The organism is Citrobacter sp. Cb028, assembly GCF_030336705.1.
In the GTDB taxonomy this organism is placed as follows: domain Bacteria; phylum Pseudomonadota; class Gammaproteobacteria; order Enterobacterales; family Enterobacteriaceae; genus Citrobacter; species Citrobacter braakii.
Genome location: NZ_JAOWCZ010000029.1, coordinates 57672 through 105880 on the forward strand (window position 1 = coordinate 57672; position 48209 = coordinate 105880).

The following is a 48209-nucleotide window of genomic DNA, read 5'->3' on the forward strand; positions in this document are numbered from 1 at the left end:
CCCGGAGATGGATAAAAAAGGTTATCCGCGCGACTTTGCTGCAGCGGTCACTGCCAGCGGCTCGGTGCAGGCGATCCTCACGCCGCCGAGCCATAACTCGGTTATCTACTCGCTAGCAACGGGCGGGACGGTGTCGATTGCCGCGCTGTTCATCGCCGGGATCCTACCGGGCCTGCTGTTAAGCTTCAGTCTGATGGTGATGTGCGTCGCTTTTGCGCACAAACGCGGTTATCCAAAAGGGGAGCGCGTACCGTTTCGCCAGGCGCTGAAGATATTCGTCGATACGCTGTGGGGCTTAATGACCGTTGTGATCATCATGGGCGGTATCTTGTCAGGTATATTTACCGCGACGGAATCTGCGGCGATTGCCTGTCTGTGGGCCTTCTTTGTCACCATGTTTATCTATCGTGACTATAAATGGTCTGAACTGCCGAAGCTGATGTTCCGTACGGTGAAAACGGTCACTATCGTCATGATCCTGATAGGTTTTGCCGCCGCGTTCGGTGCCGTCATGACCTATATGCAGTTGCCGATGCGTATCACCGAAGCTTTCACCAGCATCTCGGACAACAAATACGTCATCCTGATGTGCATTAACATCATGCTGTTGCTGATCGGTACGCTGATGGATATGGCGCCGCTGATCCTGATTTTGACGCCGGTTTTGCTACCGGTAACCAACGCGCTCGGCATTGATCCGGTCCATTTTGGGATGATCATGCTGGTGAATTTAGGGATCGGCCTGATAACGCCACCGGTAGGGTCGGTGCTGTTTGTGGCCAGTGCGGTGAGTAAGCAGAAAATTGAGCAGGTGGTGAAGGCGATGCTGCCGTTCTACTTCGTGCTGTTCCTGGTGCTGATGATCGTCACGTACATTCCGGCGATTTCGCTGTTCCTGCCGAGACTGTTTGGTGTGATGTGATAAATGCCCGGTGGCGCTCGCGCTTACCGGGCCTGCAAACTATGCTTGCGTAGGCCGGATAAGGCGAAGCCGCCATCCGGCACAAAAAGACTTAGCGACGAACGGCGATCGCTTCAATCTCGATTTTCACGTCTTTCGGCAGACGGGCAACTTCCACGCAAGAACGCGCCGGGAAAGTGGCGTTGTGCTCGGTGAAGAACGCTTCGTAGGTCGCGTTTACGGTTGCGAAATCGTTCAGGTCTTTAACGAAGACGGTAGTTTTTACGATGTCGCCCACTTTCAGGCCTGCTGCTTCAACGATAGCTTGTACGTTTTCCAGCGACTGACGCGCCTGAGCGGACACGTCTTCCGATACGGCACCGGTTTTCGGATCGACCGGGATCTGACCGGAAGTGATTACCATGCTACCCAGGTCAACGCCCTGAACGTATGGGCCGATTGCTGCTGGTGCATTTTCCGTCGCGATAGTCTTGCTCATGATTTCTCCTGAATTACAGCGGTAATAGAATGTTCCCGGCCATTATAGGGAGCCGGGAAATCATTACCAACACCAATTAGTTGGCCAGCACCACATAATGCGAAAACTCTTTTTCACAGTATTTGCATTTGAGTGCGATGTCGTCAGCGCGCTTTTTCACTGAAAAACTGGACGATACTGGTTCAGCATGGCTGATGCAGTTGCTGTTCGGGCAAACCAGCACGTTATCGATACGTTCAGGCAGGCTCGGACGTGATTTACCCACCACGTCATAATCGTCAATGCGGTTTACCGTTGCCTGCGGAGCGTACAGGGAGAGCTGGTTTACCTGCTCGTCGGTCAGGAACGTATTTTCGATTTTAATCAGGTCTTTACGGCCCATTTCGCCAGACGGCAGGTTCAGGCCGATGGTGATACGCTGGTCGGTTTCAGTCAGTTTGAACAACGTCAGCAGCTTAAAACCAACCTGTGCGGGAATATGGTCAATTACGGTGCCACGTTTGATGGCTTCAACCTGCAGTTTGTTATCGTGTGTCATCTCTTTTTCTCCCTTACAGTGCCAGTTCGCTATTCAGTACCAGTGCCAGTAACGCCTGGCGGGCGAAGATGCCGTTGCCAGCCTGCTGGAAATACCAGGCGTGCGGCGTCTTGTCGACGTCGGTGGTGATTTCATCAATGCGCGGCAGCGGATGCAGCACCTTCATGTTCGCTCTGGCACCGTTCAGATCGCTGGCACGCAGAACAAACTGTGCTTTCACGTTGGCGTATTCGGACGGGTCCAGACGCTCTTTTTGTACGCGGGTCATGTAGAGGATATCGACCTCCGCCATTACCTCTTCGATAGTGCCATGCAGGCTCCAGGCGATACCTTTTTCATTCAGCATATCCAGAATGTATTGCGGCATGGCCAGCGCGTCCGGGGCGATGAAGTAGAAGCGGTTACCTTCGAACTTTGCCAGCGCCTGGGTCAGGGAGTGGACGGTGCGGCCATATTTCAGGTCACCCACCATGGCGATTTGCAGATTGTCCAGGCGACCCTGCGTTTCCTGAATGGTAAACAGATCCAGCAGCGTTTGGGTAGGATGCTGGTTGGAACCGTCGCCGGCGTTCAGTACCGGCACGTTACCGGAGAACTCCGTTGCCAGACGCGCGGCGCCTTCCTGCGGATGGCGCATCACGATGGCGTCAACATAGGTGCTGATGACGGAAATGGTGTCGGCCAGAGTTTCGCCTTTTTTGCCAAGTGACGTGTTGCTGCTGTCAGAGAAACCCACCACGCTGGCGCCCAGACGGTGCATGGAGGTTTCAAAAGATAAACGGGTGCGGGTTGACGCTTCAAAGAAGCAACTGGCGATGACCTTATGTTTTAACAGCTCTGGCTGCGGGTTAGCTTTTAATTTCGCCGCCGTCGCGAGGACCAGATTAAGGTCATCGCGGCTGAGGTCGTTTATGGAAATGATGTGTTTTTGATAGAGCGGGTTAGCCATGTTTATCTCCTGACGCCTGGGCAAAAAAAAAGCCCCTCAATTGAGGGGCTCGGAATGGGTGATCAACGGAAAGAAAAACGGCAGGCCAGCGTCCTTTTTCAGACGCGGTAAGACAAAATGTCGTACACACTGAACCATACATCCTCCCGGCAAATTGTCCGCGATTATACTCAGCTCCGTTATGGGATCAAGCGAAAAATGCACTATTTATTCATCGCAAACGGTTCTTATGAATTTTAATTCATTTTGAATAGATAATTAATCTGCTTGTGGACCAGGCCCGTTCGCTGTACCACCCGCGGCGCGACCCAGACAATACTGCTACCGGCAATGACGCCGAGAATTTCTGGCAACGCGTGATAATCGAGGATTCTGGCTACCGCGCGACCATAGCCTGCTGCCGTGTGGATGAGGATAAACTCGCTATTGTGTTCCACGCTGACCACCATTTCAGCAATCGATCGGGCAGCATCAGGCGCGGGTCGTGATTGCGGATTTACAGAATAAATTTTTTGCCCTTTTGTATTTCTTATTTTTATAGCACCGAGCAGTTTCAGCAGACGAGATACCGTTGACTGGCTAATCCCGGTGAAACCATGGTGTTGTAGATCGCGGCGAAGCGCTTCCTGAGACAGGTAGCTTTTTTCGCTAATCAGGCGCTGACAAATCGCCAACTGTTTCTGCTCTTTGGTCGAGTAATCATCGAATTCCTTCATAAAAACACCCTAAATTTATCATTTGTATCAATGCGATGGCGAAATTCACCACATTTGCAGTATCAATAACGGCTCAAACGGGCGGTTGTGCAGAAAAACGAGAGCGCGCTCAAAAAAGCCGTCGGGATCCGACGGCCAACAGGACTACAGCATCGCGCCGATACTCAGAACAACCATGTTCAGCACCGTCAGAATTAGCAGCAGTGGTGCGACCCATTTCAGGTAGCGCACATAAGGAACACGAGCGATGGCCAACCCACCCATCACAACCGCTGAGGTGGGGGTAATCAGATTCACAATGCCGGAAGCGGATTGATACGCGGTGACGACCAGATCCCTTTGCACATGGGCGAAGTCAGCCAGCGGGGCCATAATGGGCATCGTGAGCACCGCCAGGCCAGACGAGGAAGGGACCAGGAAGGAGAGCAAGACTTCCAGCCAGTAAGTCACATTGATGAAAATGGTGGTGGACAGACCGGAGACTAAATTTTCGGCGCTGTGCAAAATGGTGTGGGTGATCATGCCGTTGTCCATCACCACGACGATACCGCGCGCAATGCCGATAATCAGCGCCACGCCGAGCAGATCCCGAGCCCCGTCAATGAAGGTACTGGTGAATGCTTCTTCGCTCATGCGGGCAATTACGCCGACGATAATCGCAGATGCCAGAAAAACCCCAGATATTTCAGCCATCCACCAGCCGAGCACCGCGACGCCATAAATCATCACTGCAAAGGCAGCGGCGAATATCAGCAGGATCCACTTACGCGTAGCCGTGAATTCAAGATTGGTATTGGCGCGACTACCGAGAAAATGGGCACGGTTTTCCTCCATTTTATCGGCCACGATGGAAAGCTCAGGATGGCTGCGAACTTTCCGTGCATAGCGCATGACCCATACCACACAGATTACATAGCCGACGACCAGCAGCAGAATGCGCATCAGCATTCCCTGGGTGAAGGGGATCCCGGCGGCGTTAGCGGCGATAACCGTTGCGAAAGGGTTGATTGTTGAACCGAGGGTGCCGATGCCTGCGCCAAGCAAAACGGTTGCAGCAGCAACCAGTGGATCAAAGCGCGCAGCCATCATGACCGGAACCAATAAGGTGTAGAAAGGGAGTGATTCTTCCGCCATGCCGTAAATCGTGCCTCCGGCGGCGAAAAGTCCCATCAGGATGGGGATCATCCACTCTTCTTTGCCGTTCAGCCTGACCGTCACGCGTTCGATTCCGGCGTCGATGGCGCCCGTTTTGTTTACCACGCCGAGAAACCCGCCAATAATCAGGACAAACAACGCCACATCAATCGCGCCTGCGGTGTAGGTTTCGTGGTTATAAAGCCCGTCAATCGGAGCCAGCAGTACAGCCGTTAAACCTTGTGGATGCGCCTCTGTTGGGGCATAGGTACCGGCAACCGGCACTTCTTTGCCCAGGGTGGCATTCATCGCCATCTGGTATTTCCCGGCAGGGACAATCCAGGTCATAACGGCGACGAGCGCAATGAGAATAAACAGGATGGTATACGCGCTGGGAAATTTGAATTTGCCCATGATGTTCTCCGGATAGCTTGGGCATATGCCGCCAGGCGACACATGCCCGCTGGGGTTAGTCGCCGAGTGTCGCTACCATGACCGCTTTGATGGTATGCATCCGGTTTTCTGCTTCGTCGAAGACGATGGAATGCGCTGACTCAAATACCTCCTCCGTGACTTCAAGCCCTTTCAGGCCGTAAGCCGCTTCGATTTCACGGCCCACTTTGGTGTGCTCGTTATGGAAGGCGGGCAGGCAGTGCATGAATTTCACATTGGGATTGCCGGTCGCATCGATGACCTGCTGGTTAATTTGATAAGGCGTCATCAGGCTGACGCGTTCTGCCCACGCCTCTTTGGGTTCTCCCATCGAAACCCAGACATCGGTGTAGAGAAAGTCCACGTCGTAAACGCCTTCCTCAACATCCTCTGTGAGCGTAATGCGCGCGCCCGTCACGCTGGCGATTTCACGGCATTCGGCAACCAGCGCCTCGTCCGGCCAGAAGGATTTCGGTGCGACCAGACGAATATCCATCCCCATTTTCGCCGCGCCGACCATCAGCGAATTGCCCATGTTATTGCGGGCGTCACCGAGGTAAGCGAAGCTCAGTTCGGGTAAGGTTTTACCCGGGGCGTGTTCCAGCATGGTCATCAGATCCGCGAGGATCTGCGTAGGGTGGAATTCATTCGTCAGCCCGTTCCAGACCGGCACACCAGCGAACTGCCCCAGTTCTTCCACTATCTCCTGGCCGTAGCCGCGGTATTCAATACCGTCATACATGCGACCTAACACGCGGGCGGTATCTTTCATCGACTCTTTATGACCAATCTGCGAGCCGCTTGGGCCAAGGTAGGTCACCTGTGCGCCCTGATCGAAAGCGCCGACTTCAAAGGCGCAGCGGGTGCGAGTTGACGTTTTTTCGAAGATTAGCGCGATATTTTTACCGGCCAGCGTTTGCCTTTCGCGCCCGGCTTTTTTCGCCGTTTTTAACTCGATAGCCAGATCGATCAGGTACTGGATTTCCGTTGGGGTGTAGTCCAGCAATTTGAGAAAATTGCGATTTTTCAGGTTAACAGTCATGAAAATATCCTTATGTAGGCTGGATAAGGCTTCGCTTTACCCAGCAAAAAAAGCCTTAAGCGTTAACATCAGTGGCTTCGCGCCGAATTAGCGTGCCTTTGTCACCAGCGAGAATGGCCGAACCGTCAGCCAACGAGCCGATGCCAGCAATCCCGTGACAGTGAGAGACAAATTCCGCGCAGGCGGTGACTTTGGGACCCATTGAACCGGCGTCGAATTGCATTTCGCCGAGCCGTTCCGGCGTAACCTGGGCCAGCGGGCGCTGGGTAGGTTTGCCCCAGTCGAGATACACCGCATCGGCATCGGTCAGGATCAGCAGCGCATCGGCGTGGATTTGTTTGGCGAGCAGGGCGGCGGAGAGATCTTTGTCGATCACCGCTTCAATGCCGTGGTAGCCATCGGCTTTTTCCACCACCGGTACGCCGCCACCGCCGTTGCAGATAACCAGATGATCGCGGGCGATCAGTGTGCGAATGGCGTCACTTTCCACGATTCGTTTGGGTTGTGGAGAGGGCACAACACGGCGGAACGCTTTACCATCGGCTTTGAAAACCCAGCCTTTTTCCGCCTGTAACGCGTGGGCCTGGGGTTCGTCATAAATCGGCCCGATATATTTGGTGGGATTGCTGAAGGCCGGATCGTGGGCATCGACTTCAACCTGAGTCAGCAGGACACTAATTTCACGCTGTGGGAGCTGGTTTTTCAGGGCCTGTTGCAGCATATAGCCAATCATTCCCTGACTTTCTGCGCCGAGAATATCGAGCGGATAGGGGGTGACGTTGGCATAAGCACTGTTTTGTAACGCCAAAAGTCCAACCTGCGGGCCATTGCCGTGTACCAGAATTACGCGCCACTGCTGCGTGAGTTGAGCGAGAGTTCTTGCCGCCAGCTCAATATTCTTGCGTTGGATGTCGGCTTCCAGCGGTTCGCCGCGTTTGAGTAGTGCATTGCCGCCCAGTGCCACAACCAGGGTAGGTTTGTTTTCCATAACGTCTCCTTAAATACCGTCGCGTTCCAGCGGGCAACTCATGCAGCGCGCACCGCCGCGCCCACGTCCCAGTTCGTCGCCAGGAATGGGTAAAACAGTGATGCCAGCTTTGTCGTATTTTTCGTTGGTCCAGATGTTGCGTTCGTAGCCCACCACAACCCCGGGGCGCAGCGTCAGAACATTGTTCGCGTCATTCCACTGTTCGCGTTCAGCTTCGAAGGCGTCGCCACCGGTGGTGATCAGATTGATCTGGTCGAGGCCAAGTGCTTTTTCGAGGGCATGTACCAGCGTACTTTCCTGGGTGCGTTTCAGGCCGCCGCGCCCGTCTGGTGTCAGGGTCCAGCACTGGACATCCGGGCGCACCACTTCCGGGTAGACGGAGAAGGTATCGATATCGATGTGGGTCATGACGGTATCGAGGTGCATACAGGAGCGATGTTTCGGCAGTTCGACTGCGATAACGCGTTCTGCCTGGCGATGCTTAAATAGCGACTGGGCAAGGAACTCAATGCCCTGCGGCGTGGTACGTTCCGACATACCGATGAGAACTGCGCCGCGACCAATGACCAGCACATCTCCACCTTCTAATGTGGCGTGGTCGTAATTAATATTTTCATCGCCGAAATATTTAATAAAATCACCATCGGCAAATTGTGGATGCCAACGGTAAATCGCCCGCAAGTTATTAGTTTCTCGTTGACGTGCAGTTTTTGCCATCGGATTAATGGATACGCCGTTATATATCCAGCATGAGGTGTCGCGGGTAAATAAGTGATTTGGTAATGGCTTCATAATAAAGTCATTAATATCGTGAGTATCGACCACCATATTTTTGATTGAGGCAGGAATTTCTCCGTATGTCAGCCCACCGCTTAAATGTCGGGCGAGCTCCCGGTGCTGCATATCTGCAAGCCAGGCGCGAATATCCGTGGCGAAAGCGGGGCCAAGGCGATAATCAGAAATTTGTGTATCCAGTAGCCAGCTTTTGGCATCGGGGATATCCAGAGTTTGTGTCAATAAATCAGTGAGTAACAGAACCTCAACTCCCTGTTGACGTAACGTGTTGGCGAAAATGTCATGCTCTTCTCCTGCACGTTCTACCGAAAGAACATCATCAAAAAGCAGTTCCTGGCAATTTGACGGCGTCAGCCTTTTTAGGCTGAGGTTAGGGCGATGTAGCATTACGCTACGTAATTGACCGATTTCAGACCCGACATAATGCTTTTCCATCATTATTCCTTTAATACGATTTTAAAAAATAAAGACGAGATGCCTGCAAATAATGTTTATTGCAGTCATGATTTTTCAGCTGATTTCAGAATCTATATTTAGATCTTATCTGATATAGAAACGTGATTCATTTCACAGTCAGGTCGATGTTTGGCATTTGTTGTTTAATTTATGAGATGGCTCTGAGAATTTAAAAAATAAAAAAATGAATAATTGAATTACTACGCAGGAATATGTCTTGTTATTTAACTTTGTTAATTTTATGTACATATCTAAATATTTAATAAATTAAATAGTGCGTTGATTTTTATATGTTTTTCTATATTTAATGAATTTTTATGCGAATCTATTATTTTATTATTTGTGCTGTAAGGTTTATTTCAAAATAAATATGACGATGAAGAAAGATAACGAAGGAGACGTAAACTGTGATCGATTGCTGGTTTTTCTAACAAAGCTTTCTATAACAGTGAGTTAGTGACTGAGTTGAAAAGTATGAGACGAAAGTTATGCAGAGTTTATGCATAACCTGTTGCTGGCTATTAGCAATTATTTAACATCATCAGCGATAAACATGCGTTGACGCAAAATATCGGTAAATAGCAGTGGTATGGCAGACCGTTTTTTCGTATAACAATCAAAATGAAACGATGTTTTAATTAAGGGGTTTGAAATGATTGTCGGCAATATTCACAACCTGGATGCCTGGCTGCCGGAAGAGCTGCGTCAGGCGATTGAGCACATTAAAGCGCACGTGACGGATGCGACGGAAAAGGGTAAGCACGACATCGACGGCGAACGTCTGTTCTATCTGATTGCTGAAGATATGACGGAGCCGTTTGCGCAGCGCCGCGCCGAATATCACGCTCGCTATCTGGATATTCAGATCCTGCTCAAAGGTCAGGAAGGCATGACTTTCAGCACGCAGCCTGCGGGCGCACCGGAAACTGACTGGCTGGCGGATAAAGATATCGCCTTTCTGCCGGAAGGCGAACAGGAGAAAACGGTGGTGCTGAACGAAGGTGACTTCGTCGTCTTTTATCCGGGCGAAGTGCATAAACCGCTGTGCGCGGTCGGCGCTCCGGCGCTGGTACGCAAAGCCGTGGTGAAAATGCGGGTAGCATAAACCAGTTTGCCGGGTGCGACTTACCCGGCCTACGGAAGCACGATGGTAGGCCGGATAAGGTGCGTCAGCATCGCCATCCGGCAATTCAATCACGCAACGCTATGATTTGGAAAGCGTCGCGACCATCACCGCTTTGATGGTGTGCATCCGGTTTTCCGCCTGATCAAATACGATACTGGCGGGTGACTCAAACACCTCGTCGGTCACTTCCATGCCGCCGTGCAGACCATATTCCTGCGCCATTTGTTTGCCAAGCGTGGTTTGATCGTCATGGAACGCAGGCAGGCAGTGCAGGAATTTCACCTGCGGATTGCCGGTCAACGCCATCATCGCGCTATTAACCTGGTACTTACGCAACTGCGCAATACGTTCGGCCCATTTCTCTTTCGCTTCGCCCATCGATACCCAGACGTCGGTATAGATGAAGTCCGCGCCTTTCACGCCCGTGGCGACATCTTCGGTTAGCGTTATATTGCCGCCGTTTTTCTGTGCCAGCGCTTTACACTCCGCAACGAGGCTTTCCTCCGGCCAGCAGGCCTGGGGCGCGACCAGGCGCAGATCCAGTCCGGTTAACGCAGCGGCTTCCAGCATGGAATTGCCCATATTGTTGCGGGCATCGCCGGTGTAGACCAGCGCCATCTCATTAAACGCTTTACCCGGCAGGTGTTCCTGCATCGTGAGTAAATCCGCCAGCAGTTGGGTAGGGTGAAATTCGTTGGTTAATCCGTTCCAAACCGGAACTCCGGCATATTCCGCCAGCGTCTCGACAATTTCCTGACCGTGGCCCCGATACTGAATACCGTCGTACATACGACCGAGTACGCGGGCGGTGTCTTTGATCGACTCTTTATGACCAATCTGGCTGCCGCTCGGCCCGAGATACGTCACGCGCGCGCCCTGATCGTATGCGGCAACTTCGAAAGAGCAACGGGTGCGGGTTGAGTCTTTTTCGAAGATGAGCGCGATGTTTTTACCGGTGAGTTTAGCGACCTCTGTACCGTTTTTCTTATCCGTCTTGAGCTGCGCGGCGAGCTGGAGCAGTGACGTGAGTTCAGCAGAGGTGAAATCAAGCAGTTTCAAAAAATGTTTCTGATAAAACGCAGACATAGTTCCCTCACATGGCTTAGGCCATTTATTGAATTAAAATTCAATTTATATAGATGTTTATTCATTTGCAACCTTGTTTAACAAATCTTTCCTGGAAAGGTGGAGGCAATGACAGCGGTATGTGACAATAAGAGTATCGGCAGGACATTATGAGGAATGAGCCATGGCAAACCCGGAACTACTGGAAGAACAGCGTGAAGAAACGCGCTTGATTATTGAAGAGTTACTCGAAGATGGCAGCGATCCAGACGCGCTGTACACCATCGAGCATCACCTTTCCGCGGACGACTTTGAAACCCTGGAAAAAGCGGCAGTAGAAGCCTTCAAGCTGGGTTATGAAGTGACCGAGCCGGAAGAGCTGGAGGTGGAAGAGGGCGACACGGTTATTTGCTGTGACATCCTGAGCGAATGTGCTCTGAATGCCGAGTTGATCGACGCTCAGGTTGAGCAACTGATGAACCTGGCTGAAAAATTTGATGTGGAATACGACGGTTGGGGCACCTATTTTGAAGACCCGAACGGCGAAGAAGGTGAAGACGGCGACGATGAAGACTTCGTCGACGAAGATGATGACGGCGTGCGTCACTAAGTCATCTGCTGACCTACGGTAGCGTCTGCTGCCGTAGGCCAAGGATAACGTATGGATTACCTGCAAATACTTTCCCCGATCCACAACTTCCTGCACTGTAAAACGCCCCAGGCCTGGCTTGATAAAGCGCGAGCCCCGGCGAATCTCCCTCTGTTACTGACGGATCATCTCGTCTGCGAGCTGAAAGCGGCGCAAACGGCCATGTTGCTGGTGCGTAAGTATGTTGCAGATAAACAGGGATCGCAGGCGCTACTGGACTGGCTGAAACCCTATGAAGCGTATGCTTTCAGAGAAGGGGATGAACCGGATTTTATCGCGCTGAATAAACAGATAAGCAAAAGCGTAATGCCGCAAACTGACGACCCGTGGGGGCGCAAGCTGATCGACAGCATGGTTTTGCTGATCAAAGAAGAGCTGCACCACTTCTGGCAGGTGCGTGAGGCGATGATGAGCCGCAACATTCCCTACGTCAAAATTACCGCCAGCCGTTATGCCAAAGGCATGCTTAAAGAGGTGCGAACCCACGAGCCATTAACGCTAATCGATAAACTGATTTGCGGGGCTTACATTGAGGCGCGTTCTTGTGAACGGTTCGCCGCGCTGGCGCCGTATTTGGATGACGATTTACAGGCATTTTATCTTTCGCTGCTGCGATCCGAGGCGCGGCACTATCAAGACTATCTGGCGCTGGCACAGCAGGTTTCTGCCGACGATATCAGTAGTCGGGTGCGGTTCTTTGGCGAAGTAGAAGCCGCATTGATTACTTCTCCCGACGATGAATTCCGCTTCCACAGCGGCGTGCCAGCCTGACTCTCTTCTCTGACGCGCGGCGCTAATCGTCGCGCGGTTTTACCTTTCCTGTTTCCATTAGCAAAATCTGGTGGCTGGAAATCGCTCGCTGCTGCCGTAATAATCAAAACACACGAAGGGGAAATATATCCCCGCAACAGAGACTGTTTTGCATAAGGATGGTTAATGAACTGGGCACACGTATTGTTGGCGGGTTATATCGGGGCGGTGATTGCTATCGTCGTTGGCATGTTTCGCAAAAAAGGCTGGCTGGGCAAGATCTCCGGCGCGGTGGTTTTTGTGGTAGCGATTGTCGCGTGGAATCTGTTTGATGTGCACTACCTGATCCCGCGCGAAAGCCCTGATTATGGGCTGACGGACGCGCAGAAATTTGAAAATGCGATGCTGGCAATGCCTGTTTATCAGGTACTTAAAGAGCAAGAACCCGCGTTATGGCAGAACATCCTCAACCAGGCAACGCAACTGAAAGAAGCTGGGAAAAGCGAACAACAGATTATCGACGCTATTCAGCCGCAAATCCTGCAGGTACAGATGGCGCGTTTGCAGCAGGCACCCGATGCCAATGTGATTGAGTATATGAAAATTAACCTCGAGCAGATTGCTGCGGTGGCAAAAGTGGGCGATGACGAGTGTTTTCGCTTTCTGTTCCCGGCGGTGAAAGGCGGGATTAACCCGGTGCGTATTATTCCGCGGGAGCTGATGAATCGTCGTATGGCCAGCGACATGAGTATGATGCACGCGGCTTATGGCCCGAACAAACATACGGTTACGGCGCAAGAGAAACAGCTGGCGCTTCAGGATCTGCAATCCATCGGCCCGGGATTGGTACAACGCTTTGGACCGGATATCCAGATTATGGCTGATCCGAGTAAAGGTGTGGGCAAAGAGAAAGTCACTTGTGAAATGGTGCAGGATTTATGGTCACAGGTGCTGACGCTGCCAACCGCTCGCGCGGCTGGCGTCATTCGGCTGATGCTCTCCGCCGAAATGCAGTAACGCAACCATTGCCCCTCCGGCTGAAGTCAGAGGGGTTTTAACATCCGCACTTCGCAATCCACGTGCCCGGTACAGCCCAGCGCTTCGCTGATATGCTCAAACCCTAAATGTTCATACAGGCGGATAGCCTCGGTCAGAAACGCCGTGGTCTCCAGATAGCACTGTTTGAAACCCTGTTCACGGGCATGTTCGAGGGCCATCAGCGCCAGCTTTTTCGCCAGCCCCTGACCGCGTGCGCTCGACAGGAAGTACATCTTTTGCAGTTCGCAAATGTCCGGTTCGCTACATCCTAACGGCGCAACGCCGCCGCCGCCCACGACTTCACCGTTTTGCTCAACCACCCAGTAGGCCGCGCCCGGCTGGCTGTAAACCTGGAATAGTTCATCCAGATTAGGGTCGGCAACGGTATAGCCCTTATCGGCAGTAAGCCCGTATTCAGCGGAAACTTTGCGGATCACGCGGGCAATTGCGGCGTTATCATCGGCAGAAATTCGACGCAGCGTCGCCGCGACGGAGGTAATGGCACTCATAGCGAACTCATGACATAAAAGTGAGACATATGCAGTTAATACCACTGCGGTAAGGGGAAGCGCAAGCGAGGATAATTCAACAAAAAGCCTCTGAGCATATGCGTCAGAGGCTTTTATCGTCTGCGGTGTTGGATGCGATACGCTTATCCGACAAACAGCTTTACAGCGCGGCGATGACCGCCTGCTGCTCAATCAGCTTCGCTTTCGCTTCCGCATAACCGTCCAGCTTCTCACGCTCTTTGGCGATAACTGCTTCCGGTGCGCGAGCAACGAAACCTTCGTTGGAAAGTTTGCCTTCGATACGGGCAATCTCACCTTCGATTTTCGCCACTTCTTTCGCCAGACGCGCCAGCTCATCTTCTTTATTGATGAGGCCAGCCATCGGGATCAGCAGCTCGGCGCCGTCGATGATTTTGGTCACGGAGACTGGACCTTTGTCATCGGCTGGCAGTACGGTGATGCTTTCCAGACGCGCCAGGTTCAGCAGGAAGCTGCGGTTATCGTTCACACGGCGCATCGCATCAGCGCTGCAACCGCGCAGCAACAGTTCGAGCGGTTTACCTGGGGCGATATTCATTTCCGCACGGATGTTACGTACGGCAACGATCGCCTGCTTCAGCCATTCGGTATCAGCCAGTGCGGCTTCATCAACCTGTGCTGCGTTATATTCCGGGAACGGTTGCAGCATGATGGTGTCGGCGGTAATACCGGAAATCACCTTCACGCGCTGCCAGATGGTCTCGGTGATGAACGGGATGATCGGATGCGCCAGGCGCAGCAGACCTTCCAGAACGGTGACCAGCGTATTGCGGGTACCGCGCAGTTCAGACTCGGAACCGCCGTTCATTACCGGCTTGGTCAGCTCCAGATACCAGTCGCAGAACTGGTTCCAGGTGAATTCGTACAGAATGCCTGCGGCGATGTCGAAACGGAAGTTGTCCAGCGCTTCGCGGTACGCTTTGATGGTCTGGTTGAATTCAGCAAGGATCCAGCGATCTGCCAGCGACAGGGTCATTTCGCCGCCGTTGAAGCCGCAATCCTGGTCTTCAGTGTTCATCAGCACGAAGCGGCTGGCGTTCCACAGCTTGTTACAGAAGTTACGGTAACCTTCCAGACGCTTCATATCCCAGTTGATGTCGCGACCGGTAGAGGCCAGCGCCGCCAGGGTGAAGCGCAGCGCGTCGGTGCCGTGCGGCTCGATGCCGTCCGGGAACTGCTTCTCGGTACGCTTGGCAATCTTCTCGGCCAGCTGCGGCTGCATCATGTTGCCGGTACGTTTCTCCAGCAGTTCTGCCAGGGAGATACCGTCGACCATATCCAGCGGGTCAATGACGTTGCCCTTGGATTTGGACATCTTCTGGCCTTCGTCGTCGCGGATCAGACCGGTCATGTAGACGGTCTTAAACGGCACCTGCGGCTTGCCGTTTTCATCTTTGATGAAGTGCATGGTCATCATGATCATGCGGGCAATCCAGAAGAAGATGATGTCGAAACCGGAAACCATCACGCTGGTTGGGTGGAACTGACGCAGCGCGTCGGTGTTTTCCGGCCAGCCCAGGGTAGAGAAGGTCCACAGTGCGGAGGAGAACCAGGTATCGAGAACGTCTTCGTCCTGGCGAAGCTGAATGTCGGCACCGAGGTTGTTTTCCTGACGCACTTCGTCTTCGGTACGGCCAACGTAGACGTTGCCGTCGTTGTCATACCATGCCGGGATACGGTGACCCCACCACAGCTGACGGGAAATACACCAGTCCTGAATATCGCGCATCCAGGAGAAGTACATGTTTTCGTACTGCTTCGGTACGAACTGAATGTCGCCGTTTTCAACCGCTTCAACCGCCGGTTTCGCCAGCACGTCGGCACGGACGTACCACTGGTCGGTCAGCATCGGTTCAATAACCACGCCGCCACGGTCGCCGTAAGGTACGGTCAGGTCGTGCGGTTTAATTTCTTCCAGCAGGCCCAGCGCATCAACGGCGGCAACCACCGCTTTACGCGCGGCAAAGCGCTCCAGCTTCTGGAACTCAGCCGGGATTTCATTGGAATAAACGTCGGACTCTTCGCCTTTGGTGTCGTACACTTCCGCGGTTTCACGGATGTCGCCGTCAAAGGTCAGAATATTGATCATCGGCAGGCCGTGACGTTTCCCGACTTCGTAGTCGTTAAAGTCGTGCGCCGGGGTGATCTTCACGCAGCCGGTGCCTTTTTCCATATCAGCGTGTTCATCGCCGACGATGGGAATGCGGCGGTTAACCAGCGGCAGAACAACAAATTTGCCAATCAGATCTTTATAACGCGGATCTTCTGGGTTGACGGCCACGCCGGTATCGCCCAGTACGGTTTCCGGACGGGTGGTGGCGACGACCAGGTAATCTTTACCATCAGCGGTTTTCGCACCGTCGGCCAGCGGATAGCGGATGTGCCACATTGAGCCTTTCGACTCGCGGTTTTCCACTTCCAGGTCGGAAATTGCGGTGCGCAGTTTCGGGTCCCAGTTCACCAGGCGCTTGCCACGGTAAATCAGGTCTTCTTTGTACAGGCGAACGAAGACTTCTTTCACGGCATTGGAAAGACCTTCGTCCATAGTGAAGCGCTCGCGCTCCCAGTCAACGGAGTTGCCGAGACGGCGCATCTGGCGGGTGATGGTGCCGCCGGATTCCGCTTTCCACTGCCAGATTTTGTCGATAAACGCTTCGCGACCGTAGTCGTGGCGGGTTTTACCTTCTTCAGCGGCAATCTTACGCTCAACCACCATCTGGGTTGCGATACCCGCGTGATCGGTACCTGCCTGCCACAGGGTGTTTTTACCCTGCATGCGCTGGTAGCGGATCATGGTATCCATGATGGTTTGCTGGAAAGCATGACCCATATGCAAACTGCCGGTGACGTTCGGCGGCGGGATCATGATGCAGAAGGACTCTTTGCTTTCATCGCCGTTAGGTTTGAAATAGCCCTGCTTTTCCCAGTGCTCGTAAAGCGGCTGTTCGATATCTTGTGGGTTGTATGTCTTTTCCATTATTTCCAGGTTGCCGTATTCAGGTTAAAACCAGCCACGCGGTAAGCTTTGTAGCGATCGCGTGCCGATTGTTTCAAAGAATCTTCGTAAGGGACGAAGTCTATCACTTCTGTGAAAGCGGTGGCAAAATCTGCAAAGCCAACGCGCAAACTGATAAGCAGGTCGCGCGGGCTGCTGTTGCGTTTCTCCGGCCAGGCAATCTCTACCGGTGCGCCGCCTCTGGGGCCTTCACCTGCCAGATTATGCGGAACAAAGCTTTCTGCCGGTCTTGCCCACAGGGCTTCATCCAGTCGAAGAGCCTGCTTTTCGTTTTCGCAGGCGATCAGCACGCGCTTGCCAGCACGCCAACGTTCTGCGGCAATTTCACACACCAACTGCTCGACGGCGCTTAAGCCATCGTGTTGCGTGTCATTGTCCAGAAGATAGAAAGTTGCGTTTCTCATATATGGGGCTTCTTCTGGTGAATTTAAATGCGTTGCCATGATGCACAACCGTAGGCCGGATGGCGTTGCGCTTAACCGGCCTACGGGTCTTATTGCTTGTGCTTACCGCCTTACTCTTCGCCGTTAAAACCGGCACGATTGAGCAGGAACTGCGATAGCAGCGCCACCGGACGACCGGTTGCGCCTTTGGCTTTCCCTGAACGCCATGCGGTACCGGCGATATCGAGGTGCGCCCAGTTGTACTTACGGGTAAAGCGTGACAGGAAGCAGCCCGCGGTAATGGCGCCGCCAGGACGTCCGCCGATGTTCGCCATATCCGCAAAGTTGGACTCTAGCTGCTCCTGGTATTCATCGCCCAGCGGCAAACGCCACGCGCGGTCGCCAGCCTGTTCGGATGCACCGATCAGCTCATGCGCCAGCGGGTTGTGGTTCGACATCAGGCCAGTGATGTGATGGCCCAGCGCAATCACGCACGCGCCTGTCAGGGTTGCGACGTCAATCACGGCTTCTGGCTCAAAGCGCTCGACGTAGGTTAATACGTCGCACAGGACCAGACGGCCTTCGGCATCGGTATTGAGAACTTCAACGGTCTGACCAGACATGGTGGTCAGCACGTCGCCTGGGCGATACGCGCGGCCACCCGGCATATTTTCGCAGCCTGCCAGCACGCCGACGACGTTGATTGGCAGTTGAAGCTCGGCCACCATGCGCATCACGCCATATACCGCTGCCGCGCCGCACATGTCGTATTTCATCTCATCCATGCCTTCGGCAGGTTTGATGGAGATACCGCCGGAGTCAAAGGTTAACCCTTTACCGACCAGCACGATCGGACGCGCGTCTTCGGATGGATTGCCTTTGTACTCGATGACCGACATCAGCGACTCATTCTGCGAGCCGTGACCGACGGCCAGATAAGAGTGCATGCCCAGCTCTTTCATCTGCTGCTCGCCGATCACGCGGGTTACAACATTTTTGCTGTAGCTGTCTGCCAGTTGGCGCGCCTGAGAGGCGAGGTAGGCGGCGTTACAGATGTTCGGCGGCATGTTGCCGAGATCTTTTGCTGCTTTAATGCCGGCGGCGATCGCCAGACCGTGCTGGATCGCACGCTCACCGCTGGTCAGTTCCCGGCGGGTCGGTACGTTGAAGACCATTTTACGCAGCGGACGACGCGGCTCGCTTTTGTTGGTCTTCAGTTGATCAAAGCTGTACAGCGTTTCCTGTGCTGTCTCAACGGCCTGACGCACTTTCCAGTAGTTATTGCGCCCTTTGACGTGCAGCTCAGTCAGGAAGCAGACGGCTTCCATTGAGCCAGTATCATTCAGCGTATTGATGGTTTTCTGAATGACCTGCTTGTACTGGCGCTCATCAAGCTCGCGCTCTTTGCCACAACCAATGAGGAGAATTCGCTCAGACAGAACGTTAGGAACATGGTGCAGCAACAGGGTTTGACCTGGTTTGCCTTCCAGTTCGCCACGACGCAGCAGTGCGCTGATGTACCCGTCGCTGATCTTGTCGAGCTGCTCTGCAATCGGAGAGAGACGGCGTGGTTCAAAGACACCCACGACGATGCACGCACTCCGCTGTTTCTCCGGGCTACCGCTTTTTACACTGAACTCCATGCACTACGCTCCTGAATCTTAAAGACAACGGCGGTGGCTACGGATAGAATTGCAAGCTTTCGTAACTCATACCCGCTGTTGCGGTGACTTCGTGTTAATCTTAACGTTATTACGGCATTGGCACGTCAGAACAATTTCTGAGAGGTGGATCCGTTGAGTATAATGATCTTAGCGACGATTTCGACGACTCAAGAGAATAAATGACGTTTAAGCCATGAAACAAGCTAAATTCCGGCAAAAGACGGGTTTTTACGGGCGTATTTAAAGTGATAATCATAAGATATCTGGTTCGGGAAACGCTCAAAAGCCAACTTGCGATCCTATTCATCCTGCTTTTGATCTTCTTTTGTCAAAAGTTAGTCAGGATCCTTGGTGCGGCGGTTGACGGTGATATCCCGGCGAATCTGGTGCTCTCGCTGCTGGGGCTGGGCGTGCCAGAAATGGCGCAACTTATCTTGCCATTAAGCCTGTTCCTCGGGCTGCTGATGACGCTGGGCAAACTGTATACCGAAAGTGAAATTACGGTCATGCACGCCTGCGGGCTGAGCAAGGCTGTCTTAGTGAAAGCGGCGATGGTGCTGGCGCTGTTTACCAGTATTATTGCGGCGGTCAACGTGATGTGGGCCGGACCGTGGTCCTCCAGACATCAGGACGAAGTCCTGGCGGAGGCGAAAGCGAACCCCGGTATGGCGGCGCTTGCTCAGGGGCAATTCCAGCAGGCCACTAACGGCGGCTCGGTGCTGTTTATCGAAAGCGTTGACGGCAGTAATTTCAACGATGTGTTCCTCGCGCAAATCCGCCCGAAAGGTAACGCCCGTCCTTCGGTGGTGGTAGCGGACTCCGGTCATCTTACTCAATTGCGCGATGGCTCTCAGGTCGTGACGCTGAACCAGGGGACGCGTTTTGAAGGGACCGCGCTGCTGCGCGATTTCCGCATTACCGACTTCCAGAATTATCAGGCGATTATCGGTCATCAGGCCGTGGCGCTGGATCCAAACGATACCGACCAGATGACCATGCGTACGCTATGGACGACCGACACCGATCGCGCCCGTGCGGAGCTGACCTGGCGTATCACGTTAGTATTCACCGTATTTATGATGGCGCTGATGGTTGTACCGCTGAGCGTGGTGAACCCGCGTCAGGGTCGCGTACTGTCCATGCTGCCAGCAATGCTACTTTATTTGCTGTTCTTCCTGGTTCAGACATCGCTGAAGTCGAACGGCGGCAAAGGTAAGCTGGATCCGGTGTTCTGGATGTGGACGGTTAACCTGGCGTATCTGGCGCTGGCGATTGTGCTTAACCTCTGGGATACAGTGCCGATGCGCCGCTTACGTGCCCGTTTTATGCGTAAAGGAGCGGTATAATGCAGCCTTTTGGTGTACTTGACCGCTATATCGGTAAAACCATTTTCACCACCATCATGATGACGTTGTTCATGCTGGTGTCGCTCTCCGGGATCATCAAGTTTGTCGACCAGCTGAAAAAAGCCGGGCAGGGGAGCTACGATGCGATGGGCGCCGGGCTGTATACCCTGCTCAGCGCGCCGAAAGATATCCAGATCTTCTTCCCGATGGCGGCGCTGCTGGGTGCTTTGCTGGGGCTGGGCATGCTGGCGCAGCGCAGTGAACTGGTGGTCATGCAGGCTTCTGGCTTTACCCGTATGCAGGTGGCGTTGTCGGTGATGAAAACCGCGATTCCGCTGGTGTTGCTGACGATGGCCATCGGCGAATGGGTGGCGCCGCAGGGCGAACAAATGGCGCGTAACTATCGTGCGCAGCAGATGTACGGCGGCTCGCTGCTCTCGACCCAGCAAGGTTTGTGGGCGAAAGATGGCGATAGCTTTGTCTACATCGAGCGGGTGAAAGGTGACGCCGAGTTAGGCGGAATTAGCATCTACTCCTTTAACGACAAGCGCCGTTTGCAGTCCGTCCGCTATGCCGCAAGTGCGACGTTTGACCCGGAGCAGAAGGTCTGGCGTTTGTCGCAGGTGGATGAATCCAACCTGACCGATCCGAAGCAAATCACCGGCTCGCAGACGGTGAGCGGTACCTGGAAAACCAACCTTACACCCGACAAGCTCGGCGTCGTGGCGTTGGATCCTGATGCGCTCTCGATTAGTGGTCTGCATAACTACGTGAAGTACCTGAAGTCGAGCGGCCAGGACGCCGGACGCTACCAGCTCAATATGTGGAGCAAAGTCTTCCAGCCGCTGTCTGTGGCGGTAATGATGCTGATGGCGCTGTCGTTTATCTTTGGTCCGCTGCGTAGCGTCCCGATGGGCGTGCGCGTGGTGACAGGGATTAGCTTCGGATTTGTGTTCTATGTGCTGGACCAAATCTTTGGCCCGCTGACGCTGGTGTACGGCATTCCGCCGATTATCGGCGCGTTGCTGCCAAGCGCCAGCTTCTTCCTGATAAGCCTGTGGCTGATGCTGCGTAAGTCCTGATATTCGCCCCTCCCGCTGTGCGGGAGGGGCGCCTTCCTGCTAGCGTTTTCTCCCGCCCATCAAACTTCCCAACATGCCGCGGATTATCTGATTGGTGACCTGTCGCGCCGCGCTTTTCGCCACGCTCTGTACCACGCCATCGCGCTTGCCGCCGCGCGGTCCGGTGCTGCCAAACAGAATATCCTTCAATCCACCGAGAATACCGCCGTCCACATCGATCGCTTTACCGTTGGCGGGAGGTGTATTTTGCTGCTCGGTGCTGGCCTGCACGCCTTGCTGTAAACGCTCATAGGCGGACTCGCGGTCGACCTGTTCTTCATATTTACCGTACAGCGAGGAGTGATTAATCAGCCCGTTGCGCTCGTCATCCGTCACCGGTCCCATCCGCGAGCACGGCGCAATCACCATTGCTCGTTCAACCACCGACGGGCTGCCTTTGGCGTCCAGAAACGACACCAACGCTTCGCCGGTTCCCAGTTCCTGAATGGCTTTTTCGGTATCAAATGCCGGGTTGGCGCGCATGGTTTGCGCGGCGGTTTTCACCGCTTTCTGATCCTTCGGTGTGAACGCGCGCAGGGCGTGCTGCACGCGGTTCCCCAACTGACCGAGCACGTTGTCTGGAATATCTGACGGGTTTTGCGAGACGAACCACACGCCGACCCCTTTCGAGCGAATCAGGCGGATCACCTGTTCGATTTTATCCAGCAGCACCTGCGGGGCGTCGTTGAACAGCAGGTGAGCTTCATCGAAGAAGAACACCAGTTTTGGCTTCTCCAGATCGCCTGCTTCCGGCAGCTGTTCGTACAGTTCGGAGAGCATCCACAGCAGGCTGGCGGCGTACAGTTTGGGCATCTGGTAGAGCTTCTCTGCGCTGAGGATGTTGATCATCCCTTTGCCGCTGGCGTCAGTTCGCATCCAGTCTTTGATGTCCAGCATCGGTTCGCCAAAGAAGTGCGCCGCCCCCTGTTGCTCCAGCGACAGCAGTCCACGCTGAATTGCCCCGACCGAGGCGCTGCTGATATTGCCATACTGATTCTGGAAGGATTTGGCGTTATCGCCGATGTACTGGGTAATGGCTCGCAGGTCTTTGAAATCGAGCAGCAGCAGGCCCTGGTCATCAGCAATGCGGAAGATAATATCCAGCACGCCGGACTGCACGTCGTTGAGGTTCAACAAACGGGCCAGCAGCAACGGGCCGAGGTCAGATACCGTGGCCCGCACGGGGTGACCTTTTTCGCCGAAGATATCCCACACCGTGACCGGATTAGCATGCGGTTGCCAGTCGGTAATGCCGATATTTTTCAGGCGGGCGAGCAGCTTTTCAGAGGCCTGCCCTTCCTCGGCCACGCCGGTTAAGTCGCCTTTCACATCGGCCATAAATACCGGTACGCCAATTTCAGACAACGATTCGGCCAGCTTCTGTAGCGTGACGGTTTTACCGGTCCCGGTCGCGCCGGTAATCAGTCCGTGACGGTTGGCCATGCCTGGCAGTAAAAACAGTTCGGTGTCCGGCGTGCGGGCAATTAGCAGGGGTGTGCTCATTGAGATTTCCTCCATTTATCTTGCCTGGAGTATAGGCAATGTCCATCAAAGAGAGTATGCGATGGCCGGAGAAAATGACTTAAAGCGTATTGCCGTGATAAATCTGGTACCCCAAATCCACGGTGTTGTGGTTATGGTCGTTGTTCTTGATTTTGCTCAGCAACATCTGCGCTGCCATGCGGCCTATGTCAAAACGTGGGGTGATCACGCTGGCGAGGCTTGGGATCATCTGCCTGCCCATTTCCAGCCCGTGGAAACCGGCAATCGAGATCTGTTCCGGAACGGCCAGATCGCGCTCGCGGCACAGCAGCAGCGCGCCCATCGCAATATCGTCGTTGGTGCAAAAAACGCCGTCTAAATCCGGATGCGCGGCGAGCGCGTCCCGCATCATCTGAGTGCCGAGATGGATGGACGAAATAGAACGCGGATTGACGCGCAGCGGCACCAGACCCCGGCGCGTCATGGCATCGCAATAGCCGCGATAGCGCTGTTCATCGCGGACGTCGTCTTTCGAACCGAGATAGAGGATTTTGCGCCGCTGGCGTTTATCCAGCATGGTGCTGACCATATCAAATGCCGCCTGACGGTTATCGAAGCCTACTTCCATGTCCAGACGATCGCCCTGAATATCCATCAGCTCCACCACCGGAATGTTGGCTGAACGCAAAAACTTCACCGTGCGCAGGGTGTGATATTTTTCGGACAGGATAATGCCGTCGATATTGTATGACAGCAGATTGATCACCGACTCTTCCTCGGATTCCCGGTCGTAATTGTAGTTGGCGATCAGCGTCTGATAGTTATGATCCGAGGTGACCGACTCAATGCCGGCCAGAATGTCAGCGAACAGTTGGTTTTGAAACGAGGGGATCAGCACGCCAAGCGTATAGCTTTGCGCATTCAGCAACATCGCGGGCGCGCGGTTGGGGATGTAATTAATCTCCTCCATAATCTGCGCGATGCGTTCGCCGGTTTCTTTTGCGACCTTTTTTGGCGAGCGAATGTAGCGGCTCACCGTCATTTTGGTCACGCCCGCCAGCGTGGCGATGTCTTGCAAAGAAATTCTGTGGTTCCTCATTTTCTCTCCAGTGCCGGGGAGCGCGGATCTGTGCTCCCCGGTGATGACTGTCTTAATGCAGAATGGCGTTCAGCGCCAGAACCCCCAGCAGCCCCATAATGGAAATCAGCGTCTCCATTACCGTCCAGGTACGCAACGTTTCCCCGACGCTGAGATTAAAATAGCCTTTAAACAGCCAGAATCCCGGATCGTTAACGTGGGAGGCAATCACGCTGCCCGCGCCGGTAGCCAGCACCATCAGCGCCGGGTCGGCATGAGTGACGTTGATAATCGGCAGTACCACGCCTGCGGTGGTGATCGCCGCCACGGTGGCTGAACCGAGCGCGATACGCAGCAAGGCGGCGACCGTCCAGCACATCAGCAACGGAGAAAGCGATGTGCCGGTCATCAGGTGCGAGATATATTGCCCCACGCCGCTGTCGACCAGAACCTGCTTAAACGCGCCGCCCCCGGCGATGATAAACACAATCATCGCAATCGCACCGATAGAGTCGCCAATGATATCCATAATTTGCTCGATCGTACGTCCGTTACGTCGGCCAAGGGTAAAAATGGCGAGCACGATAGCGATAAACAACGCGACCGCAGGGTTACCGATAAATTCAAAGAACACCCGTACGCTGTTGGTTTTCGGCAGCGTGATTTCGCACACTGCGGCGACCGCCATCAGTATGACCGGGATTACCGCGGCAAAGATACTGTTCCAGAATGACGGCATCTCTTCTTCGGTGAACAGATGCGGGTTGAATAACCCTTCCGGCGGCGCTTTCTCAAAGCGGGTCAGCAGCTTAGAAAACAGCGGCCCGGCAACAATCACCGTCGGGATAGTAATAATAAAGCCGTACAGCAGGGTGGTGCCGAGATTAGCCTCGAAAATGGTGGCAATCGCGGTCGGCCCCGGATGCGGCGGCAGAAAACAGTGGGTCACGGACAGCGCAGCTACCATCGGGACGCCAACATACAGCAGCGGCAGGCCGGAAGAGGCCACCACCGTAAACACCAGCGGCAGCAGCAGAACAAAGCCGACTTCGAAAAACATCGCCAGACCCACCACCAGACCGGTGATCACCAGCGCCCACTGCACGCGTTTCTTACCAAACGTGCCAATCAGCGTGGTGGCGATGCGCTGAGCCGCGCCGGTATCGGAAATCAGCTTACCGAGCATTGCACCGAAGCCAAGGATCATCGCCAGACCGCCTAGCGTCCCGCCGATCCCATTTTGTATTGAGTGCAAAACGGCCTGGGCATCCATCCCTTCGGCAAAACCGACGACCGCCGCCACCAGGACCAGAGCAATAAAGCCGTTAACTTTAAAACCAATCATCAGGACCAGGAGCAGCGCGACGCCTGCCGCAATTATTATTAATGGCATAATCGTTTCTCTTATATCCCCGTCATACTGCAAGTTGCAGGTGTGTTGGCTACGCTCACTCACCCGAATCACTTACTCAAGTAAGCTCATCGGGTTCATTCACTTGCCGCCGTCCTGCAACTCGGATTATTTAGGGGTGGCCAAAAATGCAGCGCCTGGGCGCTGCGTGATGTTGTGTTGTGTTGTATCAGACGGCGACCAGCATGCCGCCATCGACAAACAACAGGTGCCCGTTAACAAAATCGGATGCTTTGGAAGAGAGGAAGACCGCCGCGCCAATCAGCTCCTGCGGATCGCCCCAGCGCGCGGCTGGCGTACGTTTGCACAGCCAGGTGGTGAAGGCTTCATCCTCGACCAGCGTTTTGGTCATCTCGGTTTTGAAGTAGCCCGGTGCGATACCGTTGACCTGGATATTGTGGCGCGCCAGCTCAACGCACATACCGCGGGTGAGCATTTTCACCGCGCCTTTCGAGGCGGCATACGGCGTGATGGTGTCGCGGCCCAGTTCGCTCTGCATGGAGCAGATGTTGATGACCTTCCCGGCCTGACGCTCCACCATGCGACGCGTTACCGCCTGCGAGACCAGGAACACCGCCGTCTGGTTAACGGCAATCACATCGTTCCAGTCCTGCTCCGGGAACTCGGTAAACGGATGTCGGCGCTGAATACCGGCGTTATTCACCAGCACATCGATTGGGCCAATGTCTTTTTCGATATGGTCGATGGCGGCATCAATGTCCTGTTTCTGCGTAACATTGAAGGGCGCGGCAACGGCGCGGATCCCTTCCTGTTGCAGTTTAGCGACGGCAGCCTCCGCGCGCTCCGGCGTAATATCATTGACGATAATCTGCGCGCCATATCTACCCAGCCCGGTCGCCAGTAAATAACCAATACCCTGGGCCGAACCGGTGATCAGAATATTTTTGCCATCCAGCGAAAAAAGATCGTTCATTATGTTCTTCCTTATTTTGTTTCAGCAAAAACGAGCTGGACTTTCGCTGCCTGGGTTTTATCCCCGGCAAAGATCAGCGCCTGTTCAAGCTCGGTAAACGGATATTCGGCGCTCAGTAATGGCAGTGGATCGATAACGTTATTCGCCAGCCACGACACCGCGGTGTTGAACTCGGTGGTAAAGCGGAACGAGCCTTTGAGCGCGATCTCTTTGCCGATCAGCATCATCATCGGGAAGTCCGGTACCGCACCGCCCATGCCGACTTGCACCATCACGCCTTTCGCGCGGGTGACCTCCAGGCAGGTGGTGATTGAGGACGGATGACCGGAGACTTCGAAGCTAACGTCGAAGTAGCCTTTCTCTTTTTTCCACTCATCGAGCGAGTCCTGCTGCGGGTTAATCAGCGTGTCAGCACCCATCTGCTGGGCCAGCGACAGCGAGCGCGGGCTGATATCAGCACAGACAATTTCTGCTGCGCCGAGCGTTTTCACCGCGCTGACGATCAGGCAGCCGATAGGCCCCACGCCGGAGATAAACACGCGTTTGCCCTGCAGGTCTCCTGCTTCATGCGCGGCGTGGATTGCGACTGCCAGCGGTTCGGCAAAGGCCATGACTTTTTCATCGGCGTGCTGGGGGTAGGGGATGCACTGCGCGGTATCGACGGTTTTAAATCGGGTAAAGCCGCCGTCAACGTGGGGAAAATACATGGCGCTGCCAAAAAAGCGCATTTCCGTGCACTGGTTTTCTTCGTGCTGCAGACAGTATTTACAGTGGCCACAGGGCTTCGACGGATTAATAGCCACCGACTGACCTTCATGTAATTCTTTTGAGTCGCTGTGCACCACTTTACCAATAACTTCATGGCCTAAAATCATCGGTGCTTTAACGGTAAAATTACCGACTTTTCCTTCCTGATAATAATGTAAGTCGGAACCACAAATTCCGCCGCGGGTAATTTGTACCAGCGTTCCTTTATTATTCCATTCAATATTTTGGTCGGTAATGGCAACAGTTTTCTTACCCGCGACAACGCAGGATTGGGTTTTGACTTGCATAAATGCCTCACTGGTCAGGTAGTAACCTCGGCAGCATTTAAACGGTTTTGATTGTTATTATTTGTGATAAAGATCACGCTGGAAAATTGTTACACTACAATGTTACGCATAACGTGATGCGCCTTGTAAATCTGCTCAGCCACGCCGAAAAAAGGTGAATTCTGCAATGTGGAAGGCGTAGTATCGCGCCATGGAATATGAATCTGGAGTTTTTTCAATGGCCGGGGAAAGTTATATTTTGATGGGCGTTTCGGGTAGCGGTAAATCTTTAATTGGCAGCAAAATTGCTGCAGTATTATCGGCCAAATTCATTGATGGTGACGATCTCCATCCGGCCAAAAATATTGATAAAATGTCTGAAGGTATTCCATTAACCGATGAAGACCGACTACCGTGGTTAGCGCGATTAAATGACGCTTCATACAGTTTATATAAAAAGAATGAGACCGGGTTTATTGTCTGCTCGTCATTAAAAAAACAGTATCGCGATATATTGCGGCAGGGCAGTCCGAATGTGCATTTTTTGTGGCTGGACGGCGATTACGAGACCATTCTGGCGCGCATGCAGCGCCGGGCAGGGCATTTTATGCCGGTGGGATTACTCAAAAGCCAGTTCGATGCGCTGGAGTGCCCGCAGGAGGACGAACGTGATATTGCCCGCATCGACGTGAACCATGACATTGAGCATGTGACGGAACAGTGCCGCCAGGCGGTGCTCGCGTTTCGTAACGGGCAATAAGCCCAGCCCCTTGCGGGACTGAGCCTTGCATCAGAAGTCGGCTTTCAGCACCACGCGGTAGCGGGCTTTGCCGTCACGCACGTGCTGGATAGCGTCGTTAATTTGCGACATCGGGAACAGTTCGGTGGTGGGCGACACCTTGCTGCGCCCGGCAAACTTCATCAGCTTGCGCAGTTCGAACGGCGTACCGGTTGCCGAACCGGAGATGCTGCGATCGCCAGCAATTAAGGTGAACGCTGGCACCGGCAGCGGCTTCAGCACCGCGCCGACGGTATGGAAGTTACCGCCGTAAGCCAGCGCTTCAAAATAAGGCTGCCAGTCGAGATCGACGTTAACCGTGTTAATAATGAGATCGAACTGGCCCGCCAGCGCTTTTAGCGCATCCGGATCGCGGCTGTTAACCACCTTATCCGCCCCCATCGCCAGCACTTCCTGCTCTTTCGCCGGATTGGAGCTGAACGCAGTCACTTCGCACCCCATCGCGTGTAACAGCTTAATGGCGATATGCCCCAGGCCGCCGATGCCGATCACCCCAACGCGGCTGGTGGCGGTGATATGGTGCATCAGCAGCGGTTTGAACACCGTGATACCGCCGCACAACAAGGGACCCGCCGCCGCCAGATCGATGCTTTCCGGCAGCGGGATCACCCATTGCCAGTCGGCCCGCAGCTTCTCGGCAAAGCCACCGCGATTGAGAATAGTGGGAACGGAACCTTCGAGACAGTTAATCTGATTGCCGCTGATACAGGCGTCGCAGTGCCCGCAGCTGCGCGCCGTCCAGCCAATGCCGACGCGCTGACCAACCTTCAGACCTTTATCTTGCGCCGCGCTGCCGAGCGCCGCTACGCGACCAATCACCTCATGCCCGGCAACCAGCGGATACTGAGAGAACCCCCATTCGTTGTCGATCATCGACAAATCGGAATGGCAGATACCGCAGTAATCGACCTGGACTTCCACATCTTCCGGCTTAAGCTCGCCCGCATCATATTCATAGAGTTCGAGTTCGCTGCCCGCCGCTTTTGCGGCGTAGCTTTTTATCATCGACATCGTGTTTCCCTCAGTGTGGTGTTGAACTGGAAGTGTAGAGCATGGGGAAACGGGACGCTTCGCAGAAGGGGGGAATAATAAGGGGACAAACTGTGACGATGGTTACAGGTGAGAAAGGGAATGCTGAAATTTTCAACACTTAGCGAGTCAGGCACACGCTGGTGCTTGCATGGTGGCGCATGACAGGTATAATCCACAACGTTTTCCGCATCCCTTCCGTGCCGGAGTGGCGAAATCGGTAGACGCAGTTGATTCAAAATCAACCGTAGAAATACGTGCCGGTTCGAGTCCGGCCTTCGGCACCAATCACTTTATTTTCTTATAAATCAATGAGTTAGTGTGAAAATCTCATCTCATTTGCATGTAAGAAATGTCAGTTTCTCATCAAGTACAAAAGCCACTGTGATTGTTAATGGCTTTTGGTATGTTATCACGCAGTGGCAAGTAGTTACCAGGCTCAACCTTGTACAGCTATTCCCTTTGAAGCCGGAAGACGTGCCGCCGTCTCTAAATCCTATACCAAACGCTTATAGTGAAGCGCATTTTTTGCCGATGCTCCCACATGCCACACGTCGCGATGACGTTGCAGGGAATAAACAGGTTTATGGTGGTGTTCGTACCTGCACACGAAATGCAGGCTCTGCCAGCGGTTCGGCCTCGCTCCTTCGGGTACATGGTCATCCTGATAAACTTCACTGTCTGACATACCATGATGTTGTCGCCTAACGGCTCCGCGCGTTGTCTTACCACCAACGGGCTTATTGGCTGCTATTCCCTTAATTTAAGTATGGTACTATGTAGGGAAAATCTTAAAAGAAGGGTGGTTTATGGGCTGGTCTTCGTTGGTTAGGATAACCATTGGTACATTTCTATTAGCTGGGTTGTCGTTCTCTACATACGCGAAGAACTGCAAGAAAGGTATACCATGCGGTAATTCGTGCATTGCGGTTGGAAAAACGTGCAGGATTGGATCAAGCACCTCTTCTGCGTATAAAAATTATTCTTACTCTTACCCATCATCTTCTCTTCATAGTTCAATCCCTAACTCCTCTTCACATTCCCCATCAGCGAAGGTTGAGGGAAAAAACACAGCTTCAACTGCGAAAACCTATCTCTGTCAGTACGCTATTGCAGCAGTACAGAATGGTAGAATAGGTGCTTTACGTGTGCTGGGTAGTGCAGAGGTAACGTTGTATGTCGATAGCTTCAAAGCTAACCGTTTAAACGGTACATACCTGCTCTCACCAAAGCTGAAAACTAACGGTAAGTTGATGATGGCAGATGATAAAAGCAAAGTGTATGCCTATGATTCGTCGCTGATGAACTTTGCAATTAGTGACCGCATCGCAAGAAGCACTGAGCAATGGGATAATTGTAAACTGGTTCACAATTAATAAACTCAATTCGTGGGGATGGAATGAAAAAATTACTAATGGCTTTCGTGATTCTAACTTTACCTCTGCTCTCATTCGCTAAGGGTATTGGTTATGGAAATACTAAATGGGACATGAATCCGTCAGAAGTTGTTGCGGCTCAAGGCAATGGCGCACATCTGATCTCACCAGAGAAGTATAAAGATAATTTTGGAAAAGTGCGGATTGATAATGTATCGATCGGTAGCGGTCTTTATACTGTCACATTCCTTTTCAATAGCGCAGATCGTCTTGTACAAACGAATGTAGCCAGTAATGAGAAAAAAAATGAAGGTATCGCTGCGAGTCAATTTGGCACATTGAGTCAATTGTTAACTCAGAAGTATGGGAAACCTGAGTTTTCAGATTCAGATAAAGTAACCTGGAAACTTCCTGACACTACGGTTGAGTTAAGTAAGATGGTCATTTCTGGGATCATGGCCCAAACAGTTGTTCGTTACATTCCAAACAGTAGGGTGGCAAGCGATACTTCTAATCTTTAAGCCCTTACGCAACGAACGCACCTAACACCATAAATCCAAAGGGGGCATTGCGCCCCCTCGTATCATTCCTGTAAAGCCCGAAGCCACATCATAAGCAAATGAAGCTGGCTTCCTGTCATTGCTGGTACTTTAACCGCTTGACCTTGTTCTGCGTTGCACAGCGCGAGCGCTAAAGCCATAATGCTGCTGTTCTGCATTTCCTTCTCTCCGTTGGGAATGTTGAATACGGCGGGGGCTGGCTTCTTGGTGGTTGGCGGCCCCTGCCACTTGCTGATCAACTGCTCTTCTAAGGTTTGTTGGTAACAGGTGACGCTGTATTGTCGTCCCTGCAAACTTCACTACCTGCTTATAAACGCACACCGTAGCACCACACCAGATAAAGCTGGTGATTGGCTCTTCCTCTTTTTTCACTCTTCCGAATCCTCTGTATTGAAGGTTTTCGCATAGGGACATTTCCCCTTAGTTACGTAGGTGAACAGGTAATTGCTGTTCTGATACGTGCATAGCGTTTTTCCGTTCTCCGTCTGTTCCTCCTCTGGGCGAGTCATCGTAATTTGTCCTGCATGAGTCGCCAGCGGCAGCAGTACCAGCACGTAAAGTAAGCGCTTCATGTGATCACCATTCTAAAGAAAACTCCTCTGTTAAATCGTCCTGCACATCTTGACCATACCCGATGTAATACATCGTTGACCGTGGATCTGTCTGTCCCAGGAAATGGGCGATTGTCTCTATAGCCACCCCTGCATCGAACATCACGCGCCCACGGCTTTTACGTGGTGTATGGCATCCTACGTTAGAGAATCCCGCTCTCCTTCCCATCTTCCCAAATTCAGCAAACACGGTGTTACGTGTCACTGGCTGGCCTTTGCTGCGTAATGTGGCAGCACTGAAAATGAAATCTGTAGCTACAGGCATCTTCGCTTGCTCTGCCTTGCGTTGTGCTACCACTGAAAGCATGGACGCTGTAACTTTTGGCCTCACCACGTTTCCGGTTTTCTCCTGCTTCACCTTGAGGTGAGATTGCCCCTCTACATCCTCATACTTGAGCTTGAGCACGTCAGAGATACGCAAGCCCGATTCATACATAAACACCCACAAGCAATAGAACAGGTTGCTTCTGGCGTTGCGCTGTAGCTCTGCTGCCACTGCTTTAACTTCGTCTGCACTCTTGAGCGCCTGGCTAATTCCTTTCATCTTGTTGCTTCTCCTCTTGTTCTTTTCGTTAAAATCATCATTGATCAGAAATTGATCATTTTCAACAGGTTGTACGATACGTATGGTTAAGAAGAGCACAAAATGATCAAAATGTGTGCGCGGTTGCTTGAGTTGCTTAACGGCGTGATCAAGGCCGCCCCAATTCTGCTGTCCGTCAGCACCGAATATCTGTAACAGATTGAAAATTAACAATAAATTCAATTTAGCCAATGATTCATGAAACGGTGGTTATGTCAAGAAATTTATTTTCGATGACGGGGAGTTACCCCTGTTTGCACGGTGAAGTGATGGAAAAGTGTACTGATTGAATAGAATCAATGAGTTACAGAATACACTTTACTAAATTGTATCGAATCGGGTGGGTTTTGCATGATAGATGATAGCTATTCTCATTTGCGGCGATGCGATCTACGTTGATGAGAATTATTCTCAAATGAAAGGGTTTTGAGTATGAAAAAAGAAACATCGCTTCAATTTAAAACTCGTTCAGCACATGGCACCTGTCATGAAAGTGCTCTTAGTGGACAATGATTGCTGTGAGCCTTGCGCCGTGTGGCTTTACGAAAAGTGAGGTAATGTACATCGATAGTTAGAAAGTGATTTACAGAGCGTGAGAGATGGATTATTTAGATTGGCTTAATCCTGGATTAAGTAGGGCTTTACTGTCCTTTTGATTGGAATTACTGCGGGTTGTTGCATGGGGTAGTTCGGAGAGGGCAGAGCAACAGGCTAACCCTAATTGGTGTCAATTTGGCACTGATTCAAAGGTGATGATGCACATCAAAATGATGTATGTCTGTATCAGTGAGCAGCGGGTATACATCAAAATGATGTACATAAGCATGATTGCATACATCAAAATGATGTATAGATCGGCAAACTACACATCAAATTGATGTTCTATACAAAGAGATTCTAAAAGCGATCTCTAAAAGAGAGCTTTTAGAAGATCTTGTGAAAGATTCGCTTTGCTGGCGTGTATCGCCTGGCAAGTGACCTGATTCGCCTTTGGGTGGCTACTCGGTCAGCCGCTCACGACGCAGCGTAGCGTATCTATCTGTAATTGTGCCAGGGCTTCGCCCCTCGTGAAACGAGGCACAAAAGCTATGCGCCGTGTGCGCAAGATCTTTCGGCATAACTTCTACCTGTCTTCCATGCTCCGCATTTCATCCATGCAAAGTTAGCCAACGGCTAAGGCTTCACTGGTCGCTGATGGCTCCAGTTCATCCAGCCTCAATCCAATACCAACCCCTACTATCCTGATAACTACCGTTATCCCTCTGTAGTTGTGCTATTGGTTTCGGTAAGTGCCAGAAGGCGCACAGGAGGCCTGTAGAGCACTTTAAGCAAGGTCAGGAATACCGATGTAGTGCATGTGTATGCAAACCGCCTGTAACGCGATACAGAGCGCTTCGTGATGATTAATAGAGGTTGATCACAATTGGTGGGGGGTGCTATTATCTGTAATGGGAAATTATAATGAAAATGTCTTGACATTTAAATCATTTCATGATAGAGTAACTAAGTAGGGTGATGAAAGCATTCATCCTGTCAACTTCTAAGGCATTCTGCCGACCCCTAAAATCCAAAATACACCGCACTATCAGGCAACGTTATTAACGTTCTCCCTGGATGGTGTTTTCGTGTATCTAACGCAAGGAGAACCCACATTAAGTATTTTAATCCAGAAGTTGTCTTTGAGGCTTTAAAAGCCGGAAGCCAAACACGTAAGGCAATTAACAGCCAGCGAGCAGCGGCACAGCGTCAAGGTTATTTCGAACACGCTGAACGATTACGTAAAGGAATAGAACTTTACGATCAGTGGAAAGCTGAACAGGCAAATACCACCACCAACAATTAAGCCAGAAGGAGAAAACCACATGAGCGACATTATAAACGCAACCCCAAAGGGGAAGGCATTCACTACTCTGAAAATTGATGATTCAACGTTTCAAGCCCTTTTTAAGGCAGCGAGAGCACAGAGAATTACCGTAAGAGAATACATTCTTTCTATTCTTGACCAACATGCGGAGAAATTAACAGAGGGCAAGTGATCCCAAACTCACCTATTAACCGCTTAAGCGGGGACGACATACAAGGAACAATTTTCTATGACCAAAATTAAGTACATCAACACCGATGTATTCAAATACGTACCGATTGAAGACGCATTTAACGAATGTACCAGGATCACCAATCTTAAAACAGGTGTTACAGAATCCCTATCTCCTGCTGATAAACAGTTTTACGGAAGAATGCGCCATCGCTATTATCTTTTTGCTATAGAGCTGGGCGGTACTTATTACGATGACATTGATCAGCTTGGTGCAAGTATTGGTGTTAGTTCTGCAACAGCAACACGTATTGTTGCAAAGTTGAAGAAAATTGGACTGATCGCCAGTAATAAGCCAAAGCGATCAAACCAATGGACTATAACGCCACTCACGCCGGAAAACTTCATCTTTGAACGTGATCGTAATGCGATGGAGCGAGATACCCCGCCGGAATGGGTAGATTGCCTAAAACATCCAGTGTTTGGCAAAGCTAAAGAAGACGTAGCACCAGAGGCAGAGGAAGAAAAACAGCAGCCAGTGCCAGAAGAGGCCAAAGCAGATCCGAAGCCGGAGAAGCCAAAGCAAATGCCTACGAAGAAACCCGCCTCCATTCCAGCTAAAGAAATTAAGATAGAGCCAGTCAATTTAAACTTTCTTGAGGGGTATCGGGATGAATGGGAAAACCCAGACAAGAATTTACCTGTTTCACAACATCCGAAAATCAGATGGCTACTTATTAACGGATACCTGGACACAGAGAAGAATCCAAAACTTAAAACAATCTATGAGGAAATAAAACATCTATGTTAAAAACAGTTGCACCTAAACAATACTCTGAACGCGATTTAAACATTATCCATCTTGCCAGTTTACTAAATCCAGAAGTTGAAAGAGGCGTTGCATTCGAACAAGCTCAAGAGCTTGTAGATGTTTATGCTGATCGAGGTGAATCAAATTATGCCAATGCTCTTGTTACGCTATTCAATGCAGCGATGAAACCACCTAAAGAGATAGAGTGTAAATTATCTTCCCAACATCTCCACGATAAGAATTTATCACCCTCTGAACGTCTGGTTTTAATGCACCTCGAATCACTGCCATCATTAACAAATGTGAAGCAGGAATCAATCGCAAAAGTATTGGGAATAAGTGTAGCCACTGTATCCAGTGCAATCCGCAAGCTACGCCGCAATGGTTATTTAACAACTACGTTAATCAAACCTGGTCGCGGTAAAGGTTGCGACATTACACTTTTATCTGAGTAAATGAATGGGACGAAAAGAACGAAATCCGATTAAACGGATAGAACAAGCGACACGCGCCAGCAAACGTAAATACACCTGTTCTCTACAAGACCTCGCACGAGAGTCTATTCCAGGGGAATGGATCACCGAAGTAATAGAACACCCTCCAACGGTTCCAACCGGATCAGAGTTTGAACTATTGCAGGATGTTTTAGCCTCTTCTGAAAATGTTTTCTATAAACCCCGCCGTAGACGTGAATACCAGGTTGATTCTTCCAATCTCAAAAAATGGCAACTATTCGCTGAAAATTACACTGATTGGGTGGGGTACTCACAGATAAATAATCTGAGCAATTACACTGCCGATTTGGATTTTTTATTTAATGACGATAAGGAAAATTATAATGACTAACGACACAATTCAATCTCTACTCCTTAGTTTCGAAGATAATTATCACCTCCCGCTACTACAGGAAGTGAATAAAACATACATCACAGCAACACCTGAGAGCCTCCTGAACGCTGTCAGACATACAGAGCAAGCCATCACAGCCCTTGAGCATCTTCAAACCTCTGTAGCTCGTTTGGTGGAGCGTGACGGTAGCACCATCACCACTGATCAGACGTGGAGAGCAGCGAATGCCCTTGAGGAGCTTGCTTGCTCCCTGCAATTCATCACGCTTGAGTTGGGAGAGCTTGCCGTTAGCATTGCGGAGAAATGCGCAGTAAGTGAATTTGAATAAAAATGCAGTTAAAGTGAATAAATTGCTTGCATTGTTGTCACTTTTATGTTAAAGTAGTATTAGGGTAAGTATTCGAATCACTTCCCCCCTCCTGAATGCCGTTTCCCATAGCGGCACTCTCTTTTGAATGCTTTTTTTGAAAGTGTTGGTTCTTTCTTCTTCTTTTTTGTTTAGTTCCGAAGGAATGCGCGGGATGTAATGTCTCGTTGTGTTGGCATTACATGCAATCACCCGCGCATCTCCGACCTTTTCAAAAAGAGCATTCGCTCTTTATCCCTCATTCATTCCGTTAGGATGAATGTAGTCAGACTTAACTACCCTTGAATTGTGAGAGGTTCAGGAATTACGTTAAGCTGGCAATCTTCTATTAATAACACTCCCGAAAGTGTCAGCTAATAGATAATGAAATCAAGATCTGTTATTGCCAGCGTGAAGGGCTTCACGTTTAACAGATGCAAAGTACCCCCGATCTTTTTAAATCTCCTAAGATAATAAAACGGGGGTCTTTTTATTAGATTGTATTCTTAACTTCATTTCTCCTGAAAAATGACGTTAATAATGCTTTCTTTAGCAAGGGGCATTCTCTCCAGGGGCTTAATCGCCCCTTTTTAACAATCTGTGTGTAACGCTTTCGTTATTAATGCTTTCGTAATTAATGCACAGACCAACGCGAAGGAACAACAACAATGTTCTTATTAAATAATCGCGACCGAATCCTAAAATACAAAGATGAAGTGATTTTGTGTAACCCTGAAATGATAGCTAAAGTGGCTGAAATGGCAGGATGCACTGTAGAAGAAATAGAAAAGGCTGTAGACCAGTATTTCCCTTCTGAAAACACCAATCCAAATAAATTAAGTATTCAGGAACGGATCGCCAATAAAGTAAAAAAGGAATCAACCAAACAATGATTATCACCCTATCAGACGTTTTTCCGGTTCGTAAAAGCTACACAGACATTGTGAGTGCTGCGACCGATAATTTTGCAGCAGTAGACAGTAAAGTGTTCGCTTCTCTTCCTGCTGATGTGCAGTGCGGCGATGTTATAGACGCTTCCGGCGCTCTCTATACATCTGGGAATGTGGCTTATGTCGTCGTCTCAGACTTCGTTACAGCAGGTAGTAATAAGCCAGTGAACGTCCTACGTGCTCCCAATGTTGGATCATACGTTGCCCTCAAGAGCGACAATCTCAACGCAGCTAACCACGCAGCAGCGATCAGCGCATTACAGGCGCAAGGCTTCGCCACTCGTGAATTTTTCACCTCTTAAGCAAGGAAGATAAATAATGATTATTGGAAACGAGCGTATCGACCTTTCCCCATTATTCCAGCTAACCAGCACCCGCAATTTTTTACTGTCGTCACTAAACATTTTTGATGGCGACGGAGTTACATCTCATAAAGTGAGTGTGTCCCGTCTGCTGGAAGATAACACCAGTCTGTACAATCAGCCTACTGCAAGGTTCTCGAATCAGCATAACGTAACAGCACGCCAGAGTGGTAAAGAATGGCTTATTGAGCTTCCTTTCTTTATGAGGGAAGATCTCATTGTCCCAGCAGACATTCAGGGCAAACGTAAGCCAGGAAGCGACATTCAAGAAACAGTGACAGACATTTACAGCGATTACATGAATAAACACGCTGTAGCGTTTATGCGCACTCGCGAAAGCTATCTTGCACGATCTCTCTTCTCTGGTCAGGTGTATACGCCTAAGACAGACGATCTGTTAATCGACTTTGGCGACCTGTTCGGCGTAGCGCCAATGAACACCACGCTTGATCTCACTGCTACAGACAGCAGCACCCTACGTGCAATTGACGACATGGTGAGTCAAATCACCGAAGCGGCACAAAGCCAGGCGGCAGCAGTAGAGAGAATTATTGTATTTGCTAAGGGTGGCTTCTATAGCGATCTGCGTTTCAGCCCTGCAATGGAAGCGGCTTTCCGCTATGTCAGCCCACTGGACGAAGGGAACGTAGTATTCCAGCGTCGTGACCTCCTGCCAGGCGTAAGCACCTTCTCGATCCCCGGCTCAAACGTCGATGTGATCAAGGTGACAGATCCGCTATTACTCGCACAGATGGGTGATGCCGATGCTATCGCTATCCCGCAATTTGCTAAGGGTAGCGGTATTTACACCAACATCTACGGTGCAGCTTCCTCAACATTTGAACTTCTTAATGCAGCACCTGCGGAAGTTTATAGCTGGAGCTTCGAAAGCGAGCGCGGTAACGCAATCAATGTGATTTCCGAGAACTCAGCACTGCCAGTTAACCACGGCCTGAACTTCTCCGTTCACATTAAAGCCTCCGAATAGGAGCAAGCGGGAGCCTGACCCGCTGGGAATAATCAGGCTTTGAATAGGGCGTGTGAACGTTGGGAACTATGAGAGCGCAAATCTCCCCAGTGTTCCCGCCCTTTTTTATTTCCAGAATAAGAGGAAAGATAAAATTGGAAATTATCCTAAAGAGTCGAGGCTTACATTTACAACTTAATGATACAAGCGCAGAGCAAATACTCAATTTGGCAGCCGTATCGAGAGCGCTTGATGTTAGTCATTCACATTTAAGACAACTTATTTTCAGAGGAATGAGTGTATCAGATGCACTTAATTATCTTGTGAACGAAAAGAAAGGCGGTGAATAATCATGCTTGAAATTCAGACCAGTAAAATTAATAACACGGTGACATTCAGCGTTGACCGTAATTCTATGAAGACAGCCCTTGATGCTTTTGACCAGATTCAGAAGAAAGCGAAAGGTATTAAAGACCCCACAATAAACATGAAGAGATTCAGCCAAGGGCTAAAGTCTGCTGAAAGAGAATTAGATAAGCTGAATAAGAAAGCCTCTAAGCCACGTAATAGCGATGAACGAGAAAAGGCAAGGGCAGCTAAGGCGCAAGCCCGTGTAGAGGCTCAGGCAGCGAAAGAGGCCGCGAGAAACTCACAGCGCCGTGAACGTGCGGAGCTAAAACTCCTCGACACGGCAAGCAGCTTTAAGAGTATGCAGCACCTTACCAATGTTGAGCTTACACAGGCTGCATTACAGGCCAGCAAAATAACCCGTAGTTATGCTGATGGAACGATCAGCCTACAACGTCAGAACAGCGAGATTAAGCGCCTCCAGCAGGGTTATCGCAGGCTCAATGCTTCACGTAGGGAAGCAGCTAAACGAGGCGCTACGGCTCCTGTAGGTGGCTCTGGAGCGATTACAGGCGGGCTTATGGGGTTAGGCACTGGTGCGCTTGCTGGCGCAGGTGTGGGTGCGGCGGCTTACGGTGCTTATTCATGGGGGAAAGATGCTGTAACAGCCCAGGAAGAGCGTAGCGAGATTGTGCAACGTGCCAGATTGGGCGGTGTGGATTACAACGCTCTACAAGCCCAAAGCCAATACGCTACCGCTAACGGGATCGATTCGGGAATGGGTATTCAAGGTCAGCGTAAACTCCTTGATAACTATAAGGACATTCAAGATCGCATCGGTCAAACTCTCAATGAAGCTAAATACGATAAGAAGTCGGGACAATACAAAGGTGGTGATCAGGGGATTCTGTCAGCAGTGAACACTGCCGGATTCACTTTGAAAGATTTGCAGTCCTACCAAACTAACGCGATGGGCTTTGTTTCTGCCTATACCAACACGTTAGAGAAGCAGGGCAAATCACCAGAGCAAATCCTCGCATCGTTGGAACAGTTAGGTGATGACCTGGGCCTATACCATAAAGCGTTTATGAATGGTGGTAAGGCACTCACTGATCAGGTGGATGTGCTCAAGCGTAACGGGCAGTGGTTGAACCAGGAACAACAGGATCAGCTTGTTGCATACCGTAAATTCAATCAGGAAATGGACATTCTCAACGATAGCCAGAAGTTGGCATTCTTCGAAGGTTTCATGGAGTCTCTCGACCCTGCGACGGTTAAAGAGTTTAAGGAAGCGATGCAGGAAGCGTTACCCTTCTTCAAAGGCTTAGGCAAGGCGGCGGGTGATGTTGTAGATGGCTTAATGAAGATGACCAACTGGATCACTGGAAAGCTGAATCTTCTGAACGGCGACAACACCACTAAAGAGGCTGTTAGCCAGCATTACGGCACAACGTCAGCACCTGCACAGCCTGGAAGTAATCCAGTGGCTAACGCCTACGGAGCCAGCCAGCCTAAGGCCACACATGAGCCTAATGTGTTTGATACGGTGCGCGAGTGGTGGAACGGTACGAGCGGGGCGCAGGATGTTAGCAGCTACGCACAGAGCGCTAACGGTGATTATTCTCCTGTCTCGATGTTGAAACAATCCGCAGCGGCTACAGTAACACCGCCAGCTAATAATACAGTGGTGCAGCCAGTGCTATTACAAAATAATCTACCGGAAGGAATGATCTCTCTCACTATTTCCCCTGATCCGACATTCGGAAACATGCTAAATGCGAGCGTAGATCAGCGTATTAATCAGAACAATCAGCGCATGGTACTTGCTGTTTCCTCTGGACAATCATCAACGGGCGGGTAATACCGCCCATTCTCAAGGAATAAGTATAAATGGCAACACCAGGCAGTTTAACTATTGGTAATTCCTCGCAAGGGATTAATTCCACCTCAAATAGTAATAACAGCAGTGCTACCCGTAATAAAGGTGAAAACGGATTCACTATCCTCGCATCTGTTTATAATCCAGCTTCTGATAGCTACATTCAAAATTATCAGGCAATTGTATTTGATGCCGTGACAGACACGGGAATACGCAGACAGGCTGATGTAACAAGCTATCCGGTAGAAAGCGGGGCTGAGGTGAGTGATCACGTTCAGATTAAGAATAATACATTCAAGCTGTCGGGGATTATTACCGAAACTCCGGTAAGGCTTGAGAAAGATTTATTATACAGTGCTGGCGTTAATGGCACTCGTATTTCTCAGGCTATCCAGTATCTTGATAAAATCTTTGATAGTCGTCAGCCTATTACATTAGTGACAGAGCACAAAGTGTATGAAAATGTCATTCTCTCTGGTATCAGTTACGATTATAAATCTGAATTTGCTATGCAATTCGATCTTGAATTTGAACAGATCAGGCTTGTTAGCACTGCTACAGTTAATGTAATTGCGACTAAAACGCAGGGAAATAAATCTATTGGTGGTACGGTGAAACAGAAGGTAGTGAATAATGCACCTAAGAAAACCGAAGGTGATACTGTTACTACGGAGTTTAATAATAAATAAGGGGCTTACGCCCCTTTTTTATTGGTTCTCTATCTCTGGATAACGTAGTAATTCGATGTATTGTTGTAGCTCAACGGGAGAAGCGGCATTTTTGGAGTATGTTTTGAAACTCTCCGTAGAGCCGCGCTCATGACCCAGGAGAAGGGCGATCCGGTCTTCTGGCACTGGCTTTAAATTCTTATTTCCTACGCCGCCCCTGTCCAGTATTTGGGCCACCTGATGGCGTAAGCTGTGGAAAACTTTCAACTCTGTTCCCGCTTCACCCAATGCCTTACGTTTAGCCCTCGTAAAACGCTGTGAATGCCACGTTGAGCGTTTCCCGTCTGCACGGTCAGTGATAGAGGCACGATAGAATAAAAAGCCGTTGTAGGGCTTCTCACGAAGCGACAACACCAACGGAGTGATCAGGCTATGGCATGGGATAATACGAGCGGCTGATTTGCTCTTACCCTCTGTCACTTCGAAACATAACACTCCCTCAATCTCCTTGATGTTGCTGGAGCATAGCGAACAGATTTCATTAAGACGCATACCGCTATACATGCCGATCAGCGTTACATTCTGCATCTCTTCATCATCTGCCATCACTGCGAACACTTTCGCCAATTCGCCAGGTTCAAACACTTCATAGCTCACCTTGCTACTTTTGGCCTCCAGCGCATGACCGCGCCAGATGTTTTCCTGTGGGGCATCGTGATAGCGGTTACGAGCCAGATCCCAAATTTGAGCCAATGCACTAACGTAGTTTTGTATCGTCTGGGGCGCTTTCTCCGTCTTGAGCTGATCAAGCCAGCCTGTAACGGCGGTTCGGTTAATGTCACGAAGCTGAACATCGCGCTTTTTCAGATGTTCTAAGAGCACTTCTACGGCTTTGTTTGTCTTCGATAGGGTGGTGAGCTTGCGCTTCTCGCTGAACTGGAGAATGTACTGATCCCGCATTCTCAAAAGGGAAGGGCAACTCATTACAGGGGCGCTTAATGGCTCTGGCGCTTCGTGTGCATACGTCCCGATCCGGCGTAGCTCATTCAGTATTTGCTCCACCTTCGAGCCTTTATCACGCTCTGGCTTTAGCTGGCTACGTATCTTGATCCACTCCAGGGCCACCGCATCACGAAAGAGTCGGGCTTCGCGTACATCGCGTGTGCCTGTGCTCTTCACATAGTTGTGTCGCCCTCCGAACAGATGGCGCATGTACTTTGGTATGGCAATCCTCACCAGATAGTTTCCGCAAGGATCTAAAACCAGATAACGATCTCTCTTGTAAATCATGCAAACCCCAGCTATTTTGTCAGGGCTTTTGCACTTGAATTTGAATAGTGTGAAATGTCGAAGTCTTTTCCTGTTTTTGCAGTTGATTCAAAGCATTACAGGAGCTTGCCAGGCAAGCGAACGACCGTAGAAATACGTGCCGGTTCGAGTCCGGCCTTCGGCACCATTTGAATGTTCGAGAACGTCCGTAACAGTCCGTAAGTTACTAAAAATAAAGCCGAAAGGCTTTTTTTTTGGTCCTGATTCGTCCGAGGACATCCGTTGACATCCAGTACTAATGGGGGTCAGAATGGTGGTCAGCTCGGTTCGATAAAGGATTGACCCCCAATTTATGGCTATCACAGACGTAGCAGCCCGCACAGCAAAGCCCCGCGAAAAAGAATACAAACTCACAGACTCCCACGGCTTATATCTCTTAGTTAAACCAACTGGTTCTAAACGCTGGTATCTCAAATATCGTTTTGAAGGCAAAGAAAGCCGGGTTGCTTTGGGAGCTTACCCTCTCGTATCCCTTGCCAAAGCACGTGAGAAGCGTGATGAGCTGCGTCTCTTGCTAGCTGATGGCATTAGCCCTAATGCAAAAAAGGAAGAAGTAAGAGAGCAAGAACAAGCAGCGTTGAATACTTTTGAAAAAGTGGCGAAAGATTGGCATTCGAACAATAAGCGTTGGTCTAGCGGTCACGCTGAAAGGGTATGGCGCGATTTAGAGCGCAATATACTTCCAGCTATTGGTGCCAGAAATATTGCAGATTTGTCTACACGAGATCTCTTGCTTCCTTTGCGTGAAGTCGAACTGAGCGGGCGTCTGGATGTAGCCTCTCGTTTACAGCAACGTATCACCGGTATTATGCGCTACGCCGTGCAAAGTGGTCTCATTGACCGAAATCCAGCACAAGATCTCGCTGGGGCTATCACATCAAAAAAAGCGACTCACAGACCTGCTTTACCTCTTGAGAAACTACCTGATTTTCTCCAAAAAATTGAATGCCATAAAGGCCGTTTGCTAACACGTTTGGCTCTTCAACTTTGCCTCAATGTTTTTATCCGTTCCAGCGAGTTACGTTTTGCACGATGGAAAGAGATTGATCTCAAGAAAGCACTTTGGACTATTCCTGCTGAGCGAGAGGCCATTGAAGGGGTCAAACATTCCCACCGTGGGTCGAAAATGAGAACGACTCATTTAGTACCCCTATCTCATCAGGCGATAGCCTTACTCGAAGAAATCAGGATGTTAAGTGGTCATAGTGATCTAGTCTTCCCCGGCGATCATCATCCAACTAAACCCATGAGTGAAAACACCATCAATAACGCTTTACGTGGGATGGGTTATGACACCAAAACCGAAGTATGTGGACATGGTTTCCGTGCGATGGCGTGTAGTGCGTTAGTTGAGTCCGGGCTATGGTCTCGTGACGCGGTGGAAAGGCAAATGAGCCATCAGGAAAGAAACGGCGTTCGGGCTGCGTACATTCATAAAGCAGAACATTTGGAAGAGCGGAGATTGATGGTGCAATGGTGGGCTGATTATTTAGATGCCAATGCAAACGCGCATGTAACACCATTTGAGTTTGCTAAGCTGTATCAGTCATAAATATACTTTTTTTCCGTTTAACTACTCACTCTGTTCACCATGAATATTTATTGTTTAAAATCATTGTGATAGGTGGTGATTAAAGCGTGATGAGTGAAGAGTCCATTATTCATCTTTGTCTACTGAATGCGAAAAAACCGGCTTGCGCCGGTTTATCAGGTTATATCGCGAGTGTGTCATCACACTTGGGTAGCCAGTCGGAATTGCTTCCATCCGCCAGGGTGATGTTAGTTTGTGTCCCCTGTCGGGTATGTCGTTTCTCGTAATTCACCCCGTACTCTTTGAGCATCATCGGTAGCCCCAGCCCGAACATTTTCAGGCTCAGCACATTCTTGTACCCGTTGGCCTCCATGTAGGTCAGATAGGCGTGATAAAGATAGTTGCGGGGCTGTCGCGGGACGATATTGGCGTTACCCATATACATTCCGTTTGGCTGTTCCAGTGCTTCGAGATAGCCACAAAAATCAAAGGCTGGATCTGCATCACGTTTGATGTTGATTGCCTCCTCAGAGTTTTGTTGTGACTGAAGTAATGTTCGTGCAGTCATAGGATCGCAGAACATCTGCATAAGCTGACGTACAATGACTGCTAACTCTTGGACAATTTTGTCTTTCAGCTGTGGGTCACGCTCTTCCGGGGCTATCTGCTCCGGGAAATGCATAATCACCCTTCGACGTGACACACCGCCGCTGCGGTCGGTGAAGCGCATCGGGTTGTTGTTCACGGCCAGAATCACCGCCGGAATATGGGTGGAGTACGCATCGCGGTATTTCGGATCGACCGAGACCGCATCGCCACCGGTGATGGCTTTTATACCTGCACCATCCCCGCTCCACTTCTCCTGATCGGGGAGAATAATCAACGAGTAACCAATTACGGCCGCACGTTCTCTTGATGATTCCAGCGTTTCGATGGTGGCCGAGGTAGTGTTATCCTTCCCTGCGAGCATGGTAGCGATTTCGGCCAGAATACTTTTTCCGCTGCCGCCGGGGCCGGTGACTTCGAGAAAGAGCTGCCAGTCGTAGCGGTTCGCCAGTACCATAAACAGCGCGGCGAGAATGATATCGCGTTTTTGAGCGTTTCCCCCGGCTGCACGGTCGAGCCACTGCCAGAAATTTGGCGCGTGGGTATCCAGTGCTTCCCCCTCCACCGGCGGGGTGAAATCCACGTCGCACAGCGTGCGCAGCCAGTGCGTTTTACTGTGTGGGCTGAATACGCCGGTACTGGTATCGAGTACGCCGTTACGAAAGCCAATCAGCCGCCGTGCCGGGGCGTCCTGCTGCGGAATAATCAGTTTCAGGGTATCCACCACCGAGGCAATTTTCCCCGATGAGAACGGGGCGCGCAGACGCTGAAACAGCCCGGCCACGTCGCGCGCAAAGTCCGACGGCGGAATGATTTTCCATATTCCCGCCTCATAGCGGGACAGGAGCTGGCCGTTCGTATCCACCGCCAGCGCTTCGCCGTAATGCTCATGCACCCGCATGGCTTTCTCACTGGTGCTCATGGCGGTAAATTCCGCCTCGCTCATGGTGCTGAACGGGCTGTCAGCCGGTGGCCGGATGGCGTCATACATGGCTTTGCGCGTGTCTTCCTCACAGTACTGTATAAACGCATCATTCCAGTCACCGAACACCGGCGGCAGGGCGACCACACCCTCACAGGACTCTGCGGCCGCAGACGCTTTGGTCTGTCCGTCGCCGTTAAGGTCACGGTCGGCGGCAATGATAATCCGACAGGCCGGGAATTTGTGACGGGCAAGGCTCGCCAGAGAAAGGAGGTTCACCGACGACAGCGCCACCATGACGGTTTCCCCGGTCAGGTGATGCACGGTGAGCGCGGTCGCATAGCCCTCCGCTATCCACAGCCGTTTTCCCGCCTCTTTTTTCCCGTCGAGAATATGACATGCCCCTTTCACCTGCCCCCCTTTCAGGGTGCGCTTGAGACCGTCAGCGTTAATGAGCTGGACGTTAACCAGTGCGCCGCTATCGTCATAAAGCGGGACAACCACATCCCCGGCGCGGTACGTCACACCGCCGGTTTTATGCAGGGTGGTGAGCGTCAGACATTCCCGGTCGGGGAAGCCCTTGCGGGTGAGGTAGGCATTGCCGGTGGCCGGGCGGGCTTTCTCCATCAGTTTTACGGCCAGCGCGGCGGCGGCTTTGCGGTCGGCCTCAGTTTCAGCGTCTGCGGCCACAGTCACCGCCGGGGAAACCGGCGGCAGGTTGCCGGTGACGGCGTTCACCTTCCCGGCCGCCTCTGACGGGGTCACGCCGAACACTTTCTCAACCAGTTTCAGGCCGTCCCCCGCGCCGCACTGGTTACAGAACCACGTCCCGCGCCCCTCTTTATCGTCAAAGCGAAAGCGGTCGGAGCCGCCACACACCGGACAGGCCTGATGGTGGTTTTTAATCACCTTCACACCCAGCGCAGGGAGAATGCGCGGCCAGTGGCCGCACGCCTGTTTTACGGTGTCCGTTACGTTCATTTTCATCGTTACTTTCTCCCTCAGTGCAGTGCCGGTGCGGTGATATGACGGGCGCAGAGTTCATCCATCACGGCCAGCCCGAGAAAGGACAGCGACGGCGCGGCTTTCAATGGTCCGGCTTCCATTAAATCTTCGAGCAGCGCACAGGCAATCTGGCGGCCTTTTTCCTCGCCATGCTGGCGCAGATAGAAGCCCTCCAGCTCGGCGGCAATGGCGCTTTCCAGCGTACTGAGCGTGAGCTGCGGGTAGCGGTGCTGACGTTCGCACAGGGTCAGCCAGGCACAGGCGACCGCCCGGCGGTAAAGTGCAGCGCGCAGAACGGGAGATAATGCGGTTTTCATACACTGCCCTCCCCGGTCAGCCAGCGCTGATTGCAGCGGTCGACCACGCCGTCGAGCCGGGCAGTCATGAGGTAAATCACCGAGGTGAGCTGTAGCTGCTGCGCCGGATTGTGGCGCAAAGAGGTGCAGCCCTGCACCTGCATCAGGTCGCCGACAAGCTGGCCGACATTGCGAAGATGTTCGAGACATTCAAGGTCTGCCCGGCTGATGGTGGGCTGGTTTATATTCTGCGGCCGTTCCGTACTGTTAACAGGCATTATTTCGTCTCCTGAGGACGTGCGTATCCCTGCGCAGATACGCACATTTTATTTTTTGGGTGTCATTTTTAATTACAGATAATGGCGGTAGCTGTTATCCGGTTTTATTTCCGTTTCCGGCCTGAAATTATTCCGCCATTTATGCGCCACCGGCGCCGGGCGTTTAACCGGGGGAATATCGTCAGGATAGTTATCGATATTCCGCGCCCGGTATTGCTGTAATGCCGGGTCAGCCGCTATTTCGCGTAATACGACGTGGCGGTTTTCAGGGTTGCGCTTAAATACATCGGGATGCTCACAGGTAAAGTCCCGCAAAAAACGACCGAGCGGAATTTCTGCCATACGGCCACCGGCAATTATACGAATGAGGATGGTGTAGGTGCGCCGGTACGGATTCCAGACCAGCCCCGGACAGCGGTACGGCATTTCCCACGGAATACCATCGGCCAGCACGCCCGACACCACCACATCAGGAAATCCTGTACAGCGATATGTTTCGCCCGGCTGAGGGAAATCAAACATGGTGCTCCCCTCCGTTTCCCGACGTCGTGGCGAGAAAGTCACGGCACAGGCCTTTGGCCTTGAGTTCTTCGAGCACATGGCTGATGTCCTCATGCACATAACTCAGGATTTGCGGGGTATAAAGCTGGCTGAGTCCGTTGATTTCATGGCGTCGTAAATCACTGCCGAAATACTGCAGGGTTTCACAGGCACGGTTGAGTTTATGGAATGATTCGAGGCTCAGGTGTTCACTGATGGCGTTGAGGTCATCACGACGCGCTGAGACGGTCTGAGGGGTGTTTTTATTATGCATGTGACACCTCCACAACCGGCAGACGGGCGGCAAGGGAAAGCACGTATTCGCGGACAAGGGTGCGGCGGGCGGCCAGTTCGTCACCGGCAACGGTGCGGAGCATACAGATACGGGGCTTACGGTCTGCGCGACGGACGGCGGCAAACACAAAGACAAACTG

General features: G+C 51.4%; 56 protein-coding genes and 1 tRNA gene (1 of these 57 only partly in view). 25 read left to right on the top strand and 32 right to left on the bottom strand.

Translation table 11 applies throughout. The features are described from left to right. Positions 1 to 922, top strand: partial view of a TRAP transporter large permease gene (locus OGV75_RS06720; RefSeq protein WP_016151490.1) — the 3' portion only. It extends 365 nt beyond the left edge of the window; 922 of the gene's 1287 nt are visible here — the last part of the coding sequence; the start codon falls outside the window, past its left edge; the stop codon is at positions 920 to 922. A gap of 91 nt (positions 923 to 1013) precedes the next feature. Here the strand turns inward: OGV75_RS06720 and ridA are convergent, their stop codons facing one another. The 5 genes from ridA to pyrL form a co-directional block, all read right to left on the bottom strand. After that, positions 1014 to 1400, bottom strand: a complete 387-nt coding sequence (ridA, locus tag OGV75_RS06725) for a 2-iminobutanoate/2-iminopropanoate deaminase (protein ID WP_016151491.1) — start codon at positions 1398 to 1400, stop codon at positions 1014 to 1016. A 76-nt stretch (positions 1401 to 1476) separates the two neighbouring features. Then, a complete protein-coding gene (gene pyrI, locus OGV75_RS06730; RefSeq protein WP_016151492.1) occupies positions 1477 to 1938 on the bottom strand; it encodes an aspartate carbamoyltransferase regulatory subunit in 462 nt (153 codons plus the stop codon). A gap of 13 nt (positions 1939 to 1951) precedes the next feature. After that, positions 1952 to 2887, bottom strand: a complete 936-nt coding sequence (gene pyrB, locus OGV75_RS06735) for an aspartate carbamoyltransferase (RefSeq protein ID WP_016151493.1) — start codon at positions 2885 to 2887, stop codon at positions 1952 to 1954. A gap of 2 nt (positions 2888 to 2889) precedes the next feature. Then, positions 2890 to 2943 carry a pyrBI operon leader peptide gene (locus OGV75_RS23535; protein WP_106875647.1) on the bottom strand — a complete coding sequence of 18 codons (54 nt, stop codon included), beginning with the start codon at positions 2941 to 2943 and terminating at the stop codon, positions 2890 to 2892. Further along, positions 2924 to 3025 (bottom strand): pyr operon leader peptide, encoded by a 102-nt coding sequence (gene pyrL, locus OGV75_RS06740; RefSeq protein ID WP_003025819.1) that lies wholly within the window; start codon positions 3023 to 3025, stop codon positions 2924 to 2926. The genes OGV75_RS23535 and pyrL overlap by 20 nt, the downstream gene beginning before the upstream one ends. Here pyrL and OGV75_RS06745 point away from each other — a divergent pair. Beyond that, positions 3005 to 3127 (top strand): hypothetical protein, encoded by a 123-nt coding sequence (locus OGV75_RS06745; RefSeq protein ID WP_085951096.1) that lies wholly within the window; start codon positions 3005 to 3007, stop codon positions 3125 to 3127. The two genes, pyrL and OGV75_RS06745, sit on opposite strands and share 21 nt — an antisense overlap. Here the strand turns inward: OGV75_RS06745 and OGV75_RS06750 are convergent. The 5 genes from OGV75_RS06750 to arcA all read right to left on the bottom strand — a co-directional run bounded on the left by OGV75_RS06750 (position 3124) and on the right by arcA (position 8429). Beyond that, the gene (locus OGV75_RS06750) at positions 3124 to 3603 is read right to left on the bottom strand and encodes an arginine repressor (RefSeq protein WP_003839609.1); all 480 of its coding nucleotides are present in this window, start codon (positions 3601 to 3603) and stop codon (positions 3124 to 3126) included. The genes OGV75_RS06745 and OGV75_RS06750 overlap by 4 nt on opposite strands. Positions 3604 to 3747: 144 nt before the next feature. Then, on the bottom strand, positions 3748 to 5151 hold the full coding sequence (locus OGV75_RS06755) for a YfcC family protein (RefSeq protein WP_047499900.1): 1404 nt from the start codon (positions 5149 to 5151) through the stop codon (positions 3748 to 3750). A gap of 55 nt (positions 5152 to 5206) precedes the next feature. Next, positions 5207 to 6211, bottom strand: a complete 1005-nt coding sequence (argF, locus tag OGV75_RS06760; protein WP_286480472.1) for an ornithine carbamoyltransferase — start codon at positions 6209 to 6211, stop codon at positions 5207 to 5209. Between the two features lie 55 nt (positions 6212 to 6266). After that, entirely contained in the window at positions 6267 to 7199 is a 933-nt protein-coding gene (gene arcC / locus OGV75_RS06765; RefSeq protein ID WP_016151496.1) for a carbamate kinase, read from the bottom strand. 9 nt (positions 7200 to 7208) lie between these two features. Beyond that, on the bottom strand, positions 7209 to 8429 hold the full coding sequence (gene arcA, locus OGV75_RS06770; protein ID WP_200084242.1) for an arginine deiminase: 1221 nt from the start codon (positions 8427 to 8429) through the stop codon (positions 7209 to 7211). Between the two features lie 673 nt (positions 8430 to 9102). Between arcA and OGV75_RS06775 the strand changes: the two genes are divergently transcribed. Further along, the gene (locus tag OGV75_RS06775; protein WP_016151499.1) at positions 9103 to 9555 is read left to right on the top strand and encodes a YhcH/YjgK/YiaL family protein; all 453 of its coding nucleotides are present in this window, start codon (positions 9103 to 9105) and stop codon (positions 9553 to 9555) included. Positions 9556 to 9654: 99 nt separating this feature from the next. Here the strand turns inward: OGV75_RS06775 and argF (OGV75_RS06780) are convergent, their stop codons facing one another. Together argF (OGV75_RS06780) and argL are read right to left on the bottom strand one after the other, a co-directional pair. Further along, positions 9655 to 10662, bottom strand: a complete 1008-nt coding sequence (gene argF / locus OGV75_RS06780) for an ornithine carbamoyltransferase (protein WP_019078253.1) — start codon at positions 10660 to 10662, stop codon at positions 9655 to 9657. Continuing rightward, positions 10632 to 10727: a putative translational regulatory protein ArgL gene (argL, locus tag OGV75_RS23630; protein ID WP_404811242.1), complete on the bottom strand. Its 96-nt coding sequence runs from the start codon at positions 10725 to 10727 to the stop codon at positions 10632 to 10634. Before argL ends, argF (OGV75_RS06780) begins: the two co-directional genes overlap by 31 nt. Positions 10728 to 10825: 98 nt before the next feature. Here argL and rraB point away from each other — a divergent pair, with 98 nt between their 5' ends. From rraB to OGV75_RS06795, 3 genes are all read left to right on the top strand, one after another. Continuing rightward, positions 10826 to 11251 carry a ribonuclease E inhibitor RraB gene (gene rraB / locus OGV75_RS06785; protein ID WP_032940291.1) on the top strand — a complete coding sequence of 142 codons (426 nt, stop codon included), beginning with the start codon at positions 10826 to 10828 and terminating at the stop codon, positions 11249 to 11251. Positions 11252 to 11302: 51 nt separating this feature from the next. Next, positions 11303 to 12061: a tRNA isopentenyl-2-thiomethyl-A-37 hydroxylase MiaE gene (miaE, locus tag OGV75_RS06790; RefSeq protein WP_019078254.1), complete on the top strand. Its 759-nt coding sequence runs from the start codon at positions 11303 to 11305 to the stop codon at positions 12059 to 12061. A gap of 165 nt (positions 12062 to 12226) precedes the next feature. Beyond that, on the top strand, positions 12227 to 13057 hold the full coding sequence (locus OGV75_RS06795; protein ID WP_286480473.1) for a topoisomerase II: 831 nt from the start codon (positions 12227 to 12229) through the stop codon (positions 13055 to 13057). A 26-nt stretch (positions 13058 to 13083) separates the two neighbouring features. Here OGV75_RS06795 and OGV75_RS06800 read toward each other — a convergent pair whose 3' ends face one another. The 4 genes from OGV75_RS06800 to pepA form a co-directional block, all read right to left on the bottom strand. Then, complete coding sequence (locus OGV75_RS06800; RefSeq protein WP_003025856.1) at positions 13084 to 13587, bottom strand: GNAT family N-acetyltransferase; 504 nt, start codon at positions 13585 to 13587, stop codon at positions 13084 to 13086. 160 nt (positions 13588 to 13747) lie between these two features. Continuing rightward, positions 13748 to 16603 carry a valine--tRNA ligase gene (locus tag OGV75_RS06805; protein WP_075849118.1) on the bottom strand — a complete coding sequence of 952 codons (2856 nt, stop codon included), beginning with the start codon at positions 16601 to 16603 and terminating at the stop codon, positions 13748 to 13750. After that, positions 16603 to 17046, bottom strand: coding sequence for a DNA polymerase III subunit chi (holC, locus tag OGV75_RS06810; RefSeq protein ID WP_016151505.1), 444 nt, complete (start codon positions 17044 to 17046; stop codon positions 16603 to 16605). Before holC ends, OGV75_RS06805 begins: the two co-directional genes overlap by 1 nt. Positions 17047 to 17156: 110 nt before the next feature. After that, complete coding sequence (pepA, locus tag OGV75_RS06815) at positions 17157 to 18668, bottom strand: leucyl aminopeptidase (RefSeq protein WP_003025870.1); 1512 nt, start codon at positions 18666 to 18668, stop codon at positions 17157 to 17159. 153 nt (positions 18669 to 18821) lie between these two features. Between pepA and OGV75_RS06820 the strand changes: the two genes are divergently transcribed. The 3 genes from OGV75_RS06820 to lptG all read left to right on the top strand — a co-directional run bounded on the left by OGV75_RS06820 (position 18822) and on the right by lptG (position 21117). Beyond that, a complete protein-coding gene (locus OGV75_RS06820) occupies positions 18822 to 18872 on the top strand; it encodes a hypothetical protein (protein ID WP_212723231.1) in 51 nt (16 codons plus the stop codon). A gap of 62 nt (positions 18873 to 18934) precedes the next feature. Continuing rightward, the gene (gene lptF, locus OGV75_RS06825) at positions 18935 to 20035 is read left to right on the top strand and encodes an LPS export ABC transporter permease LptF (RefSeq protein ID WP_016151506.1); all 1101 of its coding nucleotides are present in this window, start codon (positions 18935 to 18937) and stop codon (positions 20033 to 20035) included. Next, positions 20035 to 21117, top strand: coding sequence for an LPS export ABC transporter permease LptG (gene lptG / locus OGV75_RS06830; RefSeq protein ID WP_008786067.1), 1083 nt, complete (start codon positions 20035 to 20037; stop codon positions 21115 to 21117). Before lptF ends, lptG begins: the two co-directional genes overlap by 1 nt. A gap of 39 nt (positions 21118 to 21156) precedes the next feature. On the opposite strand, the gene OGV75_RS06835 is transcribed toward lptG, so the two are convergent. The 5 genes from OGV75_RS06835 to idnD form a co-directional block, all read right to left on the bottom strand. Then, positions 21157 to 22659 carry a helicase HerA-like C-terminal domain-containing protein gene (locus OGV75_RS06835; RefSeq protein WP_029139751.1) on the bottom strand — a complete coding sequence of 501 codons (1503 nt, stop codon included), beginning with the start codon at positions 22657 to 22659 and terminating at the stop codon, positions 21157 to 21159. A gap of 79 nt (positions 22660 to 22738) precedes the next feature. Next, positions 22739 to 23737: a DNA-binding transcriptional regulator IdnR gene (idnR, locus tag OGV75_RS06840; RefSeq protein WP_047358548.1), complete on the bottom strand. Its 999-nt coding sequence runs from the start codon at positions 23735 to 23737 to the stop codon at positions 22739 to 22741. A gap of 52 nt (positions 23738 to 23789) precedes the next feature. Continuing rightward, complete coding sequence (gene idnT, locus OGV75_RS06845) at positions 23790 to 25109, bottom strand: gnt-II system L-idonate transporter (RefSeq protein WP_016155581.1); 1320 nt, start codon at positions 25107 to 25109, stop codon at positions 23790 to 23792. Positions 25110 to 25296: 187 nt separating this feature from the next. Then, entirely contained in the window at positions 25297 to 26061 is a 765-nt protein-coding gene (idnO, locus tag OGV75_RS06850) for a gluconate 5-dehydrogenase (RefSeq protein WP_181546874.1), read from the bottom strand. 11 nt (positions 26062 to 26072) lie between these two features. After that, positions 26073 to 27116, bottom strand: a complete 1044-nt coding sequence (gene idnD / locus OGV75_RS06855) for an L-idonate 5-dehydrogenase (protein ID WP_016155582.1) — start codon at positions 27114 to 27116, stop codon at positions 26073 to 26075. Between the two features lie 217 nt (positions 27117 to 27333). Here idnD and idnK point away from each other — a divergent pair, with 217 nt between their 5' ends. Further along, positions 27334 to 27855 carry a gluconokinase gene (gene idnK, locus OGV75_RS06860; RefSeq protein WP_047358547.1) on the top strand — a complete coding sequence of 174 codons (522 nt, stop codon included), beginning with the start codon at positions 27334 to 27336 and terminating at the stop codon, positions 27853 to 27855. A gap of 30 nt (positions 27856 to 27885) precedes the next feature. On the opposite strand, the gene ahr is transcribed toward idnK, so the two are convergent. Next, entirely contained in the window at positions 27886 to 28905 is a 1020-nt protein-coding gene (ahr, locus tag OGV75_RS06865) for an NADPH-dependent aldehyde reductase Ahr (RefSeq protein WP_286480474.1), read from the bottom strand. A 220-nt stretch (positions 28906 to 29125) separates the two neighbouring features. Between ahr and OGV75_RS06870 the strand changes: the two genes are divergently transcribed. The 4 genes from OGV75_RS06870 (at position 29126) to OGV75_RS06885 (ending at position 30820) form a co-directional block, all read left to right on the top strand. Further along, positions 29126 to 29210 (top strand) — tRNA-Leu (locus OGV75_RS06870). Between the two features lie 34 nt (positions 29211 to 29244). Next, positions 29245 to 29631, top strand: a complete 387-nt coding sequence (locus OGV75_RS06875) for a hypothetical protein (protein WP_286480475.1) — start codon at positions 29245 to 29247, stop codon at positions 29629 to 29631. Between the two features lie 101 nt (positions 29632 to 29732). Beyond that, on the top strand, positions 29733 to 30299 hold the full coding sequence (locus OGV75_RS06880) for a hypothetical protein (RefSeq protein ID WP_080283029.1): 567 nt from the start codon (positions 29733 to 29735) through the stop codon (positions 30297 to 30299). Positions 30300 to 30322: 23 nt separating this feature from the next. Then, positions 30323 to 30820 (top strand): hypothetical protein, encoded by a 498-nt coding sequence (locus tag OGV75_RS06885; RefSeq protein ID WP_032643245.1) that lies wholly within the window; start codon positions 30323 to 30325, stop codon positions 30818 to 30820. Between the two features lie 62 nt (positions 30821 to 30882). Here OGV75_RS06885 and OGV75_RS06890 read toward each other — a convergent pair whose 3' ends face one another. The 3 genes from OGV75_RS06890 to OGV75_RS06900 all read right to left on the bottom strand — a co-directional run bounded on the left by OGV75_RS06890 (position 30883) and on the right by OGV75_RS06900 (position 32014). Continuing rightward, positions 30883 to 31152, bottom strand: coding sequence for a hypothetical protein (locus tag OGV75_RS06890; RefSeq protein WP_286480476.1), 270 nt, complete (start codon positions 31150 to 31152; stop codon positions 30883 to 30885). 75 nt (positions 31153 to 31227) lie between these two features. Next, a complete protein-coding gene (locus OGV75_RS06895; RefSeq protein WP_174507875.1) occupies positions 31228 to 31431 on the bottom strand; it encodes a hypothetical protein in 204 nt (67 codons plus the stop codon). Between the two features lie 4 nt (positions 31432 to 31435). After that, a complete protein-coding gene (locus OGV75_RS06900) occupies positions 31436 to 32014 on the bottom strand; it encodes a tyrosine-type recombinase/integrase (RefSeq protein ID WP_100255414.1) in 579 nt (192 codons plus the stop codon). A gap of 1901 nt (positions 32015 to 33915) precedes the next feature. Here OGV75_RS06900 and OGV75_RS06905 point away from each other — a divergent pair. From OGV75_RS06905 to OGV75_RS06950, 10 genes are all read left to right on the top strand, one after another. Further along, positions 33916 to 34089, top strand: a complete 174-nt coding sequence (locus OGV75_RS06905; protein WP_023306402.1) for a hypothetical protein — start codon at positions 33916 to 33918, stop codon at positions 34087 to 34089. Between the two features lie 57 nt (positions 34090 to 34146). Further along, the gene (locus tag OGV75_RS06910) at positions 34147 to 34899 is read left to right on the top strand and encodes a Fic family protein (RefSeq protein WP_108453440.1); all 753 of its coding nucleotides are present in this window, start codon (positions 34147 to 34149) and stop codon (positions 34897 to 34899) included. Next, positions 34893 to 35354: a helix-turn-helix domain-containing protein gene (locus OGV75_RS06915; protein WP_108453441.1), complete on the top strand. Its 462-nt coding sequence runs from the start codon at positions 34893 to 34895 to the stop codon at positions 35352 to 35354. The genes OGV75_RS06910 and OGV75_RS06915 overlap by 7 nt, the downstream gene beginning before the upstream one ends. A gap of 4 nt (positions 35355 to 35358) precedes the next feature. Continuing rightward, complete coding sequence (locus OGV75_RS06920) at positions 35359 to 35745, top strand: hypothetical protein (RefSeq protein WP_223414177.1); 387 nt, start codon at positions 35359 to 35361, stop codon at positions 35743 to 35745. Continuing rightward, positions 35738 to 36076: a hypothetical protein gene (locus OGV75_RS06925; protein ID WP_286480480.1), complete on the top strand. Its 339-nt coding sequence runs from the start codon at positions 35738 to 35740 to the stop codon at positions 36074 to 36076. Before OGV75_RS06920 ends, OGV75_RS06925 begins: the two co-directional genes overlap by 8 nt. Positions 36077 to 36762: 686 nt before the next feature. Then, on the top strand, positions 36763 to 36987 hold the full coding sequence (locus OGV75_RS06930) for a hypothetical protein (protein WP_108453442.1): 225 nt from the start codon (positions 36763 to 36765) through the stop codon (positions 36985 to 36987). Then, a complete protein-coding gene (locus OGV75_RS06935; RefSeq protein WP_059362641.1) occupies positions 36984 to 37346 on the top strand; it encodes a hypothetical protein in 363 nt (120 codons plus the stop codon). The genes OGV75_RS06930 and OGV75_RS06935 overlap by 4 nt, the downstream gene beginning before the upstream one ends. A 16-nt stretch (positions 37347 to 37362) precedes the next feature. Then, complete coding sequence (locus OGV75_RS06940) at positions 37363 to 38394, top strand: major capsid protein (protein ID WP_168432780.1); 1032 nt, start codon at positions 37363 to 37365, stop codon at positions 38392 to 38394. A gap of 331 nt (positions 38395 to 38725) precedes the next feature. Next, on the top strand, positions 38726 to 40582 hold the full coding sequence (locus tag OGV75_RS06945) for a hypothetical protein (protein ID WP_108453444.1): 1857 nt from the start codon (positions 38726 to 38728) through the stop codon (positions 40580 to 40582). A gap of 29 nt (positions 40583 to 40611) precedes the next feature. Continuing rightward, positions 40612 to 41289, top strand: coding sequence for a phage baseplate protein (locus OGV75_RS06950; RefSeq protein WP_099761553.1), 678 nt, complete (start codon positions 40612 to 40614; stop codon positions 41287 to 41289). Positions 41290 to 41307: 18 nt separating this feature from the next. Here the strand turns inward: OGV75_RS06950 and OGV75_RS06955 are convergent, their stop codons facing one another. Then, the gene (locus OGV75_RS06955; protein ID WP_099761551.1) at positions 41308 to 42558 is read right to left on the bottom strand and encodes a tyrosine-type recombinase/integrase; all 1251 of its coding nucleotides are present in this window, start codon (positions 42556 to 42558) and stop codon (positions 41308 to 41310) included. Between the two features lie 331 nt (positions 42559 to 42889). Here OGV75_RS06955 and OGV75_RS06960 point away from each other — a divergent pair, with 331 nt between their 5' ends. Next, a complete protein-coding gene (locus OGV75_RS06960) occupies positions 42890 to 44149 on the top strand; it encodes a tyrosine-type recombinase/integrase (protein ID WP_284882472.1) in 1260 nt (419 codons plus the stop codon). Between the two features lie 160 nt (positions 44150 to 44309). On the opposite strand, the gene OGV75_RS06965 is transcribed toward OGV75_RS06960, so the two are convergent. From OGV75_RS06965 to OGV75_RS06990, 6 genes are all read right to left on the bottom strand, one after another. Beyond that, positions 44310 to 46643 carry a primase-helicase zinc-binding domain-containing protein gene (locus OGV75_RS06965; protein ID WP_286480483.1) on the bottom strand — a complete coding sequence of 778 codons (2334 nt, stop codon included), beginning with the start codon at positions 46641 to 46643 and terminating at the stop codon, positions 44310 to 44312. 14 nt (positions 46644 to 46657) lie between these two features. Continuing rightward, positions 46658 to 46978 carry a DUF5375 domain-containing protein gene (locus tag OGV75_RS06970; RefSeq protein WP_016151192.1) on the bottom strand — a complete coding sequence of 107 codons (321 nt, stop codon included), beginning with the start codon at positions 46976 to 46978 and terminating at the stop codon, positions 46658 to 46660. Continuing rightward, a complete protein-coding gene (locus OGV75_RS06975; RefSeq protein WP_052160487.1) occupies positions 46975 to 47235 on the bottom strand; it encodes a hypothetical protein in 261 nt (86 codons plus the stop codon). The genes OGV75_RS06970 and OGV75_RS06975 overlap by 4 nt, the downstream gene beginning before the upstream one ends. A gap of 72 nt (positions 47236 to 47307) precedes the next feature. Then, a complete protein-coding gene (locus tag OGV75_RS06980; RefSeq protein ID WP_155107262.1) occupies positions 47308 to 47757 on the bottom strand; it encodes a hypothetical protein in 450 nt (149 codons plus the stop codon). Continuing rightward, complete coding sequence (locus OGV75_RS06985) at positions 47750 to 48049, bottom strand: derepression protein (protein WP_096879244.1); 300 nt, start codon at positions 48047 to 48049, stop codon at positions 47750 to 47752. Before OGV75_RS06985 ends, OGV75_RS06980 begins: the two co-directional genes overlap by 8 nt. After that, on the bottom strand, positions 48042 to 48209 hold a 168-nt coding region (locus OGV75_RS06990), incomplete at its 5' end, for a host cell division inhibitor Icd-like protein (RefSeq protein WP_286480484.1). The genes OGV75_RS06990 and OGV75_RS06985, both read right to left, overlap by 8 nt.

What these genes read in the sequence shown, in the direction of transcription:
- OGV75_RS06835 (WP_029139751.1), bottom strand. Translation starts at nt 22,659, where the DNA reads ATGAGCACACCCCTGCTAATTGCCCGCACGCCGGACACCGAACTGTTT.
- OGV75_RS06800 (WP_003025856.1), bottom strand. Translation starts at nt 13,587, where the DNA reads ATGAGTGCCATTACCTCCGTCGCGGCGACGCTGCGTCGAATTTCTGCC.
- OGV75_RS06940 (WP_168432780.1), top strand. Translation starts at nt 37,363, where the DNA reads ATGATTATTGGAAACGAGCGTATCGACCTTTCCCCATTATTCCAGCTA.
- pyrL (WP_003025819.1), bottom strand. Translation starts at nt 3,025, where the DNA reads ATGGTTCAGTGTGTACGACATTTTGTCTTACCGCGTCTGAAAAAGGAC.
- idnR (WP_047358548.1), bottom strand. Translation starts at nt 23,737, where the DNA reads ATGAGGAACCACAGAATTTCTTTGCAAGACATCGCCACGCTGGCGGGC.
- OGV75_RS06975 (WP_052160487.1), bottom strand. Translation starts at nt 47,235, where the DNA reads ATGCCTGTTAACAGTACGGAACGGCCGCAGAATATAAACCAGCCCACC.
- OGV75_RS06970 (WP_016151192.1), bottom strand. Translation starts at nt 46,978, where the DNA reads ATGAAAACCGCATTATCTCCCGTTCTGCGCGCTGCACTTTACCGCCGG.
- OGV75_RS06750 (WP_003839609.1), bottom strand. Translation starts at nt 3,603, where the DNA reads ATGAAGGAATTCGATGATTACTCGACCAAAGAGCAGAAACAGTTGGCG.
- arcC (WP_016151496.1), bottom strand. Translation starts at nt 7,199, where the DNA reads ATGGAAAACAAACCTACCCTGGTTGTGGCACTGGGCGGCAATGCACTA.
- OGV75_RS06960 (WP_284882472.1), top strand. Translation starts at nt 42,890, where the DNA reads ATGGCTATCACAGACGTAGCAGCCCGCACAGCAAAGCCCCGCGAAAAA.
- OGV75_RS06775 (WP_016151499.1), top strand. Translation starts at nt 9,103, where the DNA reads ATGATTGTCGGCAATATTCACAACCTGGATGCCTGGCTGCCGGAAGAG.
- pepA (WP_003025870.1), bottom strand. Translation starts at nt 18,668, where the DNA reads ATGGAGTTCAGTGTAAAAAGCGGTAGCCCGGAGAAACAGCGGAGTGCG.
- argF (WP_019078253.1), bottom strand. Translation starts at nt 10,662, where the DNA reads ATGTCTGCGTTTTATCAGAAACATTTTTTGAAACTGCTTGATTTCACC.
- OGV75_RS06805 (WP_075849118.1), bottom strand. Translation starts at nt 16,603, where the DNA reads ATGGAAAAGACATACAACCCACAAGATATCGAACAGCCGCTTTACGAG.
- OGV75_RS06905 (WP_023306402.1), top strand. Translation starts at nt 33,916, where the DNA reads ATGAGCGACATTATAAACGCAACCCCAAAGGGGAAGGCATTCACTACT.
- OGV75_RS06920 (WP_223414177.1), top strand. Translation starts at nt 35,359, where the DNA reads ATGGGACGAAAAGAACGAAATCCGATTAAACGGATAGAACAAGCGACA.
- miaE (WP_019078254.1), top strand. Translation starts at nt 11,303, where the DNA reads ATGGATTACCTGCAAATACTTTCCCCGATCCACAACTTCCTGCACTGT.
- rraB (WP_032940291.1), top strand. Translation starts at nt 10,826, where the DNA reads ATGGCAAACCCGGAACTACTGGAAGAACAGCGTGAAGAAACGCGCTTG.
- ridA (WP_016151491.1), bottom strand. Translation starts at nt 1,400, where the DNA reads ATGAGCAAGACTATCGCGACGGAAAATGCACCAGCAGCAATCGGCCCA.
- OGV75_RS06980 (WP_155107262.1), bottom strand. Translation starts at nt 47,757, where the DNA reads ATGTTTGATTTCCCTCAGCCGGGCGAAACATATCGCTGTACAGGATTT.
- holC (WP_016151505.1), bottom strand. Translation starts at nt 17,046, where the DNA reads ATGAGAAACGCAACTTTCTATCTTCTGGACAATGACACGCAACACGAT.
- OGV75_RS06955 (WP_099761551.1), bottom strand. Translation starts at nt 42,558, where the DNA reads ATGATTTACAAGAGAGATCGTTATCTGGTTTTAGATCCTTGCGGAAAC.
- lptG (WP_008786067.1), top strand. Translation starts at nt 20,035, where the DNA reads ATGCAGCCTTTTGGTGTACTTGACCGCTATATCGGTAAAACCATTTTC.
- OGV75_RS06895 (WP_174507875.1), bottom strand. Translation starts at nt 31,431, where the DNA reads ATGAAGCGCTTACTTTACGTGCTGGTACTGCTGCCGCTGGCGACTCAT.
- arcA (WP_200084242.1), bottom strand. Translation starts at nt 8,429, where the DNA reads ATGGAAAAGCATTATGTCGGGTCTGAAATCGGTCAATTACGTAGCGTA.
- OGV75_RS06945 (WP_108453444.1), top strand. Translation starts at nt 38,726, where the DNA reads ATGCTTGAAATTCAGACCAGTAAAATTAATAACACGGTGACATTCAGC.
- idnO (WP_181546874.1), bottom strand. Translation starts at nt 26,061, where the DNA reads ATGAACGATCTTTTTTCGCTGGATGGCAAAAATATTCTGATCACCGGT.
- idnT (WP_016155581.1), bottom strand. Translation starts at nt 25,109, where the DNA reads ATGCCATTAATAATAATTGCGGCAGGCGTCGCGCTGCTCCTGGTCCTG.
- OGV75_RS06755 (WP_047499900.1), bottom strand. Translation starts at nt 5,151, where the DNA reads ATGGGCAAATTCAAATTTCCCAGCGCGTATACCATCCTGTTTATTCTC.
- OGV75_RS06900 (WP_100255414.1), bottom strand. Translation starts at nt 32,014, where the DNA reads ATGAAAGGAATTAGCCAGGCGCTCAAGAGTGCAGACGAAGTTAAAGCA.
- OGV75_RS06935 (WP_059362641.1), top strand. Translation starts at nt 36,984, where the DNA reads ATGATTATCACCCTATCAGACGTTTTTCCGGTTCGTAAAAGCTACACA.
- OGV75_RS06985 (WP_096879244.1), bottom strand. Translation starts at nt 48,049, where the DNA reads ATGCATAATAAAAACACCCCTCAGACCGTCTCAGCGCGTCGTGATGAC.
- argF (WP_286480472.1), bottom strand. Translation starts at nt 6,211, where the DNA reads ATGACTGTTAACCTGAAAAATCGCAATTTTCTCAAATTGCTGGACTAC.
- OGV75_RS06885 (WP_032643245.1), top strand. Translation starts at nt 30,323, where the DNA reads ATGAAAAAATTACTAATGGCTTTCGTGATTCTAACTTTACCTCTGCTC.
- OGV75_RS06915 (WP_108453441.1), top strand. Translation starts at nt 34,893, where the DNA reads ATGTTAAAAACAGTTGCACCTAAACAATACTCTGAACGCGATTTAAAC.
- pyrB (WP_016151493.1), bottom strand. Translation starts at nt 2,887, where the DNA reads ATGGCTAACCCGCTCTATCAAAAACACATCATTTCCATAAACGACCTC.
- OGV75_RS06965 (WP_286480483.1), bottom strand. Translation starts at nt 46,643, where the DNA reads ATGAAAATGAACGTAACGGACACCGTAAAACAGGCGTGCGGCCACTGG.
- OGV75_RS06930 (WP_108453442.1), top strand. Translation starts at nt 36,763, where the DNA reads ATGTTCTTATTAAATAATCGCGACCGAATCCTAAAATACAAAGATGAA.
- OGV75_RS06925 (WP_286480480.1), top strand. Translation starts at nt 35,738, where the DNA reads ATGACTAACGACACAATTCAATCTCTACTCCTTAGTTTCGAAGATAAT.
- OGV75_RS06880 (WP_080283029.1), top strand. Translation starts at nt 29,733, where the DNA reads ATGGGCTGGTCTTCGTTGGTTAGGATAACCATTGGTACATTTCTATTA.
- idnK (WP_047358547.1), top strand. Translation starts at nt 27,334, where the DNA reads ATGGCCGGGGAAAGTTATATTTTGATGGGCGTTTCGGGTAGCGGTAAA.
- OGV75_RS06910 (WP_108453440.1), top strand. Translation starts at nt 34,147, where the DNA reads ATGACCAAAATTAAGTACATCAACACCGATGTATTCAAATACGTACCG.
- ahr (WP_286480474.1), bottom strand. Translation starts at nt 28,905, where the DNA reads ATGTCGATGATAAAAAGCTACGCCGCAAAAGCGGCGGGCAGCGAACTC.
- argL (WP_404811242.1), bottom strand. Translation starts at nt 10,727, where the DNA reads ATGAATAAACATCTATATAAATTGAATTTTAATTCAATAAATGGCCTA.
- pyrI (WP_016151492.1), bottom strand. Translation starts at nt 1,938, where the DNA reads ATGACACACGATAACAAACTGCAGGTTGAAGCCATCAAACGTGGCACC.
- OGV75_RS06795 (WP_286480473.1), top strand. Translation starts at nt 12,227, where the DNA reads ATGAACTGGGCACACGTATTGTTGGCGGGTTATATCGGGGCGGTGATT.
- OGV75_RS06745 (WP_085951096.1), top strand. Translation starts at nt 3,005, where the DNA reads ATGTCGTACACACTGAACCATACATCCTCCCGGCAAATTGTCCGCGAT.
- idnD (WP_016155582.1), bottom strand. Translation starts at nt 27,116, where the DNA reads ATGCAAGTCAAAACCCAATCCTGCGTTGTCGCGGGTAAGAAAACTGTT.
- OGV75_RS06950 (WP_099761553.1), top strand. Translation starts at nt 40,612, where the DNA reads ATGGCAACACCAGGCAGTTTAACTATTGGTAATTCCTCGCAAGGGATT.